A 42074-nucleotide genomic window follows, 5' to 3' on the forward strand; every position below is an offset into this window, starting at 1 on the left:
CACCTGCATCTACGTGGCGGGAATTCTGGGCCTGGCGATCACAGTGACGCAAACCGGTATTGGCCGCGCAGTAGGGGATGCGTTGCTGCACGTTATGCCGCTGGATCCACAAAACCCGTTCACCAGCTTTGCGGCCCTGACCGGCATTACCACCGCGCTTAACTTTATCATGACCGCCAACGGCGTTCCGGCGCTCTATACCAGCCTGGCGCAAAGCTTTTCTGATGCCACTGGTTTCCCGCTGCTGTCGACGATTATGATTCAGGTGCTGGGTTACTCGACGCCGCTGCTACCGTACCAGGCTTCACCGATCGTGGTGGCGATGGCGTTAGGCAAGGTGCCTGCGCGGGCGGGGATGCTGCTCTGTCTGGCGCTGGCGGTCGCGACGTATCTGGTGCTGCTGCCGCTGGACTATCTGTGGTATCAGGTATTGGGACAGCTGTAAAAAAGCCCGGTGGCGCTTACGCTTACCGGGCCTGCATTACCGTAGGGCGGGTTAGCGTAGCGCCACCCGCCGTTACAATATCAATTACGCCTGCTTAGCCGCTTCCGCTGCTTTCACAATCACTGCGAACGCGTCAGCTTTCAGGGAAGCACCGCCAACCAGCGCGCCGTCGATATCCGGCTGGGTGAACAGTTCAGCTGCGTTAGAGGCGTTAACCGAGCCGCCGTACTGAATGATGACCTGCTCAGCCACTTTCGCGTCAGCTTTCGCAATGTGGTCACGGATAAACTTATGTACCGCCTGCGCCTGCGCCGGGGTCGCTGATTTGCCGGTACCGATAGCCCATACCGGTTCGTAGGCAATGACTACGCCTTCGAACGCGGCTGCGCCCTGGGTTTTCAGCACGGCGTCGATCTGACGGGCGCACACTTCTTCGGTTTTACCCGCTTCGTTCTCTTCTTCGGTTTCACCGATGCACAGAACCGGGATCAGGCCCTGCTCTTTCAGCACGGCGAATTTTTTCGCAATCAGCTCGTCAGACTCTGCGTGGTAGGTGCGACGCTCAGAGTGACCGATAATGATGTACTGTGCGCCAACGTCTTTCAGCATCTCAGCGGAGGTTTCACCGGTGAAGGCACCGGAGAGGTTCACGTCAACGTTCTGCGCGCCGAGGATAATGTGGCTGCCCGCTGCGGCCTGTTTCGCCAGATCCAGATACATTGCCGGCGGTGCGATTGCTACGCCGCAGCCAGTAACGCCAGCCAGTTCTTTACGCAGGTTAGCTACCAGCTCGTTTACCATGTGGCGGCTGCCGTTCAGTTTCCAGTTACCCATCACTAAAGGATGTCGCATTTTTATTCTCCACGCTTTGTCAGCGAATCAAGGAATATGGCTGCCGTTTACAGGCAGCATGGTTGTCAAACAGTATAGAGATTCATCCCTGCAAAGGCTTTGCTTTTTATCATTTATTGTTACCTTCAGCACTATCAGATAGCGTCAGCTTAATCGGTTCAACAGCGAAGGTCAGCCCTTTTTCACCGTTATCTGCTGCAACATAGCGCAACGCGCCCTCGGTCTCGGCATACCAGGCTTTGCCTTTGCCTCTGTTCAGCAGCTTCTGCAGCTTTTGCAGGCTGTTGGCTTTGCTCAGCTGTGGTGAAAAGGCGCGTAATACCGCCGCCATATACTCCTGCGCTTTGGCTTTTGACGCCTTCTGCTCCGGCCCCTGAACGGGCAGCCAGGTGATTTGCATCGACTTGATCTTCAGCGTGCCGCGCTCAAGGGCCGTAGAGGCGTAGAGCGACTCATTGATTTTGCTGGCGGCCCGCGTCAGGTTCGCCCGATCGTTGCGCGATTCAATGGCGCGAAACTCGTTGAGCGCCAGCCCAGGGTTATCGGCGTTGAACTTCTCCCTGAACTGACTAATAGATTGATCGAAGGTTGGCGCACCCGCCAGCAGATAGGGGGCCGTGGCCGCCTGGGGAACCTCTACCGCCAGTGCAGGCAGGCAAAACGCCAGCCAGGCCAGCAATACGCTCCATCTTTTCATGATCTCTCCCTCTGTTTAGCTATCCCGATTAAAACGATAACCGTCTGGCTTGTCAAAAGCTGACCCGACTAAGGTAAACTACGCAGCACTACGATTATAAGGAACCTTACATGACCATACAGCAGTGGTTATTCTCATTTAAAGGACGTATTGGACGTCGTGACTTCTGGATCTGGATAGCGCTCTGGGCGCTGTCGATGGTGGCACTCTTTTCGCTGGCGGGAAGCGGACTAGTGGATTTGCAGCTGGCAGCCTTTGCGCTGGTCAGCCTGCTCTGGCCCACCACCTGCGTGGTGGTAAAACGGCTGCACGATCGCGGTAAGTCCGGCTACTGGGCCTTGCTGCTGGTGCTGGCGTGGATGCTGCTGGCCGGGCGTTGGGATGTGCTAGGCGGCGTCTGGACATGGGCGGTGGGGCGTTTTATCCCGACGCTGATCATGGTCATGCTGCTGGTGGATCTCGGCGCGTTTCTTGGCACGCCGGGCGAAAACAAGTTTGGTAAGGCGACGCTGGACGTTAAGTTCCGTTAACGTCTGCCCGTTCCCTTTGTTACCAGTAGTGCTCAGCGGTCATATGGCCCGGACGACGGCGCAGGTGTTTGGCCATCTGCCGGGTCTCTTTCAGCAGCTGCTGAGTATCACGTACCATCTGCGGATTGCCACACAGCATCACATGGCTATCTTCAGCGCGCATTGTCAGCCCCACGGCGCGCTCTAGCTCCCCGCTCTCAATCAACGCCGGTACGCGACCATGCAGCGAACCGGCTACCGTTTCGCGACTGACGACCGTCTGGATCCGCAGTTTACCCTCGTAGCGCTTTTGCAGTTCCAGCATCAGCGGCAGATAGCTGAGATCCTCGGCGTAGCGCGCGGCATGGACCAGCACCAGGTTTTTAAAGCGCTCCAGGTCTTTTCCTTCCTGCAAAATCGACAGATAGGGGCCGATGGCCGTCCCGGTTGCCAGCATCCACAGCGTTTCACACTCGGGGATCTCTTCCAGCACAAAGAATCCGGCCGCCTCGCTCACGATCAGCACCTCATCGCCCGGCTTCAGCGCCGCAAGACGGGGACTAAGCTTGCCGTCCGGTACGGTGACCAGGTAAAACTCCAGATTCGGATCGCTGGGGGCGTTAACGTAGGAGTAGGCGCGCTGCACGCGCTCGCCGTCAATCTCCAGACCCAGCTTGGCAAACTGGCCCGCTTTGAAGGGGTGAATGGGAGCATGAACGGTGAGACTAAAGAGCGCGTCGGTCCAGAATTCAACCTTCGTAACTTTTCCTGTAACCCAATCCGCCATGATCGTCTCCTGTTCTGTATAACCTTATCTTCGTCGCTTAAAGCGAACTTTTCCAGCCCGAGCGGGCCGGAAAGCTCGATTGATCAAATGACCTTAGAGAATGTGGCGCTGTACGTCCGTATCTTTGCGGTCAAGGTAGTGAATGGACTGGATCCGGCGGATAGTGCGGGATTTACCGCGGATCAGCAGGGTTTCGGTGGTGGCCATATTGCCCTTGCGGGTAATGCCGTCGAGCAGATCGCCCTTGGTGATACCGGTGGCAGAAAAAATTACGTTATCGTTGCGGGCCATGTCGTCCAGCTGCAGCACGCTGTCAGCCTCAATACCCATCTCTTTACAGCGCGCCAGCTCCTGCTCGCCGATGCGACGGTTCTCTTCGCTGTCGCCCTTCACGTGATGACGTGCCAGCAGACGGCCCTGCATATCACCGTCCAGCGCGCGGATCGCGGCGGCAGAGACCACGCCCTCTGGCGCACCGCCGATGCCGTAGAGCACGTCCACTTCGCTGTCTGGCATGCAGGTCAAAATCGAAGCGGCCACATCGCCATCGGGAATGGCAAATACGCGCACGCCGAGCTGCTGCATCTGGGCGATGACTGCATCGTGGCGCGGTTTCGCCAGGATCGTCACGGTCAGCTCGTCGAGGGGCTTACCGAGCGCGGCGGCTACGTTACGCAGGTTCTCTTCCAGAGGGAGGTTAAGATCGATAGCGCCCTTTGCGCCAGGGCCCACGATCAGCTTCTCCATATACATATCCGGCGCGTTCAGGAAGCTACCCTTGTCGCCTACGGCCAGCACCGCCAGCGCATTGGCCTGGCCCATCGCCGTCATGCGGGTGCCTTCGATAGGATCGACAGCAATATCCACCGCGTCGCCCTGACCGGTACCGACGCGCTCGCCGATATAAAGCATCGGCGCTTCATCGATCTCACCCTCGCCAATCACGATGGTCCCGTCAATGTTGACCTGATTGAGCACAATGCGCATGGCGTTAACCGCCGCGCCGTCGGCAACGTTTTTATCGCCCCGGCCCAGCCATTTATAACCGGCCAGCGCGGCCGCTTCCGTCACGCGGGAAAATTCAATCGCAAGCTCTCGTTTCATTGCACACTCGTCATTAAAGAACGTCATTAAAGAAATTGTGCAAAGTTTAACACAGAGAGAGGAGAGGGATGCCCCCTCTCCGGGCGGAGAGGGGAGCGGGGTGAGGATTACTCGTCGTGTTCTTCCCACGCCATGGCGCGTTTCACGGCTTTTTTCCAGCCGCTGTAGCGGTAGTTACGCTCGGTGGTTTCGATGCCCGGACGGAACTCGCGCTCAATAACCGCTTTCTCCTGCAGCTCGTCGAGGTTCTGCCAGAAGCCGACCGCCAGGCCTGCCAGGTAGGCTGCGCCCAGGGCCGTGACTTCGCGAACTTCCGGACGCTCAACACGGGTGCCGAGAATATCGGACTGGAACTGCATCAGGAAGTTATTGGCTACCGCGCCGCCGTCCACGCGCAGGGCGTGCAGGCGAATGCCGGAGTCGGCCTGCATGGCCTCCAGCACGTCGCGGGTCTGGTAGGCAATGGACTCCAGCGTTGCACGGATGATGTGGTTCGAGTTAACGCCACGGGTCAGGCCGAAGATTGCACCGCGGGCATAGGGATCCCAGTAGGGCGCGCCGAGGCCGGTGAAGGCCGGCACCACGTACACGCCGTTGGTATCTTTTACCTTGGTGGCAAAGTATTCCGAGTCAAACGAGTCGCTGATCAGCTTCATCTCGTCGCGCAGCCACTGAATGGAGGCCCCCGCCATAAATACCGCGCCCTCCAGGGCGTAGTTCACCTCGCCACGCGGGCCGCAGGCGATAGTGGTCAGCAGGCCGTGCTCGGAGGCTACCGCCTTCTCGCCGGTGTTCATCAGCATAAAGCAGCCGGTGCCGTAGGTGTTCTTCGCCATCCCCTGCTTAACGCAGAGCTGACCAAAGAGCGCCGCCTGCTGGTCACCGGCGATCCCGGCGATAGGAATACGCGTGCCGCCCTTGCCGCCGATGTTGGTCTGACCGTACACCTCGGAGGATTTACGCACCTCTGGCAGCATGGCGCGGGGAATGTCCAGCACCTCCAGCATCTTGTCATCCCACTCCAGGGTGTGGATGTTAAACAGCATGGTTCGGGAGGCATTGGTGTAGTCGGTAACGTGGACGCGCCCTTGAGTCATCTTCCAGATCAGCCAGCTGTCGACGGTGCCGAACAGCAACTCGCCGCGCTTAGCGCGTTCACGGGAGCCGTCAACGTGGTCAAGGATCCACTTCACCTTGGTGCCGGAGAAGTAGGGGTCGATCACCAGGCCAGTGGTAGCGCGGATATAGTCTTCCAGGCCGTCACGCTTCAGATGCTCGCAGATGTCGGCGGTGCGACGGCACTGCCAGACGATGGCGTTGTGGATAGGCTTACCGGTCTCTTTATCCCAGATCACCACGGTTTCACGCTGGTTGGTGATGCCGATAGCGGCAATTTGATCGGAGCTGATGTCGGCTTTCGCCAGCACTTCCACCAGCGTTGAGCTTTGGCTGGCCCAGATCTCCATCGGATCGTGCTCAACCCAGCCTGGCTTAGGGTAAATTTGTTCGAATTCGCGCTGTGACACGCTGATGATATTGGCGTCGTGATCCATTACCACGGCGCGAGAGCTGGTTGTACCCTGGTCCAGCGCAACGATATATTTTTTCTCAGTCATCTTTTTTTCCCGTAGTCACATTACAGCGACGCTTTGTGTTGTGCGGCAGTGGTAGCTGGCTCTTTCACTTCTTCCTCGCAGGTGTCGCAGGGCAGATGGCGGCCAATCAGCTTACGATAACCAAACGCGCCGAGCGCTGCACCTGCTACCGGCCCGAACAGCGGGACCAGGAAGTAGGGAATATCTTTGCCGCCGGTAAAGGCAACGTTGCCCCAGCCTGCAAGCCAGGCGAAGGCTTTTGGCCCGATATCGCGCGCCGGGTTCATCGCAAAGCCGGTCAACGGCCCCATAGAGGCACCAATCACCGCAATCAGCAGGCCAATCAGCAGCGGAGCCAGCGGGCCACGAGGAATACCGTTGCCATCGTCGCCAAGTGCCATGATCACGCCCATGAGAATAGCGGTAATCACCATTTCAACCGCGAAGGCCTGCACAAAATTGATGTGTGGGTTCGGATAGGTTGAAAATATTCCGGCCAGATCCAAGCTCTCGACGCTGCCGCGGACCATGTGGTGCGTCTGTTCAAAATCGTAAAACAGGTTGTAGTAGAGGCCGTAGACCAGTGCGGCAGCACAAAAAGCGCCTGCAAACTGCGAGGCGATGAACGGCGCGACTTTGCGCCCGTCAAAGCAGGCGAACAGCCACAGCGCAATGGTCACCGCCGGATTGAGATGCGCACCGGAGACCCCGGCGGTCAGGTAGATGGCCATCGCCACGCCCAGACCCCAGATGATACTGATCTCCCACTGGCCAAAGGAGGCACCCGCCACCTTTAGCGCCGCAACACAGCCAACCCCGAAGAAAATCAACAACCCGGTACCGAGGAACTCGGCGATGCACTGGCCTTTTAAGGTCGATGTTTGACTCATAATCGGATCCTAAAGTGTGTGTAATGGTTATTGTTAGCATGGCAAGCAAAGACAACCATGATGTCTGTAGACATAGTGTTAATTTATCGTTAACGAACAAAAACGAGAAATATCGAACTTAAAATGTGTGTGCTGCGTCAATAAAATGAGCGTTTTCGCGCTATAGAGCACATATTTATTGTAAGGAGTAATTGTGCGCTGAATCATTTCATTAACGAATCGATTAACAAATCATGAGAAGCCGAGCGGTGTAAACCAGGCGAAGGATGAAAAGTGTTGCAAACCGCAAACTACGTGCCCTGGCGCTGGACAGGGGCGACGGGGCTTCATACAATCGAGGCTATGTTGTGCGCGTTTATATTCAAGCGTCGCCTTGCAATTCAGGAGAGGTATGACCATGTCATTAGAAGTGTTTGAGAAACTGGAAGCAAAAGTACAGCAGGCGATTGACACCATCACGTTACTGCAGATGGAAATCGAAGAGCTGAAAGAGAAAAACAACGGCCTGTCGCAGGAAGTGCAGAATGCGCACCACCACCGCGAAGAGCTGGAGCGTGAAAATCATCAGCTGCGCGAACAGCAGAACGGCTGGCAGGATCGCTTACAAGCTCTCCTCGGTCGCATGGAAGAGGTCTAATTACGCTTTATCTTTCGCGCCGTAGCGGTGTTGGCTGCACTCTGCCACCCCAGTCACGTAGTTTACTACGCTCCTGGGGATGCCTTCGTTTGCCGCCTTGCTACACCACGAAATCTTTCGCGTAATGATCAATCTTAAGTAGGCCGGGTAAGCGAAGCGCCACCCGGCTTTTTATTACTCGATATCGAGCGGATCTTCGGAGAGGATAATGCCGGTGTTATCGGCATAGAGATGGTCGCCGGAGAAGAAGGTGACGCCGCCAAAGTTCACGCGGATATCGCTTTCACCTATGCCATCACCTGCGGCACCCACCGGGATCGCGGCAATCGCCTGGATACCGATGTCCAACTCTTCAAGATCGTCCACCTGGCGCACCGCGCCGTAGACCACCAGGCCTTCCCATTCGTTCTGGGCAGCAAGGCGTGCCAGCTCGGCATCAATCAGTGCGCGACGAACGGAACCCCCGCCGTCAATCAGCAAAACGCGACCACGGCCATTCTGTTCGAGCAGATCGTAAAGCAACCCGTTATCCTCGAAACATTTCACCGTGATGATTTGTCCGCCAAACGACGACCGCCCACCAAAGTTGGAGAACAGCGGTTCCACGACGTTGACATCTTCTTGGTAGATGTCACAAAGCTCGGAAGTATCGTATTTCATAGGATTTACGTTTAGTTGCTGCGAGAACTCACAGTATATCGCGCATAGTGCATTGTTGGCAAAATCATCAATTGTTAATTGATATTTGTCAGGTAAAGCAGCGCCTTACTTAACACACCTTACTTAGCACAAGGCCGACCACAAACAGTAGGTTAGTCAGCAGTGCGCCTTTGACGGTGCGTTCGAGCATGGGCGGCATCGCGGCAGGGTCGCGCTCGCGCAGTACATAGCGCGCCTGGCGCACCAGCAGCGGCGCAGCAAGAATGAACAGCCAGCCCCACGGACTGTGCAGCGAGAGCAGGTTGAACACACCGAAGCAGAGCAGCGCCCCCAGCAGCAGACAGGCGTGATAGCGGCGGGCGTTCAGCGGCCCCAGACGCACCACCAGCGTGTTTTTACCGTTAGCGCGATCGCTGTCGATATCCCGCAGGTTATTGACGTTAAGCACCGCCGTCGCCAGCAGGCCGCAGGCGGTCGCCGGTAAGAACATCGCCGGGATCAGGGTATGCGCCTGAAGATAGCCGCTGCCCATCACGCTGAGCCAGCCAAAGAAGAGCAGTACCGAGATATCCCCCAGGCCGAGATAGCCATACGGGCGGCGGCCAATGGTGTAGGTAATTGCGGCGATGATTGACAGCCCGCCCAGCACCAGGAAGCCGATAAAATCCGCTACCGTCTGATACGCCACCAGAACCAGCGTCAGGCCAGAGAGGCAGCTGAGCGCGACGGTAACCAGCAGGGCACGTTTCATCTGTGCCAGGCTGATAGCCCCTTTCTGCATCCCCCGCAGCGGCCCGATACGATCCGGCTTGTCGCTGCCCTTTACCGCGTCGCCGTAGTCGTTAGCCAGATTCGAGAGGATCTGCAGCAGCCCGGCGGTGATGAGCGCCAGCACCGCCACCCGCAGGTCAAAATGGCCCTGCCACCAGGCGAGCGCAGTGCCCACCACAATCGCGGCAAACGCAAGGGGAAGGGTCTTCGGACGCAGGCTTTCCAGCCAGGCCTGGGTACGCGTCAGGGTATATTCAGTCATAGGATCCAGCCAATAAAAATGGGGCTATATAGCCCCATTAACAGTAATGAAAACGTGCTGAGCGCGATTATAAGATAAAACGGCTCAAATCTTCATCTGCTACTAGCTCATCCAGGTGCTTGCTCACATAAGCGGCATCGATTGTGATCGATTCACCGTTCAGATCGCTGGCGTCGTAGGAGATATCCTCCATCAGACGCTCCAGAACCGTATGAAGACGACGCGCACCGATGTTTTCGGTGGTCTCGTTCACCTGCCATGCGGCCTGGGCAATGCGCTTGATACCGTCGTCGGTAAAGTCGATGTTGACGCCCTCGGTAGCCATCAGCGCTTTGTACTGTACGGTAACAGAGGCGTTTGGCTCGGTCAGGATGCGCTCAAAGTCTTCGGTGGTCAGCGCCTGCAGCTCAACGCGGATCGGCAGACGGCCCTGCAGCTCAGGGATCAGATCCGACGGCTTCGCCACCTGGAACGCGCCGGAGGCGATGAACAGGATGTGGTCGGTTTTCACCATGCCGTGCTTGGTGGAGACGGTGCAGCCTTCTACCAGCGGCAGCAGGTCACGCTGGACGCCTTCACGGGAGACGTCCGGGCCGGAGGATTCACCGCGCTTACAGATTTTATCGATCTCATCGATAAACACGATACCGTGCTGCTCAACGGCGTCGATGGCATCCTGCTTCAGCTCTTCCGGGTTCACCAGCTTGGCCGCTTCCTCTTCAATCAGCAGCTTCATGGCGTCTTTGATCTTAATCTTGCGCGGCTTCTGCTTCTGGCCGCCCAGGTTCTGGAACATCGACTGCAGCTGGCTGGTCATCTCTTCCATGCCCGGCGGTGCCATGATCTCCACGCCCATCGGCGCGGCGGCGAGGTTAATCTCTACCTCTTTGTCATCCAGCTGGTCTTCACGCAGTTTTTTGCGGAACGCCTGACGGGCAGCAGAAGGCTCCTGAGACTGTTCAGCCTGGCCCCAGTTATCTTTCGCCGGGGGGATCAGCACGTCGAGAATGCGCTCTTCCGCCATCTCTTCCGCACGGTAGCGGTTCTTCTCGATCGACTGCATACGCACCATTTTCACGGCGGCATCGGTCAGATCGCGGATAATTGAGTCCACTTCTTTACCGACATAGCCAACTTCGGTGAATTTAGTCGCTTCTACCTTGATGAAAGGCGCATTGGCCAGCTTCGCCAGGCGGCGGGCGATTTCGGTTTTACCGACGCCGGTTGGACCGATCATCAGAATGTTTTTCGGCGTCACTTCGTGGCGCAGCTCTTCGTCGAGCTGCATACGACGCCAGCGGTTACGCAGGGCAATGGCAACAGAGCGCTTGGCATTGTCCTGACCGATAATGTGTTTGTTCAGTTCGCTGACAATTTCGCGTGGGGTCATTTCAGACATGGGAGATCCTTACGCTTTAGAGTTTAATTCTTCGATGGTGTGGAAGTGGTTGGTATAAATGCAGATATCACCTGCAATATCCAACGCCTTTACCGCAATGTCGCGCGCGTTCATGTCGGTGTTTTCTAACATGGCGCGGGCGGCGGCCTGGGCGTACGGGCCGCCGGAGCCGATAGCAATCAGGTCGTTTTCAGGCTGCACAACGTCGCCGTTACCGGTGATAATCAGCGAGGCGTTTTCATCCGCCACCGCCAGCAGCGCTTCGAGCTTGCGCAGCATACGATCGGTACGCCAGTCTTTTGCCAGCTCAACGGCAGCTTTTACCAGGTGGCCCTGGTGCATCTCCAGCTTGCGCTCAAACAGTTCGAACAGCGTGAAGGCATCTGCGGTACCGCCTGCAAAACCGGCGATCACTTTGTCGTTATACAGGCGACGCACTTTTTTGACGTTGCCTTTCATTACGGTATTGCCCAGCGTGGCCTGGCCATCACCGGCAATCACGACCTGGCCGTTACGGCGAACACTTACAATTGTTGTCACGAGCAGACCCCTTTGTTGCAATCAGATGAGTCGCCCCGCACGGTGTACGGGGCAGAATGCAATTATAGATGGGGGGGATTTTGGGGGTTTCAACCCCCGGAGGCGAGACGAATGCAGTTTGCGTGACCGGCCAGCTTCAGGCGATTGATGGTGCCATCGACGTTATCTTTGCCTTTGACCGGGCCAATCACCACGCGATTCCAGCCGTTGTTGGTGGTGATGCGTGAGTCAAAGCCTTCGAACGCCAGCTGAGCACGGACGGTCTCCGCCTGCTCTGCGCCTTTAAACGAACCGCACTGCACCATCCAGCGACGCTCATCTTTTTTCTCAGCGGCAGGCTTCGCCGCTTCCGGCTCACGCGTGACCGGGGCAGCCTGCTGCGTTTTCGGCGCGGCGGCAGCGGTGTGCGCCGGGGTTTGCAGCAGATCCTGATAAGGCTGGCTGTTTGCTGCGGGCTTCGGCTGCTGCGTCTGGCGCGGTGCCTGCGCACTCTGCACCGTGCGGGTCTGCGGCTGCTCCGTCAAACGCGGCTGGGTTTTTGGCGCAGCGGCGGCCCATTGCTGCTGGGTCTGCTGCTGAGTTTGCTGCTGTTGGAACTGCTGCACCTGACGCTGGCGCTGCAGGGTTTGCTGGCGCTGAGCAGGCGTCTGCTCGTTCCACGGCACTTCGTTAAGCTGGGTAGGCTGCTGGCGCATGTCGGCCTGCATCTGCTCTAACAGCTGACGCTGCTCGTTGGTCAGCTGATCCGGGTTCATCACCTCACCGCCCGCTGACGGTTCGGTTGGCGCACGTACGCCCGGCTGACGGCTCTCCAGCTCTTTAATATAACGCCAGCGCTCTTCCGGCTTCGGCGGTAGCCCGTTGCCCGTGACCTTCTGACTCTGCAGGGTCTCGGACTCCTCTTTTTTGTGATGGGTAATAAAGTAAAGGCCACCGAGAAAGGCCACCAGCACGGCGGCTGCAATCGCCACCATAGCAGGCGAGACAGCAGGCGTAGTACGTTGCTTCTTCCTTGAGGTGCTCGTTTTTCGCCGCGAAGGAGCCGATTGGCTGCGGCGTACATAATCTCGTTGGGCCACTATCGTTTCGCTGTATTCATTCGTTTATTGGTCCGTCATGTTACTTAAGCGACGGGGCTTTGACCAGACGCGGAAGTCTGAAAGCAGACGCAGTTACGTAAGCGCCTGTGTCGACCCGCGGACGATCAATTCACAATCCAGCAGGCGCGATCCGCTGCTCACGACCTGGCCATGTAGCTGATCCAACAGCAATAGCATCGCCTCACGGCCAATCTCAAAGCGCGGCTGGGCGACCGTGGTCAGCGGCGGATCGCAGAATTGGGCCAGTGAAATATTATCGAAACCAATAATAGACAGATCCTGAGGTATTTTCAGACCTTTGCGTTTCGCACAGGAGAGCGCGCCGAGGGCCATGACGTCGCTGTGGCAGAATACTGCCGTAGGCGGCTTCGGCAGCGCCAGCAGCTGCTCCATGGCACTGCTCCCCGCCTCGTAGGTGAAGTTGCCTCGGGCGATATAGTGCGGGTCAACGGTGATGCCGGAACGGCGCAGCGCCTGGACGTAGCCCTGCAGGCGGTAGTGGCACAGCGGCATCTCCTCCGGCCCGGCAATACAGCCAATCCGCTGATGTCCCTCCTCCAGCAGGTAGTTAACCGCATTAAAGGCCGCCGTCAGGTTATCGATATGCACCGTGGGCAGTTCCAGCTCCGGCGCGAACTCGTTGGCCATCACCATCGGCGGCAGGTTACGCTGCTCCTCGATGCTGGCGTCAAAGGGCAGGCGCGAGCCGAGGAGCAGCATGCCGTCAATCTGCTTGGTGATGATCAGATCGATAAACGTCTTCTCCTGCTGGTTCTGGTGGGCGCAGTCGCCGATCAGCACCAGATAGCCCTGCTCGGCCGCGGTCACTTCAATACCGCGAATGATTTCGCTGAAAAAGGGATCGCAGATGTCCGGCACGATAACCAGCAGCGTGCGCGATTCGTTGCGTTTAATGTTGCGGCCCATCGCCTGTGGCAAATAGCCCACCTCCAGCGCCGCCTGCTCAACGCGGTTGCGGGTCGCCTGGGAGACTTTATCCGGGTTCATCAACGCCCGGGACACCGTTGCCGTAGAGACCTTCGCTTTCTGGGCCACATCTTTCATGGTCGCCGCAGCAACCTCTTTCTTCACCTTCACTCTTTCTCCTCGCATGTCTGGCATAAGCGCAGACGCATCCCTTATGTGCGACATTACCCACATTTTTAGCAGATCGTTTATCAGTACGGTTACAGTATTTTCAGGAAAATTGTGATGAAGGTTGAATTTTTCGATCCGACTCGCATCCCTGGCCTCGCTAACCCTCAATCGGATCCACGTCCAGCACCCACTTCACCTTGCGCGCCTCCGGCAGGGTATTAATCAGCGCCAGTGCGCCGCTGACGATATGCTGCAGGCGAATACGCGAGGGGTGCTGAAGCAGCAGTTGCCAGCGGTAGCGACCGCCGCGCTTTGGCGCGAGCGCCGGCACCGGGCCGAGCAGCCAAAGTTGGCTATCCACCAGCGGGCTGGCCTGCAGCAGATTGCGCAGCTGCTGTAAAAAGAGTGGGGCCTGCTGGTTATTATGATCTTCCGCGCGGATGATGACGTGGCTGGTCCACGGCGGCAGCTGGAGTGTCTGCCGCTCCGCCAGCGCCTGCTCAGCAAAGGCGTCATAGCCTTTATAGAGCAGCGTTTGCAGCAGCGGATGTTCAGGGTGATGGGTCTGTAAAATTACCTCGCCCTGTTTGCCTGCGCGTCCGGCACGGCCGGAGACCTGGGTATAGAGCTGGGCGAAACGCTCGGCGGCGCGGAAGTCAGCCGAGAACAGCGCCCCGTCGACGTCGAGCAGCGCCACCAGGGTGACGTCCGGGAAGTGATGCCCCTTCGCCAGCATCTGCGTGCCGATCAGAATACGAGCGCCACCACGATGCACCTCCGCCAGATGCTGCTCCAGCGCCCCCTTGCGGCTGGTGGTGTCGCGATCGATACGCGAGATGGCCACGCCGGGAAAGAGAGGGGTGAGCGCCTGCTCAAGCTGCTCCGTGCCCAATCCCACCGGAACCATATGCGTGGATCCGCAGGAGGGGCACTGGCGCGGCACCGGGCGCTGGCTGTCGCAGTGGTGGCAGCGCAGCTGGTGCTGGGCCTGGTGCAGGGTGTAGTAGTGATCGCAGCGCGGGCACTCGGCGATCCACCCGCAGTCGTGGCATAGCAGCGCCGGAGCGAAGCCGCGGCGGTTGAGAAACAGGATCACCTGGTTATTAGCCTGCAGGTGCTGGCGCATCCGGCTGATTAATGCCGGGGAGAGACCTGCCTGCAGCTGCTGGCCTTTAAGATCGAGGACGTGCTGGTTAGCCGGGCGCGCGTTACCTGCCCGCCGGGTGAGGCGCAGCATTCGATACTTCTTCTGCCGAACGTTGTGCAGGGTCTCCAGCGCGGGCGTGGCCGAGCCGAGGATAATCGGGATCTGCTCGCTGTGGGCGCGGTAGACCGCCAGATCGCGAGCGTGGTAGCGCCACCCCTCCTGCTGCTTATAGGAGCTGTCATGCTCCTCGTCGATCACAATGACGCCGAGGTTTTTAAACGGGGTGAACAGCGACGAGCGGGTACCGATCACAATCGCCGCCTCGCCGTTTTTGGCTTTCAGCCAGCTGCTCAGGCGCTCGCTGTCGTTCAGGCCCGAGTGCAGCACCTCTACCGGGGCGTTAAACCGCTCCCGGAAGCGGGCGATGGTCTGCGGCGTCAGGCCAATCTCCGGCACCATCACCAGCGCTTGCTTGCCCTGGGCAAGAATGTTCTCCAGCACGCTCAGGTAGACCTCGGTCTTCCCGGAGCCGGTCACGCCCGCCAGCAGCCAGGCGGAGAAGGTATTGGCCTCGCTGTGAATGGCCCCCACGGCCGTCGCCTGCTCGGTGTTGAGGCGCAGACGCTCGCCGCTGACGGCATAGCCTTCGCGCCAGTCGCGGGGCGCAGGCGTTTCGCTGTTAAGCTCGCACAGGCCTTTGCTGCGCAGCGCCTGTAGTGCCGCATCGTTAAATTCCAGATCCGCGACCTGATGCCGCCAGATTTTTCCCTGGCGCAGGGCGGAGAGCGCCTGCTGCTGCTTTGGCGAGCGCTTCAGGCTGTTGATATCCACCGCCTGGCCCTGCTCTGTCGCAAACCAGTACCAGAGCGGTGCGGCGCTGGCGGGTTTCCCCTGGCGCAGCAGCACGGGCAGGGCGTGAAACAGCACGTCGCCCAGCGGATGATGGTAATACTCCGCCGCCCACAGCAGCAATCGCCAGACCGAAGGAGAGAACACCGGCTCGCTGTCCAGTACCTCCACCACGCTCTTTAGCTCGGCCAGAGGCAGTTCGCTGCTGTCGCTTACCGAGACCACGACGCCCACCCGCTGCTGCTTGCCGAACGGCACGCGCACGCGGCAGCCCGCACGGGCAGACAGATCGGCGGGCAGCAGATAGTCAAAGGTGCGGGGCAGCGGGACGGGTAGGGCAACGTGAGCAACGGGCATTTTTTTATCCATGCACTTGAAATTGGCGGGATAGTATACACATTGTGAGAAGGCAGATGCGGATCTGTTTGCATATGGCGGTTAATTTCTGTATGATTCGCCGCCTTTGGTGTTGCATTCTGCCGCCAGAGCTTAAATTAATTATCTCGCATGGTGTCCGGCGTTAGGGCTGGAAGAGCGATGCGGCCTTAACTGAGGTTTCTCCCATGAAAAAAGGTATTCACCCGAATTACACTGCGATTACTGCAACCTGTTCTTGCGGTAACGTGATCAAAACCCATTCAACCGTGGGTCACGATCTGAACCTGGACGTGTGCGGCGCATGCCACCCGTTCTACACTGGCAAGCAGCGTGACGTTGCTACCGGTGGCCGTGTTGACCGCTTCAACAAGCGCTTCAGCATCCCAGGCAGCAAGTAAGAATCCGCTGCTTAGAAAAAACCGCCTTCGGGCGGTTTTTTTGTGCCTGAATTTTGCGTCAGCCGCCACCCGGCGTATGACAACCAGCAAAAAGGGGCCGAAGCCCCTTTTCTATTAGTATTCCCATGTGTCCGGGTCGATGCCCAGCTCGCGCATGATAATCTTCGCCTCTTCAGGGATTTCATCGCTGCGCTCTTTGCGCAGGTCTTCATCGTTCGGCAAAGGCTGGCCGGTGAACGCATGCAGGAACGCTTCGCACAGCAGCTCGCTGTTTGTGGCGTGACGCAGGTTGTTGACCTGACGACGGGTACGTTCATCGGTGAGGATCTTTAACACCTTCAGAGGAATGGAAACCGTAATTTTTTTTACTTGCTCACTCTTCTTACCGTGCTCAGCGTAGGGGCTGATATATTCGCCGCTCCATTCAGCCATGAGATACCTTAATCCTCTTTCTCATTAATAAATGGCCAAAACCCGACTAAACGCAGGGACTGGGCCGTAATCTCGCGTAGTTTACCGTAGAGACGCCACCGTGACACGGAGTATTGGCTCCGGGGATGTGCGCTAATGCAGATAATTTTAACGGTTATTCTCAGTTTGCTCAATCTATACGCAAAGAAGTTTAGATGTCCAGATGTATTGACGTCTATCGTCACAATGCTATTCTGTGGCCTGATTTTTCATCCATTAAGCCAGGAAGCCTTCACATGACGCGTAAACAGGCCACCATTGCAGTGCGTAGCGGATTGAATGATGACGAGCAGTACGGCTGCGTTGTCCCGCCGATTCATCTCTCCAGCACCTATAACTTCACCGATTTCAACGAGCCGCGCGCGCATGACTACTCCCGCCGCGGTAATCCAACGCGTGATGTCGTCCAGCGTGCGCTGGCGGAGCTGGAAGGCGGAGCGGGGGCCGTGCTGACCAATACCGGCATGTCCGCTATCCACCTGGTGACCACGGTTTACCTGAAGCCTGGCGATCTGCTGGTGGCCCCGCACGACTGCTACGGCGGCAGCTACCGTCTGTTTGATAGCCTGGCGAAGCGCGGCTGCTATCGCGTTCTCTTTGTCGATCAAAACGATGAGCAGGCCTTAAAGGCGGCGCTGGCTGAACAACCGAAGCTGGTGCTGATCGAAAGTCCAAGTAATCCATTGTTGCGCGTCGTGGATATTGCGAAAATCTGTCAGCTGGCACGCGAAGCGGGTGCGGTGAGCGTGGTGGATAACACCTTCCTCAGCCCGGCGCTGCAAAACCCGCTGGCGCTGGGGGCGGATCTGGTGCTGCACTCCTGCACCAAGTACCTCAACGGCCACTCCGACGTGGTTGCGGGCGTGGTGATTGCCAAAGAGGAAGCGACCGTCACCGAACTGGCATGGTGGGCGAATAATATTGGTGTAACGGGCAGCGCGTTTGATAGCTACCTGCTGCTGCGCGGTCTGCGTACGCTGTCGCCGCGTATGGAAGTGGCCCAGCGAAACGCTCAGGCGATCGTTGAGTTCCTGAAGACGCAGCCGCTGGTGAAGAAGCTCTATCACCCGTCGCTGCCGGAAAACCAGGGCCACGAGATTGCCGCCCGCCAGCAGAAAGGCTTCGGGGCGATGCTGAGCTTTGAGCTGGACGGCGACGAGCAGACCCTGCGTCGTTTCTTAAGCGGCCTGTCGCTGTTTACGCTGGCGGAGTCGCTGGGTGGAGTGGAGAGTCTGATCTCCCATGCCGCGACCATGACGCACGCGGGCATGGCCGCCGAAGCACGCGCCGCTGCTGGCATCTCCGAGACGCTGCTACGCATCTCGACCGGTATTGAAGATGGTGAAGATTTAATTGCCGATCTGGAAAATGCATTCCGGATCGCAGCCAAGGGGTAAACATGAGTGTGATTGCGCAGGCAGGGGCGAAGGGTCGTCAACTGCATAAGTTTGGTGGTAGTAGTCTGGCGGATGTGAAGTGTTACCTGCGTGTCGCCGGTATCATGGCGGAGTATTCGCAGCCTGGCGATATGATGGTGGTCTCGGCCGCCGGCAGCACCACCAACCAGTTGATCAGCTGGCTGAAGCTCAGCCAGACCGACAGGCTCTCTGCGCATCAGGTTCAACAGGCGCTGCGCCGCTACCAGTCCGAGCTTATCAGTGGATTATTACCCCCTGAGACAGCCGATGGGTTAATCAGCGAATTTATTCACGATCTGGAGCGTCTCGCGGGCCTGCTCGACAGCGGCGTTACCGATGCGGTCTATGCCGAGGTGGTCGGCCACGGCGAGATCTGGTCTGCGCGCTTGATGTCCGCCGTGCTTAATCTGCAGGGGCTGAACGCCGCCTGGCTCGACGCGCGGGAATTTTTACGCGCCGAGCGCTCTGCTCAGCCGCAGGTTAACGAAGGCCTCTCCTATCCGCTGCTGCAACAGCTGATGGTGCAGCACCCCGGCAAACGGCTGGTGGTGACCGGCTTTATCTGCCGCAACGATGCGGGAGAGACCGTACTGCTGGGCCGTAACGGCTCTGACTACTCGGCAACGCAGATTGGCGCGCTGGGTGGCGTCTCTCGCGTGACCATCTGGAGCGACGTGGCCGGGGTCTACAGCGCCGACCCGCGTAAGGTAAAAGATGCCTGCCTGCTGCCGCTGCTGCGTCTCGACGAAGCCAGCGAGCTGGCCCGTCTGGCCGCGCCGGTGCTGCACGCCCGCACGCTACAGCCGGTCTCCGGCAGCGATATCGATCTTCAGCTGCGCTGCAGCTATAACCCGGAGCAGGGCTCTACGCGCATCGAGCGCGTGCTGGCTTCCGGGACGGGCGCACGCATCGTCACCAGCCACGATGATGTCTGCCTGATTGAGTTTCAGGTACCGCCGAGCCAGGACTTCAAGCTGGCGCATAAAGAGATCGACCTGATCCTTAAGCGCGCCCAGCTGCGTCCGCTGGCGGTAGGCGTGCATACCGACCGCAACCTGCTTCAACTCTGCTACACCTCTGAGGTCGTCGACAGCGCCCTTAAGCTACTCGACGAAGCCGGGCTGCCGGGCGAGCTGCGTTTGCGCCAGGGGCTAGCGCTGGTGGCGCTGGTTGGCGCGGGCGTGTGCCGTAACCCACTCCATAGCCATCGTTTCTGGCAGCAGCTGAAGGGCCAGCCGGTAGAGTTTATCTGGCAGTCCGATGACAGCATTAGCCTGGTGGCGGTGCTGCGCGTGGGCCCCACTGAAAGCCTAATCCAGGGCCTGCACCAGTCGCTGTTCCGCGCCGAAAAGCGCATTGGCCTGGTGCTGTTCGGCAAAGGCAACATCGGCTCGCGCTGGCTGGAGCTGTTTGCCCGCGAGCAGAGCGCGCTTTCCGCCCGCACCGGCTTTGAATTTGTGCTGGCGGGGGTAGTGGACAGCCGCCGCAGCCTGCTGAGCTATGAGGGGCTGGACGCCAGCCGCGCGCTGGCCTTCTTTAATGACGAAGCGGTAGAGCATGAAGAGGACTCCCTGTTCCTGTGGATGCGGGCGCACCCCTATGACGATCTGGTGGTGCTCGACGTCACCGCCAGCGAGCAGCTGGCCGATCAGTATCTCGACTTTGCCAGCCACGGTTTTCACGTTATCAGCGCCAACAAGCTAGCTGGCGCGAGCACCAGCGACAAGTATCGCCAGATCCACGATGCCTTCGAAAAAACAGGTCGTCGCTGGCTCTACAATGCCACCGTAGGCGCAGGCCTGCCGGTGAATCATACCGTGCGCGATCTCATCGACAGCGGTGACTCGATCCTCTCTATCAGCGGCATCTTCTCTGGAACGTTGTCGTGGCTGTTCCTGCAGTTTGATGGCACCGTGCCCTTTACTGACCTGGTCGATCAGGCCTGGCAGCAGGGGCTGACCGAGCCGGATCCGCGTGTGGATCTCGCCGGTAAGGACGTCATGCGCAAGCTGGTGATCCTGGCCCGTGAGGCGGGGTATGACATCGAGCCGGATCAGGTGCGCGTTGAGTCGCTGGTGCCTGCCGGATGCGAAGAGGGATCGGTGGATCACTTCTTTGAAAACGGCGACGTGCTGAACGAGCAGATGGTGCAGCGTCTGGAAGCCGCGCGTGAGATGGGCCTGGTGCTGCGCTACGTGGCACGCTTTGACGCCAACGGCAAAGCGCGCGTTGGCGTAGAGGCGGTGCGTCCCGAGCACCCGCTGGCGGCACTGCTGCCGTGCGATAACGTCTTCGCCATTGAGAGCCGCTGGTATCGCGATAACCCGCTGGTGATCCGTGGCCCAGGCGCGGGGCGCGACGTTACCGCAGGCGCTATTCAGTCAGACATCAACCGCCTGGCGCAGCTGCTGTAGTGAATATTGAGCCCCTCTCTGCCAGGAGAAGGGCTTTCTACCTTTGACATGCACTTTTTTCATCTTCCCTGAATATTCCTCACCTATAACCGCGATATTTCTGTTGACGTTATCCAGCTTTTACGTCATTTTGGCATCTGGACGTCTAAACGTATAGAAGTTCACACGACAACAACCAAGACATGCGATTGATGAGGTAAGGTATGAGCTTTTTTCACGCCAACCAGCGGGAAGCCCTGAATCAGAGCCTGGCAGAAGTGCAGGGGCAGATTAACGTATCCTTTGAGTTTTTCCCGCCGCGCACTAGTGAAATGGAACAGACCCTCTGGCACTCCATCGATCGCTTAAGCAGCCTGAAACCGAAGTTTGTCTCGGTCACCTACGGCGCAAACTCCGGCGAGCGCGACCGCACGCACAGCATCATCAAGGGCATTAAAGATCGTACCGGCCTTGAAGCCGTGCCGCATCTGACCTGTATCGACGCATCCCGCAATGAACTGCGCGCTATTGCCCAGGATTACTGGAACAACGGTATTCGCCACATTGTGGCTCTGCGCGGCGATCTGCCACCCAATGGCGGTAAACCAGAGATGTACGCCGCCGATCTGGTTGCGCTGTTAAAAGACGTTGCCGATTTTGATATCTCTGTGGCCGCCTATCCGGAAGTGCATCCAGAGGCCAAAAGCGCCCAGGCGGATCTGCTGAACCTGAAGCGTAAAGTCGACGCCGGTGCGAGTCGGGCCATTACCCAGTTCTTTTTTGACGTCGAAAGCTATCTGCGTTTTCGTGACCGCTGCGCGGCCACTGGCATTGATGTCGAGATTATTCCCGGCATTCTGCCGGTCTCTAACTTTAAACAGGCGAAAAAGTTTGCCGACATGACCAACGTGCGTATTCCGGCCTGGATGTCGCAGATGTTTAACGGCCTCGATGACGATGCCGAAACCCGCAAGCTGGTGGGGGCAAGCATCGCTATGGACATGGTGAAGATCCTGAGCCGCGAAGGGGTAAAAGATTTCCACTTCTATACCCTGAACCGCGCTGAAATGAGCTACGCTATCTGCCACACGTTGGGCGTACGTCCCGCGCTGTAAAAACCGCTTCGGCGGTTTTTTATTGTCCAATTGATTCGGGTGATGAATGCCATTGTCAAAACCCATATCTGCCACTTAATTACTAATAAAAACAGACGGATTTAACTATTAAATCTGTGGATGAATTCAACTATCTCTTATCAAGAGTGGTGTATATCGTAGCGGTAACACCATATTGGGAGCAGATAGATGAGTGCATCAGACGATATCCATAACACACTTTCCACAGGCAAATGTCCGTTTCACCAGGGCGGTGCCGACCGCAGCGCCGGAGCGGGGACAACCAGCCGTGACTGGTGGCCGAAACAGCTCCGCGTTGACCTCCTGAACCAGCACTCAAACCGCTCTAATCCGCTGGGCGACGATTTTGACTACCGTAACGAATTCAGCAAACTCGACTACTCTGCGCTGAAAGGCGATCTCAAAGCGCTGTTAACCGATTCACAGCCGTGGTGGCCTGCCGACTGGGGCAGCTACGTCGGTCTTTTCATCCGTATGGCATGGCACAGCGCGGGGACCTACCGCTCTATCGACGGTCGCGGCGGTGCGGGTCGCGGCCAGCAGCGTTTTGCCCCTCTCAACTCATGGCCCGATAACGTCAGCCTGGACAAGGCGCGTCGTCTGCTGTGGCCGGTTAAGCAGAAGTACGGTCAGAAAATCTCCTGGGCCGATCTCTTTATCCTGGCCGGTAACGTGGCGCTGGAGAACTCTGGTTTCCGCACCTTTGGTTTTGGTGCCGGACGTGAAGACGTTTGGGAGCCGGATCTGGACGTTAACTGGGGCGACGAAAAAACCTGGCTGAAGCATCGCCACCCTGAAGCGCTGGCAAAAGCACCGCTGGGCGCAACCGAGATGGGTCTGATCTACGTTAACCCGGAAGGTCCGGACCATAGCGGTGAGCCCATCTCGGCCGCCGCCGCCATTCGTGCCACCTTCGGCAACATGGGGATGAATGACGAGGAGACCGTGGCGCTGATTGCAGGCGGCCACACGCTGGGCAAAACCCACGGCGCGGCGGCGGCGACGCACGTTGATGTCGATCCTGAAGCCGCGCCTATCGAAGCGCAGGGTCTGGGCTGGAGCAGCAGCTACGGCAGCGGCAGCGGTGCGGATGCCATCACCTCCGGGCTGGAAGTGGTCTGGACGCAAACGCCAACTCAGTGGAGCAACTACTTCTTTGAGAACCTGTTCAAATATGAGTGGGTGCAGACCCGCAGTCCGGCAGGCGCGATCCAGTTTGAAGCGGTTGATGCCCCGGAAATTATTCCCGATCCTTTCGATCCGGCGAAAAAGCGTAAGCCCACCATGCTGGTGACCGACCTGACGCTGCGTTTCGATCCGGAGTTCGAGAAGATCTCCCGTCGCTTCCTGAACGATCCGCAGGCTTTCAACGAAGCCTTTGCCCGGGCCTGGTACAAGCTGACGCACCGTGATATGGGGCCAAAAGCGCGCTACATCGGCCCGGAAGTGCCAAAAGAAGATCTGATCTGGCAGGACCCGCTGCCACAGGCGATCTTTAATCCGTCTCAGGACGATATTGCCAGCCTGAAGGCTGAGATTGCCGCCTCCGGCCTCTCGGTAAGCGAGCTGGTGTCGGTAGCCTGGGCTTCTGCCTCTACCTTCCGCGGTGGCGATAAGCGCGGCGGCGCAAACGGAGCGCGTTTAGCGCTGGCTCCGCAGCGTGACTGGGAGGTCAACGCAACGGCGGCTCGCGTCCTGCCGGTGCTGGAGAGCATTCAGCGCACGGCAAACAAGGCGTCGCTGGCGGATATTATCGTTCTGGCCGGGGTGGTCGGCGTTGAGCTGGCAGCGAAAGAGGCGGGCGTGGCGATCGAGGTGCCGTTCGCACCGGGTCGCGTGGATGCGCGTCAGGATCAGACCGATATCGACATGTTCGAGCTGATGAAGCCGATTGCCGACGGTTTCCGTAACTACCGCACCGAGCTGGATACCTCGACCACCGAGTCGCTGCTGATTGATAAAGCGCAGCAGCTGACGCTGACCGCACCGGAAATGACGGCGCTGGTAGGTGGCCTTCGCGTGCTGGGCGCGAACGTCGACGGCAGCCAGCACGGCGTCTTTACCCAGCGCGTAGGCGTCCTCAGCAATGACTTCTTTGTTAACCTGCTGGATATGCGTACCGAGTGGAAGGCGACTGATGATAGCGCTGAGCTGTTTGCGGGGCGGGATCGCCTGAGTGGCGAGGTGAAATATACCGCTACGCGTGCTGACCTGGTGTTTGGCTCTAACTCCATCCTGCGTGCGCTGGCGGAAGTGTATGCCAGCAATGACGGCCACGAGAGGTTTGTGAAGACCTTCGTCGCCGCCTGGGTGAAAGTGATGAATCTTGACCGCTTCGATCTGCGCTAAACCCTAAATATGAAAATCCCCGCTTATGCGGGGATTTTTTTGCCCGGCGGCGCTACGCTGGCACGGGCCTACAAAAGAAACTCTCCTCTATGAATGCCTTCTTCTTCATCTTATTGCGCTGCATCTAAAAGAAAGACCCCTCGAGAAAGTAAGATATACCCATCATTTTCGATGGAGAGTCTTATGGCGAAGGGAGATGACGCCTTGCAGGATGCGATCGGGTTTTACACTCATTGGATCTATAGCATTGCCAGTACTGGGCAAAAAATCAGGCAGGAAAAGTGGGATCGTCCATTGTTTACCTATCTGCTAACCAGAAAGCAATTCAACCAGCTTAATGTCATTTGTAAGGTAAAAGGATGGCCGCATCAGACATGCCAGGGTATCACGATCTATCCGCGTCACATCCAGCATATACTGGCATCGCGCGCTGGAGACGGGCTGAACTGGGTACAGGTAGCAGAGCTAATTAGCGCATCGTTTAGCACGTGCAGCGAGATTGCTCTCAATAAAGACCGAAACATGCAGAGCGTGATGTTGAATGCTTCCAAAAGGCTGTCGAGTATTAAAGGGCAGGCATATTACGGCATGGCAATTTTGCAGGTCTCTAAAAATGATTTGGCCCCGGTAACTGCGTATCACGCAACCGAGGCCAAGATCAAAGCTATTAAGAAAAAATAGCATGTAATGAATGAAGGTACGCCACCCTGGACGACTCTCCACAACTTAATGCGAATAAATCCCTTGTCCAGCGTTCTCCTCATCGGTCCGCTTTTCAGCGGTCTGCATGGCATCGGCGATTTTCCATGCGTCACTCATTACGGGATCCAGTGTATTGCACAATACAGTTCTATTCAACCACTGGTTGTGTGCCTTTTTAATTACTGAGCTGGACGTCCAACGGCAGGGCGTCATAGTCATGCAGGGCGTTTTTCTTGTACGGGTTACCAATCCAGCGCGTGGCCTGCACAAACTGCGGGCTGGTGATTGACCGGGTGGGATCAAAGCCATCGTAGCGCAGCCCTGCCAAATCGGACCAGGTATGGATCAGCTGTGAGCTGCTGTACTTGCGGTCAACGTCGGCAGCCAGGTCGCGCGGGTGCGTCTCCTGCCATGACGGCGAGGTCCACAGAATAAACGGGATGGTATACATATGCCGCGTCGGGGCCTCTTCATTGCGCCCTTGAATGTTATGCGGCGGCGTATCGTAGACCTCTTCCCCATGATCGGAGAAGTAGAGCAGGAAGCCGTTGGGATCGGTGGCTTTATAGTCGTTAATCAGGCTAGCCAGCACGTGGTCATTGAAATGGTTAGCATTATCATAGGCATTATACGATGCCAGCTGCTCCGGGCTTAAGCCTGCTGGTGCGCCCTCGGTTTTGCCATCAAAGGTGTTCCACTGTTCCGGGTAGCGATACGCGTATTTGATATGCGTACCCAGCAGATGCACGATAATGAACTTCTTCGGTGCAGGATCGGCCAGCACCTTCTTAAACGGTTCCAGCACGTTGGTGTCGTACTCGCGGGCGCTCTGGGTGCGCTGCTGGTTCATATAGAACTGCTTATCCGTCTGCTGCGAGAACACCGTCAGCATGGTGTTGCGTTCGGTCATGGTCTGCTGGTTGGTGATCCAGAACGTCTTGTATCCGGCCTGCTTCATCAGGTTCATCAGCGACGGTTTGGTCAGGTAGAGATCCGGGTTTTTCTCGTCGGCAAAGGTCAACGCCTGCTGCAAAATCTCAATGGTGTAGGGGCGCGACGTCACCACGTGGTTGAAGACGGTCAGGTTCTTGTCGGTTTTATGCATCTTATCTAGCTCCGGCGTGGTTTCACGCGGGTAGCCGTAGAGGCTCATATGGTTACGCTGCGTTGACTCACCTATTACCAGCACCAGCGTGCGCGGCGCGCTGCCGGAGCTGTCCTGCAGGTTCGCCAGCGGCGGCAGAGCATTGTTGCTGCTTAACAGCTTGGTCAGGCTCGCCAACTGATGGCGATACTCGACGTAGCCCGAGACAAACTGCCACGGGGCGGCGGGCTCAAGGCGGCCTGAGAGGCTGATCAGCGCCCGTTTAACGCTCTTCTTCTGCATCAACACCTTATGCGCGATCGGGTTAACGATCAGCCCGTAGAGGATGGCAACGCAAACCAGCCAGCGCCACGGCGTCGGCACCGTGACCGGACGCAGGCGCGTCCACAGGAAGATAGCCACCGCCGTATAGCCCAGCGCCACCAGCACCAGCTTCAGGCTGAAGTACTGGCTCAGAAATTCGCTGGCCTCGCTGGTGTTGGACTCAAACATGACGTACAGAACGCTCTGGGAGAACTCCTGCCCGTAAATAACGTAATAGCCCAGCGCGGCGAGCGAGGGGAGCCACAGAATGACGCCGATAATGGCTGCCGTCGTACGGATCCGTCGCGGAAAGAGCAGCAGCGGAATAAGCCACAGGGAGCTAAACAGCAGGGAGTCGCGCAGGCCCACGGAGCCGCTGTAGCCGGTGATAATAATGGCGACCTGCAGGACGGAAGAGAAGTAACAGACGAAAAGCAAGGCCCACAGTAAGGCCTTCCAGCTAAAAGCAGCCTTGGCCGGGGAAGATGTAGAGAGCATAACAGAAACGTGCCTTATCAAAGTCGCTGGAGTAGCGCGCAAAGATTAAGCAGGGTTGCTTAAGTTAACCTTAACGAGGCGGGGGATAACGTAAATAGCCGCTTCCCCCGCCCGATTGCGGGGGAAGCGGAGAAGGACAAGATTAACCGGTGTTACGCATACCGGCCGCGACGCCAGCGATGGTGACCATCAGGGCCTGCTCAACGCGTGGATCCGGCTCCTGACCTTGCTCTTCCGCCTGACGCGAGCGGTGGAGCAGCTCGGCCTGCAGCACGTTGAGCGGATCGGTGTAGATGTTACGCAGCTGGATGGACTCGGCGATCCACGGCAAATCGGCCATCAGATGCGAGTCGTTGGCGATGGCCAGCACCGCCTTGATGTCCTCTTCCAGCAGCTGACGTAGCTCACTGCCCAGCGGCCACAGCTCCTGTTTAACCAGGCGGCGGTCGTAGTAGTCCGCCAGCCAGAGGTCGGCTTTGGCGAAGACCATCTCCAGCATTCCCAGACGCGTAGAGAAGAACGGCCAGTCACGGCACATGGTCTCCAGATCGCTCTGTTTACCCTCTTGCATCACCTTTTGCAGCGCCGCGCCCGCGCCTAACCAGGCAGGCAGCATCAGGCGGTTCTGCGTCCAGGCGAAGATCCATGGGATGGCGCGCAGGGACTCCACGCCGCCGGTAGGGCGACGTTTTGCCGGACGCGAGCCGAGCGGCAATTTGCCCAGCTCCTGCTCCGGCGTGGCGGAACGGAAGTAGGGGACGAAATCTTCATTTTCACGTACGTAGCCGCGATACATCTCACAGGAGATATCCGACAGCTCGTCCATGATGTGACGCCACTCCTCTTTCGGCTCCGGCGGCGGCAGCAGGTTGGCTTCCAGAATGGCGCTGGTGTAAAGCGACAGGCTGCTAACGGTGATTTCCGGCAGACCGTACTTGAAGCGGATCATTTCCCCCTGCTCGGTCACGCGCAGGCCGCCTTTCAGGCTACCCGGCGGCTGGGAGAGCAGCGCCGCATGGGCCGGGGCACCGCCGCGGCCAATGGAGCCGCCGCGACCGTGGAACAGCGTCAGCTCAATGCCCGCTTTTTCACAGGTCTTGATTAACGCATCCTGTGCCTGGTACTGCGCCCAGGAGGCCGCCATCACGCCTGCGTCTTTCGCCGAGTCGGAATAGCCGATCATCACCATCTGCTTGCCCTGAATAAAGCCGCGATACCAGTCGATATTCAGCAGCTGGGTCATCACGTCGTTGGCGTTGTTCAGGTCGTCGAGGGTTTCAAACAGTGGCGCAACCGGCAGGGCAAAGGTAATTCCGGCCTCTTTCAGCAGCAGGTGCACGGCCAGCACGTCGGACGGGGTTTTCGCCATCGAGATGACGTAGGCGGCAACGGAGCCCTGCGGCGCATCAACAATCGCTTTACAGGTGTTGAGCACTTCACGGGTTTCGTTGCTTGGCTCCCAGCTGCGCGGCAGCAGAGGGCGCTTAGAGTTCAGCTCGCGGATCAGGAAGGCCTGCTTGTCGGCTTCGGACCAGCTTTCGTAATCGCCAATGCCGAGATAGCGGGTCAGCTCGCCTAGCGCTTCGGTGTGGCGGGTGCTCTCCTGGCGAACGTCGATACGCACCAGCGGCACGCCAAAGCACTTCACGCGACGCAGGGTGTCCAGCAGTTCGCCGTTGGCGATAATGCCCATGCCGCAGGCCTGGAGTGATTTATAGCAGGCGTAGAGCGGCTCCCACAGCTGTTCGTTCTGGCTGATCAAGCCCGCTGGCTTCGGCAGGCGCTGGCCCTTCAGGCGCGCTTCCAGCCAAGCCTGGGTCGCCATCAGCTGGCCGCGCAGGCCTTTCAACAGGTAGCGATACGGCTCGCTGGCGCCGGCTTCGCCAACCAGCTCGCTCAGCTCATCGGTACACTCCACCATCGACAGCTCGGAGATGAGCACCTGAATATCTTTCAGGAACAGATCGGTGGCTTTCCAGCGGCTCAGCAGCAGAACGTGGCGGGTGATCTCTGCGGTGACGTTCGGGTTGCCGTCGCGGTCGCCGCCCATCCAGGAGGTGAAGCGCACCGGGACAAAATCCACCGGCAGCTTATAGCCGAGGTTATCCTCCAGCTGCTCGTTTAGCTCGCGCAGATAGTTCGGCACCCCTTCCCACAGGCTGTTTTCCACGACCGCAAAGCCCCACTTGGCCTCGTCAACCGGGCTGGGACGATGCTTGCGGATCTCATCGGTGTGCCAGGACTGGGCGATCAGCTGGCGCAGACGGCGCATCAGCTGGTGGCGTTCGTAATCGGCAATCTCTTTATTATCCAGCTGCTTGAGGCAGTTGTTGACCTCTACCATCTTGTGGATCAGGGTCCGGCGGGTGATCTCTGTCGGGTGCGCGGTCAGCACCAGCTCAAGCGACAGCGACTCCACCGCTTTTTTAATGATGCCTTCATTGAGATCGGGCTGATCCTTCAGCTTTCTGAGGGTGCGGGCAATCACTTCCGGGTTGCTGGCCGCTTCGCCCTGCGGCGAAATGCTGTGGTACTGCTCGGCGGTATTCGCCAGGTTCAGAAACTGGCTAAAGGCGCGGGCGACCGGCAGCAGCTCGTCATTCGACAGATTTTGCAGCGTGGTGAGCAGCTCCTGGCGGTTGGCTTCGTTGCCCGCGCGTGAGGATTTAGACAGCTTACGGATCGTTTCGACGCGATCGAGAATGTTCTCCCCAAGCGCCTCTTTGATGGTCTCTCCCAGCAGCTTGCCGAGCATACTGACATTACTACGCAAAGCGGAATATTGTTCGTTCATGTTAACCCAGACACCCCATCTCAATTATAAATGTCCTGTATCTGAAATCTGCCGGACATTTTTCTCAGTTGTTCTTTATAAAGCCACGTAAAACCCCGTGCGTCAATTGCGGCGAAATCGGTTCAGCAAACGAATAAACGTGCGTAATTTACGAAATTTAATTCGCTTTAAAGTAGATAAGTAGAACTTATGTTAACGGCGATGTTTTACCCTCTCTCGTAAGAGAGGGTAGCGTGTTTAGTGCCAGCAAAAGTGGTGCACGACCTGGGTAATCAGCTCCCGGGTAGGCTTGATAAAGCGCGTCTCAAGGTACTCATCCGGCTGGTGGGCCTGGTTGATCGAGCCAGGGCCGAGCACCAGGGTTGGGCAGAGCGTCTGGATAAACGGCGCTTCGGTGCAGTAGTTCACCACGTCGGTCTTGGTGCCAAGCAGCTTTTCCACGACCTGAACCAGCTGGTGATCCGGCGGGCATTCATAGCCTGGGATTGGCGGATGCAGCTCGGCGACGTTCAGACGTCCCGGCCAGCGCTCGCTCACCGGGGCCAGCGCGTCGTTCACCAGGCCGTTGAGATCGTTCAGCGTCATGCCCGGCAGGGGACGAATGTCCATGTGCAGCTCGCAGCAGGCGCAGATACGGTTTGAGGCATCGCCGCCGTGCAGGCTACCGAGGTTCAGCGTCGGATAAGGTACGGTGAAGGCCTCAAAGTGATAGCGCTCTTTCAAAGAATCACGCAGCTGCATCAGGCGGCCAATGGCGTCGTGCATTAGCTCAATGGCGTTGACGCCGCGCGCCGGATCGCTGGAGTGACCCGACTGGCCCAGCACCCGTACCGCCGTAGAGATATGGCCTTTATGGGCGCGGATCGGCTGTAGCGAGGTCGGCTCGCCGATGATGGCGCAGTCCGGGCGAATAGATGCGTTCTCAGAGAAGTAGCGCGCTCCCGCCATGCTGGTCTCTTCATCGGCGGTTGCCAGAATATAGAGCGGCTTTTTCAGCTTGGTCACGTCTACGTCACGCAGCGCATCAAGAATAAAGGCGAAAAAGCCCTTCATATCCGCCGTGCCGAGGCCGTAGAGCTTGTTGTCATGCTCGGTCAGGGTAAAGGGATCGCGGGTCCAGCGCCCATCGTCGAAGGGCACCGTATCAGTATGCCCGGCTAGCAGCAGGCCGCCTGCGCCCTCGCCAATGCTGGCCAGCATGTTGAATTTGTTGCGCGTGTCGGGTACGGGTTGGATCTCTACGTTAAACCCGAGGTCGCCAAACCACCCGCCAAGCAGATTGATTAAAGACGCATTGCTCTGATCCAGCGATTCTTCCGTCGCGCTGATGGACGGCGTGGCTATCAGGGCGCGGTAGATCTCGATAAATGGCGGTAAATTCATTTTCATTGTTGACACACCTTAGGTCGTGATAGTATCAATATTCATGCAGTAAATGTGAATAAAAATACATTAACGTTGAGCATAAAGGAACCCGATGTTGAATACGCTGATTGTAGGCGCTAGCGGTTATGCGGGCGCAGAGCTTGTAAGCTACGTGAATCGCCATCCTCATATGACCATAACCGCTTTGACCGTGTCAGCGCAAAGCAATGATGCAGGAAAATTAATCTCCGATCTGCACCCACAGCTGAAAGGTATTGTCGACCTGCCTCTGCAGCCGATGTCCGATATCAGCGAGTTTGCTGAGGGTGTCGACGTGGTGTTCCTGGCGACCGCCCATGAGGTCAGCCATGACCTGGCCCCGCAGTTTTTGGCGGCGGGCTGCATCGTGTTCGACCTCTCCGGCGCGTTCCGCGTTAACGATCCCGCTTTCTATGAAAAATTCTATGGCTTTACCCATCAGCACCCGCAGCTGCTTGAGCAGGCGGTGTACGGTCTGGCGGAGTGGAGCGCTGACAGGCTGAAAGAGGCGACGCTGGTGGCTGTACCGGGCTGCTATCCGACGGCAGCGCAGCTGTCGCTGAAGCCGCTGATCGACGCCGGGCTGCTGGATCTCAATCAGTGGCCGGTGATCAACGCCACCAGCGGCGTCAGCGGTGCCGGGCGCAAGGCGGCCATTTCAAACAGCTTCTGTGAAGTGAGCCTGCAGCCGTACGGCATTTTTAACCATCGTCATCATCCAGAGATCACCACTCACCTCGGCACGAATGTGATTTTTACTCCGCATCTGGGCAGCTTCCCGCGTGGGATCCTTGAAACCATTACCTGTCGCCTGAAGCCGGGCGTGACCAAAGAGCAGGTGGCGGGCACGTTTCTGCAGGCCTATGCCGATAAGCCGCTGGTGCGCCTCTATGATAAAGGTGTGCCGGCGCTGAAAAACGTGGTTGGCCTGCCGTTCTGTGATATCGGCTTTGCCGTGCAGGATGAGCATCTGATCGTCGTCGCCGCGGAAGATAACTTACTCAAAGGCGCTGCCGCCCAGGCAATGCAGTGTGCAAATATTCGTTTCGGCTACCCTGAAACGCAGTCTCTTATTTAAGGTGTGATGATGAATCCATTAATTATCAAACTCGGTGGTGTACTGCTGGATAGCGAAGAGGCGCTGGCGCGTCTGTTTACCGCCCTGGTTAACTATCGCGAATCGCATCAGCGTCCGCTGGTGATCGTGCACGGCGGCGGCTGCGTGGTGGATGAGCTGATGAAGCAGCTTAACCTGCCGGTGACCAAGAAAAATGGCCTGCGCGTGACCCCTGCCGACCAGATCGACATTATTACCGGCGCGCTGGCGGGCACCGCCAACAAAACGCTGCTGGCCTGGGCGAAGAAGCATAAGATTGCCTCGGTGGGCCTGTTCTTGGGCGACGGCGACAGCGTCAAGGTCACCCAGCTTGATGACGATCTGGGCCACGTGGGTCAGGCGCAGCCGGGTTCCCCGGTGCTGATCAACTCTCTGCTGGCGGGCGGTTTCCTGCCGGTGATTAGCTCCATCGGCGTAACCGACGAGGGTCTGCTGATGAACGTCAACGCCGACCAGGCAGCGACGGCGCTGGCGGCAACGCTCGGCGCGGATCTGATCCTGCTCTCCGACGTGAGCGGTATTCTGGACGGCAAGGGCCAGCGCATCGCCGAGATGACGGCGGCGAAAGCCGAGCAGCTGATCGATCAGGGCATTATTACCGACGGCATGATCGTCAAGGTCAACGCCGCGCTGGACGCCGCCCGCACGCTGGGCCGCCCGGTGGATATCGCCTCCTGGCGTCACGCGGAGCAGCTTCCGGCGCTGTTCAACGGCACGCCGATTGGCACACGCATTTTAGCGTAAATTTTTATTGAATGACCGTAGGCCGGGTAAGCGCAGCGCCACCCGGCGGAACTAACGAATAAAGGAACGATGTTATGGCACTTTGGGGTGGGCGTTTTACACAGGCAGCGGATCAACGGTTCAAACAGTTCAATGACTCTTTGCGCTTCGACTACCGCCTGGCCGAGCAGGATATCGTCGGCTCTGTGGCCTGGTCCAAAGCGCTGGTGACGGTGGGCGTACTGACCGCCGATGAGCAAGTGCAGCTAGAAGAGGCGCTGAATAACCTGCTGGAAGAGGTGCGTCTTAACCCGGAGCAGATCCTGGAGAGCGATGCCGAAGACATCCATAGCTGGGTGGAAGGCAAGCTGATCGATAAGGTTGGCCCGCTGGGGAAAAAGCTGCACACCGGCCGTAGCCGTAACGATCAGGTGGCAACCGATCTGAAGCTGTGGTGTAAAGACACCGTGGCCGAGCTGCTGGCGGCAAATCGTCAGCTGCAGGGCGCGCTGGTTGAGACCGCGCAGGCGAACCAGGATGCCGTGATGCCGGGCTATACCCACCTGCAGCGTGCGCAGCCAGTGACCTTTGCTCACTGGTGTCTGGCCTACGTTGAGATGCTGGCCCGTGACGAAAGCCGCCTGCAGGATGCCCTGAAGCGTCTGGACGTTAGCCCGTTGGGCTGCGGGGCGCTGGCAGGAACGGCTTATGAGATCGACCGCGAGCAGCTGGCGGGCTGGCTGGGCTTTGCCAGCGCGACCCGTAACAGTCTCGATACCGTATCCGACCGCGACCACGTGCTGGAGCTGCTCTCTGACGCCTCTATCGGTATGGTGCACCTGTCGCGCTTTGCGGAAGATCTCATCTTCTTCAACACCGGTGAAGCGGGCTTTGTTGAGCTCTCCGACCGCGTTACTTCCGGCTCCTCGCTGATGCCGCAGAAGAAAAACCCGGATGCGCTGGAGCTGATCCGTGGCAAATGCGGTCGCGTGCAGGGCGCACTGACCGGCATGATGATGACCCTGAAAGGTCTGCCGCTGGCCTATAACAAAGATATGCAGGAAGACAAAGAGGGGCTGTTTGATGCTCTTGACACCTGGCTGGACTGCCTGCACATGGCCGCGCTGGTGCTGGACGGCATTCAGGTGAAGCGTCCGCGCTGCCAGGAAGCGGCGCAGCAGGGCTACGCTAACGCCACCGAGCTGGCGGACTATCTGGTCGCGAAGGGCGTGCCGTTCCGTGAAGCGCACCATATTGTCGGTGAAGCCGTTGTGGAAGCCATCGCTCAGGGTAAACCGCTGGAGGATCTGGCCCTGGTCGATCTGCAAAAATTCAGCAGCGTGATTGGCGACGACGTCTATCCGATCCTCTCCCTGCAATCCTGTCTGGATAAGCGCGCGGCGAAAGGTGGCGTATCACCAACGCAGGTCGCTCAGGCCATCAACGATGCCAAAGCCCGCCTGATTTAATCACGCCGTAGCAAGAGACGCCGGGCCCGTGCCCGGCTTTTTTTTATACAAAAAATGGCATGCAGGGTCAGAGAGTGCTTGATAGGGATAATCATTGATTGCTATTCTATCTATCGCCATGAACTATCGTGGCGTCGGAGGATGAATAATGAATATTCGTGATCTTGAATACCTGGTAGCGTTAGCCGAACACCGTCATTTCCGCCGGGCGGCCGACTCCTGTCACGTTAGCCAGCCCACGCTCAGCGGACAGATCCGCAAGCTGGAAGATGAGCTTGGCGTGATGCTGCTGGAGCGTACCAGCCGTAAAGTGCTGTTTACTCAGGCTGGCCTGCTGCTGGTAGATCAGGCGCGCACCGTATTGCGCGAGGTCAAAGTGCTCAAGGAGATGGCAAGCCAGCAGGGGGAGGCCATGTCTGGACCGCTGCATATTGGCCTGATCCCGACCGTTGGACCCTACCTGCTGCCGCAGATTATTCCGCTGCTGCACCAAACTTTCCCTAAGCTGGAGATGTATCTGCACGAAGCGCAGACGCAACAGCTGCTGGCCCAGCTGGACAGCGGCAAGCTGGACTGTGCCATTCTGGCGCTGGTGAAAGAGAGCGAAGCCTTTATCGAAGTCCCGCTGTTTGATGAGCCGATGATGCTGGCGATCTATGAGGATCACCCGTGGGCGAACCGCGACCGCGTACCGATGGCCGACCTCGCCGGTGAGAAGCTGCTGATGCTGGAAGATGGCCACTGCCTGCGCGATCAGGCGATGGGCTTCTGCTTTGAGGCGGGTGCAGACGAAGATACCCATTTCCGCGCCACCAGCCTTGAAACGCTGCGTAATATGGTCGCTGCTGGCAGCGGCATTACGCTTTTGCCCGCGCTGGCCGTGCCGCCCGAGCGCAAGCGCGACGGGGTGATCTACCTGCCGTGCATCAAGCCGGAGCCGAAGCGCACCATTGGCCTGGTGTACCGTCCGGGATCGCCGCTGCGCAGCCGCTATGAGCAGCTGGCAGAGGCCATCCGTACAACAATGGATGGCCATTTCGACAAAGCGTTAAAAGAGGCGGTTTAAGCCATTTAGCGCGGCTACCCGATAGGCTTCCGCCATGGTTGGGTAGTTAAAGGTGGTGTTAACGAAGTACTCGATGGTGTTACCGCCGCCTTTCTGCTCCATAATCGCCTGGCCGATATGAATAATTTCGGCCGCGCGCTCACCAAAGCAGTGGATCCCCAAAATCTCTTTCGTCTCGCGGTGGAACAGGATCTTCAGCGTTCCGACGCTCATCCCCACAATCTGTGCCCGCGCCAGGTGCTTAAACTGCGCCCGACCCACTTCATAGGGCACCTTCATTGCGGTGAGCTGCTGCTCCGTTTTACCGACCGAGCTGATCTCCGGAATGGTGTAGATCCCGGTGGGGATATCTTCCACCAGATGCGCCGTCGCCTCGCCTTTGACCATCGCCTGAGCAGCAATGCGGCCCTGATCGTAGGCGGCAGAGGCCAGGCTTGGGTAGCCGATAACGTCACCCACGGCGTAGATATGCGGCTGCGCGGTCTGGTACATGCTGTTGACCTTGAGCAGTCCCCGTCCGTCCGCGTCCAGACCGACGTTGGCCAGCTGCAGGCTATCGGTATTACCGGTACGTCCGTTGGCGTAGAGCAGGCAGTCGGCCTTAAGCTTTTTGCCTGACTTCAGGTGCATAATCACCCCGTCGTCCGTGCCCTCAATCTGCTCATACTCTTCGTTATGGCGGATCACGACGCCGTTGTTCCAGAAGTGGTAAGAGAGCGAGTCCGACATCTCCTGATCCAGAAACGCCAGCAGGCGATCGCGGGTGTTAATCAGATCGACTTTGACATCCATTCCCCGGAAGATCGACGCGTACTCACAGCCGATCACCCCTGCACCGTAGATGATCACATGGCGTGGCTCATGCTGCATGCTGAGGATCGAGTCGCTGTCATAAACGCGAGGATGGGCAAAGTCGACGTCCGCCGGATGGTAGGGGCGAGAGCCGCAGGCGATGACAAACTTCTCTGCCGTCAGCGTCTCTACCGTACCGTCATGGCACTCCAGCGCCAGCGTATGCGCATCAACAAAGTGGGCATCGCCCTGCAGAATTTCACAGCGGTTACGCTCGTAAAACCCCTGGCGCATGCGCGTCTGCTGATTGATAACGCTGTCGGCGTGGTTGAGGATGTCGGCAAAAGAGGAGCGCAGAAGGCGGGAGTGGTCGCTGTACAGAGGGTTTTGATTAAATTCGATAATCCGACTGACCGCGTGGCGAAGCGCCTTCGAGGGGATGGTGCCCCAGTGGGTACATCCGCCGCCCACGTTATGGTATCGCTCAAGGACAGCGATCCTGGCACCTTGTTTCACCAGCCCCATGGCAGCACCTTCGCCACCGGGACCGGAACCTATCACTATTGCATCGTAATCGTAAGTGTGTGGCATGGTAGGGCTTACCTGTTCTTATACATAAAAACAACATAATACTAACATCGTTAAGGGCATAACCCAATTATCGCTCTGTTTTTTTGCCGTGCTATTTTTTTATTCTGCTTGCGCGCGCATTAACGTCATTAATGGTGCAACAGCTTGTAAACAATCTTTCATAAAGAATCATTCATAAAGAATCATTCACAAAGCCAGGCAAACCGATTAGCTTATCTCTGGTATAGTGCCAGCAGGCCTTTGGAAGGATTCAGACATTGTGATGGGCGTTAGAGCGCAACAAAAAGAACGAACCCGGCGTTCGCTGGTGGAAGCGGCATTTAGTCAGCTAAGCGCTGAGCGTAGCTTTGCCAGCCTGAGCCTGCGCGAAGTGGCGCGCGAGGCGGGCATTGCCCCAACGTCATTCTATCGCCATTTCCGCGATGTCGATGAGCTTGGCCTGACCATGGTCGACGAGAGCGGCCTGATGCTGCGCCAGCTGATGCGCCAGGCGCGCCAGCGCATTGCCAAAGGCGGGAGCGTGATCCGCACCTCTGTCTCTACCTTTATGGAGTTTATCGGCAATAATCCCAACGCGTTTCGCCTGCTGCTGCGCGAACGTTCAGGCACCTCCAGCGCTTTTCGTGCTGCCGTAGCCCGCGAGATCCAGCACTTCATCGCGGAACTTGCCGACTATCTTGAACTCGAAAGCCATATGCCGCGGTCGTTCACCGAGGCACAGGCCGAAGCGATGGTCACCATTGTATTTAGCGCCGGCGCAGAAGCGCTGGACGTGGGTCCGGAGCAGCGCAGGCAGCTAGAAGAGCGCCTGGTGCTGCAATTGAGGATGATTTCGAAAGGCGCTTACTACTGGTATCGCCGTGAGCAGGAAAGAATGTCGCACCAACCCGATGAGTGAAGGACGAGTAATGAAACAGTCAGGTCAAGATAAAGGTACGTTACTGCTGGCGCTGATCGCTGGCTTATCGATTAACGGCACGTTTACGGCGATTTTCAGCTCGATTGTGCCGTTTTCGCTGTTCCCGGTTATCTCGCTGGTGCTGGCGGTCTACTGTCTGCATCAACGCTATCAAAATCGCACCATGCCGCTGGGGCTACCGGCGCTGGCCGCCGCCTGCTTTATCTTAGGCGTGCTGCTCTATAGCGCAGTAGTGCGGGCTGAGTATCCAGCCATTGGTTCTAACTTTGTCCCTGCCGTACTGTCAGTGGTGCTGGTGTTCTGGATTGGCTACCGCATGCGTAACCGCAAGTACGAGCTGACAGAGTAGATGAAGAGTTAGGACTCTGAAGTAGGCCGGATAAGCGTAGCGCCATCCGGCGTTTTCAGCAGGCGATAGGTTTATTTTCTGGTCAGCAGCACCCCGCACTCCATATGGTGCGTGTAGGGGAACTGATCGAACAGCGCCAGGCGTTCAACCTGATGCGTCTGGCTGAAGGTCTCGAGGTTCTGGCACAGCGTCTCCGGATTGCAGGAGATGTACAGAATACGCGGGTAGGCCTGCACCATCTTCTCCGTTTCGCTATCCAGGCCGCTGCGCGGCGGATCGACAAAAATCGTCTCGCAGCGATAGCTCTTCAGATCGACACCCTGCAGGCGGTTAAATTCACGCACCCCGTTCATCGCCTGGGTAAACTCCTCTGCCGCCATGCGGATAATCTGCACGTTGTCGATCTGGTTGGCGGCGATGTTGTACTGCGCTGCTGCCACTGACGGTTTAGCAATTTCGGTTGCCAGCACGCGATCAAAGTTGCGCGCCAGCGCCAAAGAGAAGTTGCCGTTGCCGCAGTACAGCTCCAGCAGGTCGCCGGATGACCCTGCGGTCACGTCCAGCGCCCACTCCAGCATCTGAATGTTCATCGCCGCGTTAGGCTGGGTAAAGCTGTTCTCTACCTGACGATAGATCATCTCCTGGCCCGCCACCGGCAGGCGCTCGTCGACGTAGTCCCGATCCAGCATCACCTTGGTTTTGGTCGCCCGCCCGATGATATGCACGTCCATGCCCTGCGCCCGCAGCGTAGTGCGCAGGGCCTGCGCCTCGGCCTGCCACGCCTCGTCCAGCTTTTTATGGTACAGCAGGGTCACGATGGCCTGACCGCTAAGGGTGCTCAGGTAGTCGATCTGGAACAGCTTGAAGCGCAGGACATTATTACCCCGTACGCTGTCCATTATTGCAGCCATTAACTGGTTGATCAGGGCGCTGGCGGCTGGGAAACTCTCTACACGGATCCGGCTTTTGGTCTGCTGATCGAAGATGATGTGGTACAGGTCATCTCCATCGTGCCAGATACGAAACTCGGCCCGCATCCGGTAATGGCTTACAGGAGAGCGAAACACCTCCGGCGCAGGCGCGGAAAAGGGCGTCATCATCTCTTGCAGACGGACCACTTTTTCGGCCAGCTGAGCGTCGTACTGTTCTATCGGGAGGTGTTCGGGGGTCATGATGCGTCCTGAGTGAAAATAGATTACGCGGGGATTGTAGGGATTGCGTGCGTATTGTCCAGCCCAGCGTTTTTACTTTTCTTCTCTTAGCAGTCTGGACATCTATAAGTACCTACAGGTAGCATCCACGCTCCGGTCCTGTGAGTTAAAAGGGAATCCAGTGAAAATCTGGGGCTGACGCGCAGCGGTAAGGAGAGTTGGAGTGATAGCGAAAGCAGACACTGCCGCAAGGCGGGAAGTCATCACTCTGGAAAATCTCCAAGCCCGAAGACCTGCCGGTATACGTCGCATTTGGCTTTCATCATCGCGTGCTATTGATGGGGCCTGCGGCATCCTTCTTATATTGTGGATGCTTTTACAATGATAAAAAAAGCTTCGCTGATGACGGCGCTCTCCGTCACGGCATTTTCCGGCTGGGCGCAGGACAGCAATCCGGACACGTTGGTCGTTACCGCAAACCGTTTTCAGCAGCCGGTAAAAACGGTGCTGGCACCGGTCAGCGTTGTCACCCGCCAGGATATCGATCGCTGGCAGTCAACCTCCGTAACCGATGTGATGCGTCGTCTACCTGGCGTAGATATCTCGCAGAACGGCGGTATGGGGCAGATCTCTTCTCTTTATGTGCGCGGCACTAACTCCAGTCATGTGCTGATCCTGGTCGATGGCGTACGCCTCAACCAGGCTGGCGTCAGCGGCTCGTCCGATCTCAGCCAGTTCCCGCTGGCCTTAGTGCAGCGTATTGAATACATTCGTGGCCCGCGCTCGGCAGTGTACGGCTCCGACGCTATCGGCGGGGTGGTGAATATCATCACGACGCGTGAGAAAAACGGCACGACGCTGTCGGCAGGCATCGGATCCAAAGGCTATCAGAACTATGAGGCCAGCACGCAGCAGGATCTGGGCGACAGCACCCGTGTGACGCTGGCGGGCGACTACACCTATACCAAAGGCTTTGATATCGGCGCTGAAGGGAACACGGGTGGCCTGGCGCAGCCCGATCGCGACGGGTTTATGAGCAAGACGCTGTACGGTGCGCTGGAGCATAGCTTCTCTGAAGAGTGGAGCGGCTTTGTACGCGGCTACGGCTATGACAACCGTACCGACTACGAAGGCTACTACAGCAGCTTCACGCCTGACGTGCTGGTGGATACGCGCCAGCTCTACAGCCAGACCTGGGACGCGGGCCTGCGCTTTAACGGCGATATCTTCCGCTCTCAGCTGCTGACCAGCTATGGCCACAGCAAAGATTTTAACTACGATCCGCATCTGGGCCGCTACGATTCCAACGCCACGCTGGATGAGATCAAACAGTACAACGTACAGTGGGCGAATACCGTTGACGTCGGGCAGGGCAACGTCGGGGCAGGCATCGACTGGCAGAAGCAGAGCACCGAGCCGGGAACCAACTACGTTACCGACGGTTACGATCAGCGTAACACTGGCGTCTATCTGACTGCGCTGCAGCAGCTGGGTGACTTCACGCTGGAAGGCGCGGTGCGTAGCGATGACAACTCGCAGTTTGGCCGTCACGGCACCTGGCAGAGCAGCGCTGGCTGGGAGTTTATCGAAGGCTATCGCTTTATTGCCTCCTACGGCACAGCGTATAAAGCGCCGAACCTCGGCCAGCTGCATGGCTTCTACGGCAATGACGATCTCAACCCGGAAGAGAGCAAGCAGTGGGAAGGGGCCTTTGAAGGCCTGACGTCGGGTGTGAACTGGCGCGTCTCCGGCTACCGTAACGACGTAGACAACCTCATCGACTATGACGATGGCGCGATGAAGTACTACAACGTGGGCAAGGCGCGGATTAAAGGTGTGGAAGCGACGGCATCCTTCGATACCGGCCCGCTAGGACACAGCCTGAGCTACGACTATGTCGATTCACGTAATGCGGTGACTGACGAGCCGCTGGCACGCCGTGCGAAGCAGCAGGTGAAGTATCAGCTCGACTGGCAGGTCTACGATCTGGACTGGAGCGTAACCTATCACTATCTGGGCACGCGCTACGATACGGACTACACCACCTATCAGCGGGTCAAGATGGGTGGCGTCAGTTTATGGGATGCAGCAGTGTCGTATCCGATCACCTCACAGTTCACCGTTCGTGGTAAAATAGCTAACCTGTTCGATAAAGATTACGAGACAGTTTATGGCTACCATACTGCAGGACGAGAATACACCGTCTCTGGCAGCTACACCTTCTGATCCACGACCCACCGTGCTGGTGTTTGACTCCGGCGTCGGTGGGCTATCCGTCTATGATGAGATCCGGCGTCTTCTGCCGGACCTCCATTACATCTATGCGTTTGATAACGTTGCCTTCCCGTATGGGGAGAAGTCAGAAGCATTTATCGTTGAGCGCGTGGTGGAGATTGTCACCGCCGTTCAGGCCCGCTATCCGCTCTCTCTGGCGGTGATTGCCTGTAATACGGCCAGCACCGTCTCGCTTCCTGCTCTGCGCGAGAAGTTCGGCTTCCCGGTGGTAGGCGTTGTGCCCGCCATTAAGCCTGCGGCACGCCTGACCGCCAACCGCGTTGTTGGCCTGCTGGCAACCCGCGGCACGGTAAAGCGTCCTTATACGCACGAGCTTATTCAGCGCTTTGCTAATGAATGTCACTTTGAACTGCTGGGCTCGTCTGAGCTGGTAGAGATAGCCGAAGCGAAGCTGCATGGCGAACCGGTCTCTCTCGACAGATTACGCCGTATTCTTCGCCCGTGGTTACGGATGGCGGAGCCGCCGGATACCGTTGTCCTCGGCTGCACTCACTTCCCGCTTCTTCAGGAGGAGCTGCTGCAGGTGCTACCGGAAGGAACGCGGCTGGTGGATTCCGGCGCGGCGATTGCTCGCCGAACGGCATGGCTGCTTGAGCATGATGCACCCGATGCTAAATCGGCTGATGAAAACATCGCTTACTGCATGGACGTAACGCCGGAGACTGTACAATTGCTGCCCGTTTTGCAGCGATACGGCTTCAAATCGCTTGAAAAACTGGCAACGGATAGCGGGTTTGCACAAAAAAGAGACGCTTGAAAGATTTTTTGAAATTAGCTCTTGTCAGCCCGGAATAACTCCCTATAATGCGCCTCCACTGACACGGAACAACGGCACGCAAGCCGCCGGGTCAGAAGGACTTCTCCGGAAGTTCTGACAGAGAAAAGCGAAAAATAAACGCTTGACTCTGGAT

36 protein-coding genes and 1 riboswitch (1 of these 37 cut by a window edge) are annotated in these 42074 nt (G+C 57.9%); of the genes, 17 read left to right on the plus strand and 19 right to left on the minus strand.

What is annotated here, in order from left to right; genetic code table 11:
- Positions 1-445, plus strand: partial view of an SLC13 family permease gene (locus EV102420_RS17765; RefSeq protein ID WP_042394574.1) — the 3' portion only. 860 nt of this gene lie to the left of the window's left edge; only the last 445 of its 1305 coding nucleotides appear in the window; the start codon falls outside the window, past its left edge; it ends in the stop codon at positions 443-445.
- A gap of 84 nt (positions 446-529) precedes the next feature.
- Here EV102420_RS17765 and tpiA read toward each other — a convergent pair whose 3' ends face one another.
- Together tpiA and EV102420_RS17775 are read right to left on the minus strand one after the other, a co-directional pair.
- Positions 530-1297: a triose-phosphate isomerase gene (gene tpiA / locus EV102420_RS17770; protein ID WP_042394578.1), complete on the minus strand. Its 768-nt coding sequence runs from the start codon at positions 1295-1297 to the stop codon at positions 530-532.
- A gap of 109 nt (positions 1298-1406) precedes the next feature.
- Positions 1407-1994 (minus strand): DUF1454 family protein, encoded by a 588-nt coding sequence (locus tag EV102420_RS17775; RefSeq protein ID WP_042394580.1) that lies wholly within the window; start codon positions 1992-1994, stop codon positions 1407-1409.
- A 110-nt stretch (positions 1995-2104) separates the two neighbouring features.
- Here EV102420_RS17775 and EV102420_RS17780 point away from each other — a divergent pair, with 110 nt between their 5' ends.
- Positions 2105-2524 carry a DUF805 domain-containing protein gene (locus EV102420_RS17780; RefSeq protein WP_042394584.1) on the plus strand — a complete coding sequence of 140 codons (420 nt, stop codon included), beginning with the start codon at positions 2105-2107 and terminating at the stop codon, positions 2522-2524.
- 19 nt (positions 2525-2543) lie between these two features.
- On the opposite strand, the gene fpr is transcribed toward EV102420_RS17780, so the two are convergent.
- The 4 genes from fpr to EV102420_RS17800 form a co-directional block, all read right to left on the minus strand.
- On the minus strand, positions 2544-3290 hold the full coding sequence (fpr, locus tag EV102420_RS17785) for a ferredoxin--NADP(+) reductase (RefSeq protein WP_042394587.1): 747 nt from the start codon (positions 3288-3290) through the stop codon (positions 2544-2546).
- Between the two features lie 93 nt (positions 3291-3383).
- Positions 3384-4394: a class II fructose-bisphosphatase gene (glpX, locus tag EV102420_RS17790; protein ID WP_042394589.1), complete on the minus strand. Its 1011-nt coding sequence runs from the start codon at positions 4392-4394 to the stop codon at positions 3384-3386.
- 107 nt (positions 4395-4501) lie between these two features.
- A complete protein-coding gene (gene glpK, locus EV102420_RS17795) occupies positions 4502-6010 on the minus strand; it encodes a glycerol kinase GlpK (RefSeq protein ID WP_042394594.1) in 1509 nt (502 codons plus the stop codon).
- 20 nt (positions 6011-6030) lie between these two features.
- Positions 6031-6879, minus strand: a complete 849-nt coding sequence (locus tag EV102420_RS17800) for an MIP/aquaporin family protein (RefSeq protein ID WP_042394598.1) — start codon at positions 6877-6879, stop codon at positions 6031-6033.
- Positions 6880-7270: 391 nt separating this feature from the next.
- Here EV102420_RS17800 and zapB point away from each other — a divergent pair, with 391 nt between their 5' ends.
- On the plus strand, positions 7271-7516 hold the full coding sequence (zapB, locus tag EV102420_RS17805) for a septal ring assembly protein ZapB (protein WP_103821672.1): 246 nt from the start codon (positions 7271-7273) through the stop codon (positions 7514-7516).
- Between the two features lie 174 nt (positions 7517-7690).
- On the opposite strand, the gene rraA is transcribed toward zapB, so the two are convergent.
- The 7 genes from rraA to priA all read right to left on the minus strand — a co-directional run bounded on the left by rraA (position 7691) and on the right by priA (position 15699).
- Positions 7691-8176: a ribonuclease E activity regulator RraA gene (rraA, locus tag EV102420_RS17810; protein WP_042394600.1), complete on the minus strand. Its 486-nt coding sequence runs from the start codon at positions 8174-8176 to the stop codon at positions 7691-7693.
- A gap of 109 nt (positions 8177-8285) precedes the next feature.
- Positions 8286-9209 carry a 1,4-dihydroxy-2-naphthoate polyprenyltransferase gene (gene menA, locus EV102420_RS17815; protein ID WP_042394603.1) on the minus strand — a complete coding sequence of 308 codons (924 nt, stop codon included), beginning with the start codon at positions 9207-9209 and terminating at the stop codon, positions 8286-8288.
- Between the two features lie 67 nt (positions 9210-9276).
- The gene (hslU, locus tag EV102420_RS17820) at positions 9277-10608 is read right to left on the minus strand and encodes an ATP-dependent protease ATPase subunit HslU (RefSeq protein WP_042394605.1); all 1332 of its coding nucleotides are present in this window, start codon (positions 10606-10608) and stop codon (positions 9277-9279) included.
- Positions 10609-10617: 9 nt separating this feature from the next.
- Positions 10618-11148, minus strand: coding sequence for an ATP-dependent protease subunit HslV (gene hslV / locus EV102420_RS17825; protein ID WP_042394608.1), 531 nt, complete (start codon positions 11146-11148; stop codon positions 10618-10620).
- A gap of 89 nt (positions 11149-11237) precedes the next feature.
- The gene (ftsN, locus tag EV102420_RS17830) at positions 11238-12227 is read right to left on the minus strand and encodes a cell division protein FtsN (protein WP_042394611.1); all 990 of its coding nucleotides are present in this window, start codon (positions 12225-12227) and stop codon (positions 11238-11240) included.
- Between the two features lie 93 nt (positions 12228-12320).
- Positions 12321-13346 (minus strand): DNA-binding transcriptional regulator CytR, encoded by a 1026-nt coding sequence (cytR, locus tag EV102420_RS17835; RefSeq protein WP_042394615.1) that lies wholly within the window; start codon positions 13344-13346, stop codon positions 12321-12323.
- Positions 13347-13503: 157 nt separating this feature from the next.
- Complete coding sequence (priA, locus tag EV102420_RS17840) at positions 13504-15699, minus strand: primosomal protein N' (RefSeq protein ID WP_042394618.1); 2196 nt, start codon at positions 15697-15699, stop codon at positions 13504-13506.
- A gap of 206 nt (positions 15700-15905) precedes the next feature.
- On the opposite strand from priA, the gene rpmE reads away from it, so the two are divergent.
- Positions 15906-16118: a 50S ribosomal protein L31 gene (gene rpmE / locus EV102420_RS17845; RefSeq protein ID WP_042394621.1), complete on the plus strand. Its 213-nt coding sequence runs from the start codon at positions 15906-15908 to the stop codon at positions 16116-16118.
- A 114-nt stretch (positions 16119-16232) separates the two neighbouring features.
- Here the strand turns inward: rpmE and metJ are convergent, their stop codons facing one another.
- Positions 16233-16550 (minus strand): met regulon transcriptional regulator MetJ, encoded by a 318-nt coding sequence (metJ, locus tag EV102420_RS17850; protein ID WP_012133855.1) that lies wholly within the window; start codon positions 16548-16550, stop codon positions 16233-16235.
- A gap of 275 nt (positions 16551-16825) precedes the next feature.
- On the opposite strand from metJ, the gene metB reads away from it, so the two are divergent.
- From metB to EV102420_RS17875, 5 genes are all read left to right on the plus strand, one after another.
- A complete protein-coding gene (metB, locus tag EV102420_RS17855; RefSeq protein WP_042394627.1) occupies positions 16826-17986 on the plus strand; it encodes a cystathionine gamma-synthase in 1161 nt (386 codons plus the stop codon).
- A gap of 2 nt (positions 17987-17988) precedes the next feature.
- Positions 17989-20421 (plus strand): bifunctional aspartate kinase/homoserine dehydrogenase II, encoded by a 2433-nt coding sequence (locus tag EV102420_RS17860; protein WP_042394630.1) that lies wholly within the window; start codon positions 17989-17991, stop codon positions 20419-20421.
- Positions 20422-20624: 203 nt separating this feature from the next.
- Positions 20625-21515 (plus strand): methylenetetrahydrofolate reductase, encoded by an 891-nt coding sequence (gene metF, locus EV102420_RS17865; protein WP_042394633.1) that lies wholly within the window; start codon positions 20625-20627, stop codon positions 21513-21515.
- 189 nt (positions 21516-21704) lie between these two features.
- Positions 21705-23885, plus strand: a complete 2181-nt coding sequence (gene katG / locus EV102420_RS17870; protein WP_042394636.1) for a catalase/peroxidase HPI — start codon at positions 21705-21707, stop codon at positions 23883-23885.
- A 183-nt stretch (positions 23886-24068) separates the two neighbouring features.
- Positions 24069-24566 (plus strand): hypothetical protein, encoded by a 498-nt coding sequence (locus tag EV102420_RS17875; RefSeq protein ID WP_042394639.1) that lies wholly within the window; start codon positions 24069-24071, stop codon positions 24564-24566.
- 196 nt (positions 24567-24762) lie between these two features.
- Here EV102420_RS17875 and EV102420_RS17880 read toward each other — a convergent pair whose 3' ends face one another.
- From EV102420_RS17880 to argE, 3 genes are all read right to left on the minus strand, one after another.
- Complete coding sequence (locus tag EV102420_RS17880; RefSeq protein ID WP_042394641.1) at positions 24763-26493, minus strand: phosphoethanolamine transferase CptA; 1731 nt, start codon at positions 26491-26493, stop codon at positions 24763-24765.
- 142 nt (positions 26494-26635) lie between these two features.
- Positions 26636-29287 (minus strand): phosphoenolpyruvate carboxylase, encoded by a 2652-nt coding sequence (gene ppc, locus EV102420_RS17885; RefSeq protein ID WP_042394644.1) that lies wholly within the window; start codon positions 29285-29287, stop codon positions 26636-26638.
- Between the two features lie 237 nt (positions 29288-29524).
- Complete coding sequence (argE, locus tag EV102420_RS17890) at positions 29525-30676, minus strand: acetylornithine deacetylase (RefSeq protein ID WP_042394647.1); 1152 nt, start codon at positions 30674-30676, stop codon at positions 29525-29527.
- 88 nt (positions 30677-30764) lie between these two features.
- On the opposite strand from argE, the gene argC reads away from it, so the two are divergent.
- The 4 genes from argC (at position 30765) to oxyR (ending at position 35066) form a co-directional block, all read left to right on the plus strand.
- Positions 30765-31769 carry an N-acetyl-gamma-glutamyl-phosphate reductase gene (gene argC, locus EV102420_RS17895; protein ID WP_042394650.1) on the plus strand — a complete coding sequence of 335 codons (1005 nt, stop codon included), beginning with the start codon at positions 30765-30767 and terminating at the stop codon, positions 31767-31769.
- 6 nt (positions 31770-31775) lie between these two features.
- Positions 31776-32552: an acetylglutamate kinase gene (gene argB / locus EV102420_RS17900; protein ID WP_106403956.1), complete on the plus strand. Its 777-nt coding sequence runs from the start codon at positions 31776-31778 to the stop codon at positions 32550-32552.
- Between the two features lie 74 nt (positions 32553-32626).
- The gene (gene argH, locus EV102420_RS17905) at positions 32627-34000 is read left to right on the plus strand and encodes an argininosuccinate lyase (RefSeq protein WP_042394656.1); all 1374 of its coding nucleotides are present in this window, start codon (positions 32627-32629) and stop codon (positions 33998-34000) included.
- 148 nt (positions 34001-34148) lie between these two features.
- Positions 34149-35066, plus strand: coding sequence for a DNA-binding transcriptional regulator OxyR (gene oxyR / locus EV102420_RS17910; RefSeq protein WP_042394660.1), 918 nt, complete (start codon positions 34149-34151; stop codon positions 35064-35066).
- Here oxyR and sthA read toward each other — a convergent pair.
- Positions 35049-36449 (minus strand): Si-specific NAD(P)(+) transhydrogenase, encoded by a 1401-nt coding sequence (sthA, locus tag EV102420_RS17915; RefSeq protein WP_042394663.1) that lies wholly within the window; start codon positions 36447-36449, stop codon positions 35049-35051. The two genes, oxyR and sthA, sit on opposite strands and share 18 nt — an antisense overlap.
- 259 nt (positions 36450-36708) lie before the next feature.
- Between sthA and fabR the strand changes: the two genes are divergently transcribed.
- Positions 36709-37347: an HTH-type transcriptional repressor FabR gene (gene fabR / locus EV102420_RS17920; protein ID WP_042394666.1), complete on the plus strand. Its 639-nt coding sequence runs from the start codon at positions 36709-36711 to the stop codon at positions 37345-37347.
- A gap of 10 nt (positions 37348-37357) precedes the next feature.
- Entirely contained in the window at positions 37358-37717 is a 360-nt protein-coding gene (locus EV102420_RS17925; RefSeq protein ID WP_042394669.1) for a YijD family membrane protein, read from the plus strand.
- Positions 37718-37788: 71 nt separating this feature from the next.
- Here EV102420_RS17925 and trmA read toward each other — a convergent pair whose 3' ends face one another.
- A complete protein-coding gene (trmA, locus tag EV102420_RS17930) occupies positions 37789-38889 on the minus strand; it encodes a tRNA (uridine(54)-C5)-methyltransferase TrmA (protein ID WP_042394673.1) in 1101 nt (366 codons plus the stop codon).
- A gap of 116 nt (positions 38890-39005) precedes the next feature.
- Positions 39006-39183, plus strand: a riboswitch (cobalamin riboswitch).
- Between the two features lie 66 nt (positions 39184-39249).
- Between trmA and btuB the strand changes: the two genes are divergently transcribed.
- Together btuB and murI are read left to right on the plus strand one after the other, a co-directional pair.
- Complete coding sequence (gene btuB / locus EV102420_RS17935; RefSeq protein ID WP_042394676.1) at positions 39250-41094, plus strand: TonB-dependent vitamin B12 receptor BtuB; 1845 nt, start codon at positions 39250-39252, stop codon at positions 41092-41094.
- Entirely contained in the window at positions 41039-41920 is an 882-nt protein-coding gene (gene murI, locus EV102420_RS17940) for a glutamate racemase (RefSeq protein WP_042394679.1), read from the plus strand. Before btuB ends, murI begins: the two co-directional genes overlap by 56 nt.
- Positions 41921-42074: the final 154 nt, after the last annotated feature.

It is taken from the genome of Pseudescherichia vulneris NBRC 102420, assembly GCF_000759795.1.
GTDB classification, from domain to species: domain Bacteria; phylum Pseudomonadota; class Gammaproteobacteria; order Enterobacterales; family Enterobacteriaceae; genus Pseudescherichia; species Pseudescherichia vulneris.

Excerpts from the sequence above, each read along its gene's own strand:
- fpr (WP_042394587.1), bottom strand. The coding sequence starts at position 3,290 with ATGGCGGATTGGGTTACAGGAAAAGTTACGAAGGTTGAATTCTGGACC.
- EV102420_RS17875 (WP_042394639.1), top strand. The coding sequence starts at position 24,069 with ATGGCGAAGGGAGATGACGCCTTGCAGGATGCGATCGGGTTTTACACT.
- rraA (WP_042394600.1), bottom strand. The coding sequence starts at position 8,176 with ATGAAATACGATACTTCCGAGCTTTGTGACATCTACCAAGAAGATGTC.
- ppc (WP_042394644.1), bottom strand. The coding sequence starts at position 29,287 with ATGAACGAACAATATTCCGCTTTGCGTAGTAATGTCAGTATGCTCGGC.
- hslU (WP_042394605.1), bottom strand. The coding sequence starts at position 10,608 with ATGTCTGAAATGACCCCACGCGAAATTGTCAGCGAACTGAACAAACAC.
- EV102420_RS17800 (WP_042394598.1), bottom strand. The coding sequence starts at position 6,879 with ATGAGTCAAACATCGACCTTAAAAGGCCAGTGCATCGCCGAGTTCCTC.
- argH (WP_042394656.1), top strand. The coding sequence starts at position 32,627 with ATGGCACTTTGGGGTGGGCGTTTTACACAGGCAGCGGATCAACGGTTC.
- argB (WP_106403956.1), top strand. The coding sequence starts at position 31,776 with ATGATGAATCCATTAATTATCAAACTCGGTGGTGTACTGCTGGATAGC.
- metJ (WP_012133855.1), bottom strand. The coding sequence starts at position 16,550 with ATGGCTGAATGGAGCGGCGAATATATCAGCCCCTACGCTGAGCACGGT.
- btuB (WP_042394676.1), top strand. The coding sequence starts at position 39,250 with ATGATAAAAAAAGCTTCGCTGATGACGGCGCTCTCCGTCACGGCATTT.
- argC (WP_042394650.1), top strand. The coding sequence starts at position 30,765 with ATGTTGAATACGCTGATTGTAGGCGCTAGCGGTTATGCGGGCGCAGAG.
- EV102420_RS17775 (WP_042394580.1), bottom strand. The coding sequence starts at position 1,994 with ATGAAAAGATGGAGCGTATTGCTGGCCTGGCTGGCGTTTTGCCTGCCT.
- EV102420_RS17780 (WP_042394584.1), top strand. The coding sequence starts at position 2,105 with ATGACCATACAGCAGTGGTTATTCTCATTTAAAGGACGTATTGGACGT.
- rpmE (WP_042394621.1), top strand. The coding sequence starts at position 15,906 with ATGAAAAAAGGTATTCACCCGAATTACACTGCGATTACTGCAACCTGT.
- katG (WP_042394636.1), top strand. The coding sequence starts at position 21,705 with ATGAGTGCATCAGACGATATCCATAACACACTTTCCACAGGCAAATGT.
- menA (WP_042394603.1), bottom strand. The coding sequence starts at position 9,209 with ATGACTGAATATACCCTGACGCGTACCCAGGCCTGGCTGGAAAGCCTG.
- tpiA (WP_042394578.1), bottom strand. The coding sequence starts at position 1,297 with ATGCGACATCCTTTAGTGATGGGTAACTGGAAACTGAACGGCAGCCGC.
- sthA (WP_042394663.1), bottom strand. The coding sequence starts at position 36,449 with ATGCCACACACTTACGATTACGATGCAATAGTGATAGGTTCCGGTCCC.
- argE (WP_042394647.1), bottom strand. The coding sequence starts at position 30,676 with ATGAAAATGAATTTACCGCCATTTATCGAGATCTACCGCGCCCTGATA.
- oxyR (WP_042394660.1), top strand. The coding sequence starts at position 34,149 with ATGAATATTCGTGATCTTGAATACCTGGTAGCGTTAGCCGAACACCGT.
- priA (WP_042394618.1), bottom strand. The coding sequence starts at position 15,699 with ATGCCCGTTGCTCACGTTGCCCTACCCGTCCCGCTGCCCCGCACCTTT.
- EV102420_RS17860 (WP_042394630.1), top strand. The coding sequence starts at position 17,989 with ATGAGTGTGATTGCGCAGGCAGGGGCGAAGGGTCGTCAACTGCATAAG.
- trmA (WP_042394673.1), bottom strand. The coding sequence starts at position 38,889 with ATGACCCCCGAACACCTCCCGATAGAACAGTACGACGCTCAGCTGGCC.
- zapB (WP_103821672.1), top strand. The coding sequence starts at position 7,271 with ATGACCATGTCATTAGAAGTGTTTGAGAAACTGGAAGCAAAAGTACAG.
- EV102420_RS17880 (WP_042394641.1), bottom strand. The coding sequence starts at position 26,493 with ATGCTCTCTACATCTTCCCCGGCCAAGGCTGCTTTTAGCTGGAAGGCC.
- metF (WP_042394633.1), top strand. The coding sequence starts at position 20,625 with ATGAGCTTTTTTCACGCCAACCAGCGGGAAGCCCTGAATCAGAGCCTG.
- murI (WP_042394679.1), top strand. The coding sequence starts at position 41,039 with ATGGCTACCATACTGCAGGACGAGAATACACCGTCTCTGGCAGCTACA.
- metB (WP_042394627.1), top strand. The coding sequence starts at position 16,826 with ATGACGCGTAAACAGGCCACCATTGCAGTGCGTAGCGGATTGAATGAT.
- glpK (WP_042394594.1), bottom strand. The coding sequence starts at position 6,010 with ATGACTGAGAAAAAATATATCGTTGCGCTGGACCAGGGTACAACCAGC.
- glpX (WP_042394589.1), bottom strand. The coding sequence starts at position 4,394 with ATGAAACGAGAGCTTGCGATTGAATTTTCCCGCGTGACGGAAGCGGCC.
- EV102420_RS17925 (WP_042394669.1), top strand. The coding sequence starts at position 37,358 with ATGAAACAGTCAGGTCAAGATAAAGGTACGTTACTGCTGGCGCTGATC.